Below are 55,303 nucleotides of genomic sequence, written 5' to 3'. Positions count from 1 at the left end.
TTCCGTTCGAGCAGTTCACCCTGCCCAACGGCCTGCGCGTGGTGGTGCACACCGACCGCAAGGCGCCGATCGTGGCCGTCAACATCTGGTACCACGTGGGCAGCAAGGACGAACCCGCCGGCCGCACCGGCTTTGCGCACCTGTTCGAACATCTGATGTTCCAGGGCAGCGAGAACCACGACGGCGAGTATTTCGAGCCCTTCAAGCAGGTCGGCGTGACCGGCCAGAACGGCACCACCAATACCGACCGCACCAACTACTTCGAGAACGTGCCCACCACGGCGCTGGACATGGCGCTGTGGATGGAGTCCGACCGCATGGGCCATCTGCTCGGTGCGATCGACCAGGCCGCCCTGGACGAACAGCGCGGCGTGGTCCAGAACGAAAAGCGCCAGGGCGAGAACCAGCCCTATGGCCAGGTCTGGGAAAAGCTGACCCGCGCGATGTACCCGGCAGGGCACCCGTATCACCACAGCGTGATCGGCTCGATGAACGATCTCAACGCCGCCTCGCTGGACGACGTGAAGACCTGGTTCCGCACCTGGTACGGCCCGAACAACGCGGTGCTGGTACTGGCCGGTGACATCGACCTGGCCACGGCCAAGGAAAAGGTCGCCAAGTACTTCGGCGACATCCCGGCCGGCCCGAGCATGGCCCAGCCGAAGGTGGACGTGGCCAAGCGCGAGAAGAGCACGCGTGAGGTGATGACCGACAAGGTCCCCCAGGCGCGCATCTACCGCGCGTGGAACGTCGCCCAGGTCGGCACCACCGACATCGACCAGCTGCAGTTGTTCGCGCAGGTTCTCGGCGGTGCGAAGTCCTCGCGCCTGGATCAGCGCCTGCTGCACCAGGACAAGCTGGTGGACAACATCAGCGCCGGCGCCTACAGCTCGCAGCTGGGCTCGAACTTCGTGATCATGGCCAGCGTCAAGCAGGGCGTGGACCCGGCCAAGGTCGAGGCGATCATCGATGAAGAGGTCAAGCGCCTGGCCAAGGACGGTCCGACCGCCGATGAGCTGAGCCGCGGCAAGACCGCCTTCCGTGCCGGTTTCATCCGCGGCATCGAGCGCATCGGCGGGTTCGGCGGCAAGGCCGACGCGCTGGCCGAGTGCACCGTGTACGAAGGTGACCCGGGCTGCTTCCGCACGTCGCTGGCCACCATCGATACGGCCACCGCTGCGCAGGTGCGTGATGTCGGTGCCAAGTGGCTGGGCGCTGGCGACCACACGATCGTGGTCGAACCCGGCGCGCGCGTTGCCCTGGCCGAACTGCCCTCGGAAACGCCCAAGCCGTTCACCGTGCCCGCCGTGGATCCCGCGTTCACGACCCTGGCCAAGCAGGTCGACCGCAGCACCGGCGTGCCGCAGACCAAGACCTTCCCGGACCTGAAATTCCCGGAGCTGCACCGCGCCACGCTGAAGAACGGCACCCAGGTGATCCTGGCCGAGCGTCACGACATCCCGGTCGTGCAGTTCAGCTATGAGTTCCCGGGTGGTTTCACCGCCGACCAGGGCCGCAAGTCCGGCACCGCGAACTTCACCATGGGCCTGCTCACCGAGGGCGCCGGCAAGCTCGGCGCACTGCCGTTCGCCGATGCGGTCGATGCACTGGGCGCCAAGCTCGATGCCTCCGCCTCGCTGGACAGCACCAGCGTGTACCTGTCCGCGCTGAAGGAAAACCTGGCCCCGTCGCTGGCCCTGTATGCGGACATGCTGCGCCAGCCGCGTTTCGACCAGAGCGAGATCGACCGCATCAAGGCGACCTGGATCGCCGGCATCCAGCAGGAAAAGGTCAATCCGAGCGCCGTGGCGATGCGCGTGATGCCGACGCTGCTGTACGGCGCCGGCCATCCGTATGCCATCCCGTTCACCGGCAGCGGCAATGAAGTGGACATCCAGTCCATGACCCGCGAAGACCTGGTCGATTTCCACCGTGATTGGCTGCGCCCGGAGCAGGGCACGCTGATCGTGGTCGGCGATACCACGCTGAAGGAAATCGTGCCCTTGCTGGAGCGCCAGCTCGGCAACTGGAAGGCCGAGGGCCCTGCGCCGCAGGTCAAGGCCCCGGTGGACGTGGCACGGCCGACCCAGGCCCGTGTGTACCTGATCGACCAGCCGGGTGCGGTGCAGGCCAACCTGTTCGCCAGCCAGGTGGTGCCTTCCTCCAAGGACCCGGGGTCGACCCGCTTGGACATCGCCAACGGCGTGCTCGGCGGCGACTTCACCTCGCGCCTGAACATGAACCTGCGTGAGCAGAAGCACTGGTCCTACGGTGCCGGCAGCAGCGCCAGCAACACCTTGGGCCAGCGCCCGTGGGGCGCCCGCGCACCGGTGCAGATCGACAAGACCGCCGAGTCGATGCAGGAGATGCGCAAGGAGATCGCCGAGTTCGCCAGCGGTGCCAAGCCGGCCACCCCGGCCGAAGTGGCGCGCATCCGCAACATCCAGAACCTGAGCCTGCCCGGTGCCTACGAGACCGCCAGCGCGGTGATGGGCACCATCAGCGGGATCGTGCGGTACCAGCGCCCGGACGACTATGTGGTCCAGCGCAAGGCCGAGATCGAGGCGATGACCCCCGCCCAGGTGCAGCAGGCCGCGGCTACGCTGGACCCGAACGCGCTGACCTGGGTGGTGGTGGGTGACCTCAAGCAGACCGAGGCGCCGGTGCGTGCGCTCAACTTCGGTCAGGTGCAGGTGATCGATGCCGAAGGCAAGGTAGTGGCTCCGGCTGCTCCGGCTGCTCCGGCGGCGGCGGCACCCAAGGCCCGGTGATGCCGACAGCGGGTCAGCCATCGCGCTGACCCGCCCTCAGGCGCCGGGAACCCTCCCGGCCCCTGATCACCCCCGATTCAGTTGTTTCCCGCACACTCCCTTACGTATTCCAGCCAGGCCTTGTCCATGCGCATTCTGCTTCTGTCCGCCCTGATCCTCAGCGTTTCCGCCTGCACCTGGGTGCCGATCGAGTCCTCCGGCAAGACGGTCCGCGTGCTGCCGGCCGGCCCCGCGCCGAGCGGCTGCCAGAGCAAGGGCGAGGTGGTGGTCACCGTGAAGAGCAAGGTGGGCTTCTACAACCGCAACCCGCTGCGCGTGCAGGAAGAGCTGGAAACCCTGGCCCGCAACGAGGCACCCAGTGCCGGTGCCAATGCCGTGCAGGCCTCGGGCCTGCCCGCCGATGGCAGCCAGCGTTTCCTGGCCTTCCAGTGCCCGCCACGCTGAACCCTTCACCCCGCGCCCGGACCATACGCCCGGGCGTGAATTCGTAAAGGTGCGGTGAAAGCCGTGCCGGCTTACAATAACGCCCCCTTTGCCTGAGCCTTGGCGCTAACTGATGCTCTTCAAGAATGTCTCGATCGCCGGCTTGGCGCACATCGACGCGCCGCACACGCTGACGTCCAAGGAAATCAACGAACGGCTGAAGCCGACGCTGGATCGCCTTGGCATCCGTACCGATGTGCTCGGCGATATCGCGGGCATCCACGCCCGTCGCCTGTGGGATGCCGACATGCTGGCCTCCGACGCCGCCACGCTGGCCGCCCGCAAAGCACTGGAAGACGCCGGGATCGGCGCCGACAAGATCGGCCTGCTGGTCAACACCTCGGTCAGCCGCGACTACCTGGAGCCGTCCACGGCCAGCATCGTCTCGGGCAACCTGGGGGTCGGCGACGAATGCATGACCTTCGACGTCGCCAATGCCTGCCTGGCCTTCATCAACGGCATGGACATCGCCGCCCGCATGCTCGAACGCGGCGAGATCGACTACGCGCTGATCGTCGACGGTGAAACCGCCAACCTGGTGTACGAGAAGACCCTCGAGCGCATGGCCCTGCCGGGCGTGACCGCCGATGACTTCCGCAACGAGATGGCCGCCCTGACCCTGGGCTGCGGTGCCGCGGCGATGGTCATGGCGCGCACCGAGCTGGTGCCCGATGCCCCGCGTTACCGTGGTGGCGTGACCCGCTCGGCCACCGAGTGGAACCAGCTGTGCCGCGGCAACCTGGACCGCATGGTCACCGACACCCGCATGCTGCTGATCGAAGGCATCAAGCTGGCACAGAAGACCTTCGTCGCCGCCCGTGAAGCACTGGGCTGGGCCGTGGAGGAACTGGACCAGTTCGTGATCCACCAGGTCAGCCAGCCGCACACCGCCGCCTTCATCAAGAACTTCGGCATCGACCCGAAGAAGGTGATGACGATCTTCGGCGAGCACGGCAACATCGGCCCGGCCTCGGTGCCGATCGTGCTGAGCAAGCTCAAGCAGCTGGGCAAGCTGAAGAAGGGCGATCGCATCGCGCTGCTCGGCATCGGCTCGGGCCTGAACTGCTCGATGGCCGAAGTGGTCTGGTAAACCAGTCGCCGCAGGCTGCTGCGGCGTTGGAATTGAACATCAAGGGCCGGTTCTGCCGGCCCTTTTCACAGGTGCGTTTGCATGCCCCAGCTGCCCGGTTACCCCGCCCATCCGCACCGCTTCGAGGTGCGCCCCGGCCTGTCGATGAACTATCTCGACGAAGGCCCGCGCGATGGCGAGGTGGTGGTGATGGTCCACGGCAATCCGTCGTGGAGCTATTACTGGCGCACCCTGGTGGCCGGCTTGTCGGACAGATACCGCTGCATCGTGCCGGATCATATCGGCATGGGCCTGTCGGACAAGCCCGATGACGCGCACTACGACTACACCCTGCAGTCGCGCGTGGATGACCTCGACGCGCTGCTCGCGCACCTGGGCATCACCGGCCCGGTGACCCTGGCCGTGCACGACTGGGGCGGCATGATCGGCTTCGGTTGGGCGTTGTCGCACCACGCGCAGGTCAAGCGCCTGGTGGTGCTCAACACCGCCGCCTTCCCGATGCCGGCCGCGAAGAAAATGCCGTGGCAGATCGCGCTGGGTCGCCACTGGAAGATCGGCGAGTGGCTCATCCGCACCTTCAACGCGTTCTCGTCCGGTGCCTCGTGGCTGGGCGTGGAACGGAAGATGCCGGCCGAGGTGCGCCGCGCTTACGTGTCGCCGTACAACAGCTACGCCAACCGCATCAGCACCATCCGCTTCATGCAGGACATCCCGCTGTCGCCGGCCGACAAAGCCTGGTCGCTGCTGGAGCGGTCCGGCCAGACCCTGCCCAGCTACGCCGACCGTCCCGCCTTCATCGGCTGGGGGCTGCGTGATTTCGTGTTCGACCACCACTTCCTGAAGGGCTTCCAGGCCGCACTGCCCCAGGCGCAGGTGCATGCCTTCGAGGATGCCGGACACTATGTGCTGGAAGACAAGCACGAGGTGCTGGTGCCGAAGATCCGCGCGTTTCTGGACGCGAACCCGATCTGATCGGCGTGACGACCAACGGTCGTCACCTGCCCATGCCGATCTTTACGCCGCGATCGGTGCCTGCGGTGGCGCCGGGGAATTGCCGTTGTCGTCGGGATGATCATCGTCATTGCCCGCCTCGTCCCGCCAGCGCCAGTCGGCCAGGGTCAGCGCCGGCATGCCGTGCGCCACGCGCGCCTTGTCGCACTGGGGGCTGGCCTTGCCGTACTCCCACGAAGCATCCACCTCGCGGCACACGCTGGGGCGGTTGGGATGGATGCTGCAGCGCGAATACACCCCGATCTCCGCATCCAGCGCCACGCAGTAGACCGGCTTGGACAGGGTGCCGCGCATGCACAGCCGGTGCGGGTCCAGCACCTGGGTGAGCTCGTGCGGGACCCCACCGGGGGTGACCTCGTCCGATTCCATCCAGTGGAAGGCCACACGGTATTGGGTGCAGCAGGCGCCGCAGGTGAGGCAGGGATGGGGCATGGGGCACCGGCCTTGGGCGGCAGCGAAGCAGGAGGGAAGGGCGCGAATTTTCCACGCCACCGGCCGGCGCGCAAGATTTTTCTGCAGCGGCGACAATGAACGGATGAACAGCGCCATCAATATCGCCGCGCGCCTGCCCGAGCTGGCCCGTGAACGCCCCGACCAGATCGCCATCCGCTGCCCCGGCAAGCCCGGGCCCGGCGGCATGGCGCGTTATGACGTCACCCTGGATTACCGCACCCTCAACGCCCGCAGCGACGCGATGGCGGCCGGCCTGGCCGCGCACGGCATTGGCCGCGGCGTGCGCGCGGTGGTGATGGTGCGGCCCTCGCCGGAGTTCTTCCTGCTGATGTTCGCGCTGTTCAAGAACGGCGCGGTGCCGGTGCTGGTCGACCCGGGCATCGACAAGCGCGCGCTGAAGCAATGCCTGGACGAGGCCCAGCCGCAGGCCTTCATCGGCATCGGCCTGGCCCACGTGGCGCGCCTGGTGCTGCGCTGGTGCCGCTCTGTGCGCCTGCTGGTGACCGTCGGCCGCCGCTGGGGCTGGGGTGGCACCACCCTGGCCCGGCTGGAAGCCCAGGGCGCCACGGCGGCGCCTGCGCTGGCCCCGACCGATGGCGAGGATGTCGCGGCGATCCTGTTCACCAGTGGCTCCACCGGCGTGCCCAAAGGCGTGGTCTACCGCCACCGTCATTTCGTCGGCCAGGTCGAGCTGCTGCGCGCCGCCTTCGGGATGGAGCCGGGTGGGGTGGATCTGCCGACCTTCCCGCCGTTCGCGCTGTTCGATCCGGCACTGGGGCTGACCTCGGTGATCCCGGACATGGATCCGACCCGCCCGGCCCAGGCCGATCCGCGCAAGCTGCATGACGCCATCAACCGCTTCGGCGTCACCCAGCTGTTCGGCTCGCCGGCGCTGATGCGGGTCCTGGCCGATCACGGCCAGCCGCTGCCGAGCGTGCGCCGGGTGACCTCGGCCGGGGCACCGGTGCCGCCGGACGTGGTCGCGCGTATCCGCCGCCTGCTGCCCGACGACGCCCAGTTCTGGACCCCCTACGGCGCCACCGAGTGCCTGCCGGTGGCGGTGATCGAAGGCCGCGAGCTGGAGAACACCCGTCAGGCCACCGAGGCCGGCGCCGGTACCTGTGTCGGCCGTGTGGTCGCGCCGAACGAGGTGCGCATCATCGCCATCGACGACGCACCGCTGCCGGCATGGTCGCAGGCCCGTGTGCTGGCCACTGGCGAGGTCGGCGAGATCACCGTGGCCGGCCCGACCGCCACCGACAGCTACTTCAACCGCCCGCAGGCCACCGCTGCGGCGAAGATCACCGAAACCCTGGCCGAGGGCAGCACCCGGGTCGTGCACCGGATGGGCGATGTCGGCTACTTCGATGCGCAGGGCCGGCTGTGGTTCTGTGGGCGCAAGACCCAGCGCGTGGAAACCGCGCAGGGGCCGCTGTACACCGAGCAGGTCGAGCCGGTGTTCAACGCGCTGGACGGCATCGCCCGCACCGCGCTGGTCGGCGTGGGTGCGCCGGGTCGGCAGCGGCCGGTGCTGTGCTACGAACTGCAGCCCGGCACCATCGATTCGCCCGCCCTGGTCGAGCGCCTGCGCCGTGAAGCGGCCGCACATGCGCACACCGCGCGCATCGAGCAGTTCCTGCCGCACCCGGGCTTCCCGGTCGACATCCGCCACAACGCCAAGATCGGCCGCGAGAAGCTCACGGTCTGGGCCACCGCGCAACTGGAGCAGCACGCATGAAGATCCTCGTTACCGGCGGCGGCGGGTTCCTCGGCCAGGCCCTGTGCAAGGGATTGATCGCGCGCGGTCATCAGGTGCTGGCGTTCAACCGCGGCCATTACCCCGCGCTGCAGGCGATGGGCGTGGGCCAGATCCGCGGCGACCTGGCCGATGCGCAGGCGGTGCTGCACGCGGTGGCCGGGGTCGATGCGGTCTTCCACAATGGGGCCAAGGCCGGCGCCTGGGGCAGCTATGACAGCTATCACCAGGCCAACGTGGTCGGCACCGACAATGTCATCGCGGCCTGCCGCGCGCACGGCGTGGGCAAGCTGGTCTACACCTCCACGCCCAGCGTGACCCATCGCGCCACGCATCCGGTCGAGGGCCTGGGCGCGGACGAGGTGCCGTATGGCGAGAACTTCCAGGCGCCGTACGCGGCCACCAAGGCCATCGCCGAGCAGCGCGTGCTGGCGGCCAACGATGCGCAGCTGGCCACTGTCGCGTTGCGGCCGCGGCTGATCTGGGGCCCGGGCGACCAGCAGCTGGTACCGCGCCTGGCCGAGCGCGCCCGCGCCGGCCGCCTGCGCTTCGTCGGCGATGGGCAGAACAAGGTCGATACCACCTACATCGACAACGCCGCACTGGCCCACTTCCTGGCCCTGGAGCACCTGGCCCCGGGCGCGGCCTGCGCCGGCAAGGCGTACTTCATTTCCAACGGCGAGCCGCTGCCGATGCGCGAGCTGCTCAACAAACTGCTGGCCGCGGTGGATGCCCCGCCGGTGACGAAGTCGATCAGCTTCAAGGTGGCCTACCGGATCGGCGCGGTCTGTGAGCGGCTGTGGCCGCTGCTGCGCCTGCGCGGCGAACCACCGATGACGCGCTTCCTGGCCGAGCAGCTGTGCACCCCGCACTGGTACAGCATGGAACCGGCGCGTCGCGATTTCGGCTATGTGCCCTTGGTCAGCATCGAAGAAGGGCTGGCCCGGCTGGCATCTTCATCGAACGCACAGGATTCCATCACTCCCTGAACACCGCAGGTTGGTGAACATGGCCCCACGCCAACTCCGGCACGCATCAACGCGAGGGTCGACATGCTGCATTACGCCGTCATCTTTTTTGTCATCGCCATCATCGCGGCGGTGCTTGGTTTCTCGGGCATTGCCGGCGCCGCCAGCAACGTCGCCTGGATCCTGTTCGTCGTTTTCCTGATCCTGGCTGTGGTTTCGATGTTCCGCAAGCGGACCTAGTGTCCGGCGCGTCCCGCGCCATCTCTCTCCGGCGTGGGACGCGCTGCGGAAATAACGACGGCCTGACATCGGCAACGGTGTTCAGGCCGTCGTTGCGATGGAGCTTTGAAGCTTGCGCTCGTGGGCATGCCGGTCCAGTGCCAGCTCCAGCAGCCGCGTGATCAGCGCGGTGTAATCCAGCCCACTGGCCGCCCACAGCTTCGGGTACATGCTGATGCGGGTGAAGCCGGGCAACGTGTTGATCTCGTTGATCACCACCTCACCAGCCGAGGTCAGGAACACATCCACGCGTGCCAGGCCGGCACACTCCAGTGCCTGGTAGGCCTGCACGGCGATCTCGCGGATACGGGACTGCTCCGCATCGGTGATGGCCGCCGGCACCACGATGTCGGCACCGGTCTCGCTGATGTATTTGGTGTCGTACGAATAGAAATCATCGTGCACGACCACCTCGCCACAGACGCTGGCTTCGGGGTGTTCGTTGCCGAGCACCGCGCACTCGATCTCGCGGCCGTCGATCGCCGCTTCCACCAGCGCCTTGTGATCGAACGACAGCGCCAGCGCGAGGGCGGTATGGAAGTCCGCCGCGTTGCGTACCTTGCTCACGCCCACCGAGGAGCCCTGGTTGGCCGGCTTCACGAACAGCGGCGTGCCCAGCGCGGCGACCAGCGCGGTGTAATCGGCCCGCGCCGCAGTGACCCGGTTGAAACAGGCGAACGGGGCCACTGCCAGCCCGGCATCGCGCAGCAGGCGCTTGGCCACGTCCTTGTCCATCGCCACTGCCGAGCCCAGCACGCCCGAGCCCACGAAGGGCAGGTTGGCCATGCGCAGCAGCCCCTGCAGCGAGCCGTCCTCGCCCAGCGTGCCGTGCACGATCGGGAACACCACGTCGATCTGCTCCAGTGCGGTGGCCGGATCGGTCGGGACGAGCTGCTGGCGCTCCAGGCCCGGCCGCACCGCCACCGCATTGCCCGATCGGTGCAGCGCGATCCGTGTCGGGTCGCTGGCATTGAGCAGGAACTCGCGCGGGTCGCTCAGGTGCCACTGGCCCTGCTTGTCGATGCCGATCAGGGTGACCTCGAAGCGGTCCTTGTCCAGCGCATCGAGGATGTTCTTCGCCGATTGCAGCGAGACCTCGTGCTCGGACGAACGGCCGCCGAAGATGATGCCTACCCGGGTCTTGCCCATGCCTGTTGCCGCTCCTGTCGCTGTGTTGGGGAGCCATAGCATGAACCGAGTCGGCGCCCGGGAAAATGCGTGTGCGATGTGGATGCGATGGACGCCGCCCGCGTGGCGGCGCGTGATGCCTGCGCACGCCCGCCGTTCAAGGGCACACGGTAGAATGCGGTGATGGCCCGTTCCCTGCTCTCTTCCCTCAAGCCGCTGGCTGGCAATGCGCTGCAGCTCACGCTCAACCGCGCGCTGGCGCTGGACCCGGACACCCGCAGCGCGCTGGCCGCGCTGGATGGCCGCCACATCGCCCTGACCCTGGAATCGCCTGCGTTGGCGATGCGGATCGGGGTGGACGGGGAGCGCCTCACGGTCGGCCCGGTCGATCCGCAGCAGGAGCCGGACCTGGCCGTGCGCAGCACGCTGGGCGGGGTGCTGGCCCAGCTGCCCTTCCTGGCCAATGCACGCCGTGGCGGTGATGCGCCGGCTGGGCGGGTCAAGGTCTCCGGCGATGCCGAGCTGGCCCGCCGCCTGCAGCAGCTGGCGACCCGTTTCGATCCGGACTGGCAGCAGCCGTTCGTGCGCGTGTTCGGCGAGGTGATGGGCGTGCAGATCGCCAACACCCTGCGCTCGGCACTGCAGCACGCGCGCCGCGGCGCGTCCGACCTGGCGCACAGCGCCGCTGAATTTGTCACCGAGGAGTCGCGCGACGTGGTACCCCGAGCAGAACTGGATGCCTTCCACGACGATGTGGACGTGATGCGCGACGACGTTGAACGCATGGCCGTGCGCGTGCAGCGCCTGCGGCAGGTGGGCCCATGAAGGCGATCTTCCGGGCGAGCCGCATCGGCCGCATCATCCTGCGTTACCGCCTCGACGATCTGCTCCAGGGCACCCCGGCCGAACGCTGGCTGCGCCTGGCCAAACCATTCGTGCCACGCGCCTCGGCCGACATCGCCGCACAGTCGCGCGGTGCGCGCCTGCGCCTGGCGCTGCAGGACCTGGGCCCGATCTTCGTCAAGTTCGGTCAGATCCTCTCCACCCGCCGTGACCTGATCCCGGCCGACGTCGCCAATGAACTCACCCTGCTGCAGGACCGCGTCAAGCCGTTCGACGGCGCCGCCGCGCAGGCCATCGTCGAGTGCGCGCTCGGCCGCCCGGTCAGCGAAGCGTTCGCCAGCTTCGATCTACAGCCGCTGGCCTCGGCCTCCATCGCGCAGGTGCACGCGGCCACGCTCGCCGATGGCCGCCAGGTGGTGGTCAAGGTGCTGCGCCCGGACATCGAAAAGCAGATCGACGCCGACATCGCACTGCTCAAATCGGCCGCCGCGCTGATCGAACGCGCGCACCCGCGCGCCGACAAGATCCGCCCGCGCGAAGTGGTCGCCGAAGTCGAAAACACCCTGGCCGCCGAACTGGATCTGCAGCGCGAAGGCGCCAATGCCAGCGTGCTGCGCCGCAACTGGATCGACTCGGACGATCTGTACGTACCGGAAGTGATCTGGAGCCATACCGCCGAGCGTGCGCTGACCCTGGAGCGTGTGTGGGGCATTCCGTCGGATGACATCGTCGCGCTGGACAAGGCCGGCATCGACCGCAAGGCGCTGGCCGCCAAGGGCGTGCGGGTGTTCTACACCCAGGTGTTCCGCGACAACTTCTTCCACGCCGATGCGCACGCCGGCAACATCTGGGTCGACACCGATCCGGCACGCCGCGACAACCCGCGCTTCATCGCGCTGGACTTCGGCATCATGGGCCAGCTGTCCGAAGAAGATCAGTACTACCTGGCCGAGAATTTCATGGCCATCTTCAACAAGGACTACCGGCGCATGGCTGCGCTGCATGTCGAGGCCGGCTGGATGCCCAACAACGTGCGCATCGATGAACTCGAAGCGGCCGCGCGTTCGGTGTGCGAGCCCTATTTCACCCGCCCCCTGTCGCAGATCTCGCTGGCCGAGGTGCTGATCAAGCTGTTCCGCGTGGCCCAGCGCTACGAGCTCACCCTGCAGCCGCAGCTGATCCTGCTGCAGAAGACCCTGCTCAACATCGAAGGGGTCGGCCGTCAGCTCGATCCGGAACTGGATATCTGGGCGGTCGCGCGGCCGGTGCTGGAACGCATCCTGCGCGAGCGTTACAGCCCACGCCGCGTACTCAAGGAAGTGCGCAAGCGCCTGCCTGAAATCATGACGCATACGCCGGACATGCCGCGCCTGGTCCACGCCTGGCTGCGCCAGCAGGTGGAAGGCGACCACGAGCTGTCGATGCGCTCACGCGATCTGGCCGCGCTGAATGTCAGCGTGCAGAAACTGCAGAAGCGCGCGGTGGCTGCGATCGCCGGCGTCGGCCTGATGATCGTCGCCGCGGTGCTGTACGGCCTGCAGCCGGGTGGCTGGTACTTCGGCGATGCCCCGGTGTGGAGCTGGGTGACCGGCGCGGCGGGCGTGTTCTCGCTGGCCAGTGCCTGGTGGCGCCGATGAGCGCGCTTGAGCTGCAGGCAGCGACCATCGCCGAGGCGCCGGCGGCGCTTCCGCCCCTGCAGCTGCTGCACCTGGACGACCAGCTCGCCGTGGTCAACAAGCCCGCCGGGCTGATGGTCCACGACAGCAAGCTTGCCCGGGGCGAAGACGACTTCCTCGCCGACCGCCTGCGCGAACAGCTCGGCAAGCCGATCTTCCTCGTCCATCGCCTGGACCGCGCCACCAGCGGCTGCCTGCTGCTCGCCTTTGATCGCGAAAGCGCCAGCGTGCTCGGCAAATCGCTGATGGGCGGCGACGTCACCAAGGATTACCTCGCGATCTGCCGCGGCTGGCCGGCCGACGAGGCCTTCACCGTCGACCACGACCTCGATGGCGGCCCCGGCAAACCGGTCAAGAAGCAGGCGATCACCCACTTCCAGCGCGTCGCCGTGGGCGAGATCGCGATCCCGATGGGCGAGTTCGACACCTCACGCTACGCCCTGCTGCGCTGCCAGCCGCAGACCGGCCGGTTCCGCCAGATCCGCCGCCACCTCAAGCATCTCTCGCATCACCTGATCGGCGACACCAGCCACGGCGACGGCCGCCACAACCGCAGCTTCCGCATGCAGGGCATCCACCGCATGCTCCTGCACGCCGAGCGCCTGCGCTTCCCGCATCCGGACGGCACGCCGATGGACATCAGCGCGCCGGTGGATGGCGAATTCCGCAAGGCGATGGATCTGTTCGACTGGGAAGTGCGCTGACCTGCCCGGCTTCCTCATCCATGGGAAACGAACAGCTGCGGTACGCGGACTTACACGTAACCCTCTGTAATTCTGAGCTCGATTACTTCTTCGCCGGCGCGGCCGCCGGCGTCGGCTCATTCACGATTGCCTCCAGGTCCTTCTGCAGATCCACGAACAGCGGCTGCATCTTGGCCTGGATCGCCACCATCACGTTCTGCATCAGCGCCGGCGTCTTGTCCAACAGGCTCTGCCCCGCCGAGCTTTCATAGAACTCCGCCATCGCCAGCACGTCTTCCTTGCTGAAGGTCTGCTTGTACAGATCCACGTACATCGGCCGCAGCTCCTTCCAGGACAGCGCCTGACGCACGGTCTGGTTGGTCCGCTGCTCGATCCGCTGCAACTGCGCCTGCTGCGTCGCATCCAGCTGCCGCTGCTGCGCCACCTGCTGGAACTGCTGGCGCTGCATCGCCTCGATCTGCGGCAGCATCGTGTCCAGCATGGTCTGCGCGCGCGAGGCGGCCAGCAGGCGGTTGATGTCGGCATCCGACGGCGGCGCGGCGATGGCCGGCGCGATCGCGCCCAGGCCCAGCGCCAGGGCGAATGTCATGCGGATCAGGCCACGGCGGGCCATCGGGCGGATCGGGAACATTGCGGAGCATCCTGCGTTGCGGGAAACCGGAGAATACCTGCGATGGCGTCATCAGACCGTAATTGAGGACGTTATCGGCGACATCCACGCACGTTGCAGTCACCCAGCCGGCGGTCCTCCCCTTACAATGCGGCCCATGGGCAACGGGCCAGTCACCATCAGCGCGCACCTGACGATTCCGGATACGGAACTCGTCGAGCGGTTCGTGCGCGCCAGCGGCGCCGGTGGCCAGAACGTCAACAAGGTCTCCACCGCCGTCGAACTGCGCTTCGACGTGGCCGGCTCGCCTTCGTTGCCCGAGCCGTTGCGCGCGCGCCTGCTGGCCCGCCGCGACCGGCGCATGACCGGCGAAGGCGTGCTGGTCATCGATGCACAGCGTTTCCGTACCCAGGACCGTAACCGCGAGGACGCGCGCGATCGACTGGCCGCCTTCATCCAGGCGGGGCTGAGCGTGCCCAAGGCACGCGTGGCCACCAAGCCGACCTACGGGTCGAAACTGCGTCGTCTGGACGCCAAAAAGGGGCGCGCGCAGATCAAGCGCGGGCGCACCACACGCAATTGGGAGTGATTGCTTGAACAACCGAAGTCCGTTGTTGCCGGTGGTTCCGCCGAACATGCCGCAGGTCAAACCGAACCGCTTCCTCCGCTGGCTGGCCCGCTGCACGCTGCGCCTGGGCGGTTGGAAAGTGACCGGCACCCTGCCCGATGTGCCCAAAGTGGTGTTCATCATCGCCCCGCATTCGTCCAACTGGGACGGCTTCTGGGGCATGGCGGCCAAGATCGCGCTGGGCATGCAGGTCAAGGTGTTGGGCAAGGCCTCGCTGTTCTGGTGGCCGCTGGGCCCGCTGCTGCGCAAGCTCGGCGTCATCCCGCTGGACCGCAGCTCGCCGCAGGGCACCGTGGAGCAGGCGGTCAGCCTGATCCGTGGCTCGGACCGCCTGTGGTACGCGATCACCCCGGAAGGCACGCGCAAGGCGGTGCAGCACTGGAAGGCCGGCTTCCTCAAAATCGCACGCATGGCCGATGTGCCGGTGCTGGCCGCGTACTTCCACTACCCGGAAAAGACCATCGGCATCGGCCCGTTGTTCCACCCCACCGGCAACGACGTGGCCGACATGGCCGCGATCCGCGAGTACTACCGCCCTTGGCAGGGCAAAACCCGCGGCACCGTCTGAGCGCCGCCGGGCGGGTCGGGCGGGGTAGCCCCCACGGCCCGCACAGCCACGCGCCACGACCGGCACATGCCGCCTGCGGGCTTTGGGAGTAGGGTGATCGGCTGCGGGATTTTCCGTCCCGCGCCCTCATCCAAGGAGCCCGTTTCATGTCGCGTACCGTAGTTTTGGCCGCTGCCATCAGCCTGGCGCTGGCGGCCTGTTCCGGCAAGGAGTCCACCCCCGTGACCGATACCCAGCCCGCCCCGACCCAGCAGCCGGCCGATGCGTCCGCCAACCCGCTGTTGAGCGCCAGCACGCTGCCGTTCCAGGCGCCGCCGTTCGACAAGATCAAGGACAGTGACTACCTGCCGGCCTTCAACGAAGGCATGAAGCAGCACCTGGCCGAAGTCCGCAAGATCGCCGACAACCCCGAGCCGGCCACCTTCGACAACACCATCGAAGCGCTGGAGCGCAGCGGCGAGACGCTGACCCGCGTGTCGCGCATCTTCTTCGGCCTGGTCCAGGCCGACACCAACGATGCACGCCAGAAGGTGCAGGAAGAAGTCGCCCCGAAGCTGGCCGAGCACCAGGACGAGATCAACCTCGACCCGAAGCTGTTCGCCCGCATCAAGACCATCTACGACCAGCGCGATGCGCTGGGCCTGGACCCGGTGCAGAAGCGCCTGGTCGAGCGTGATTACCAGGAGTTCGTGCGTGCCGGCGCGCAGTTGAACGATGCCGACAAGGCCTCGCTGCGCAAGCTCAACGTGGAAGAAACCACGCTGGCCACGCAGTTCCACACCCGTCTGGTGGCTGCGACCGCCGCCGGTGCCGTGGTCGTCGATGACAAGGCCAAGCTGGCCGGCCTGGATGAGGATGCGATCAACACCGCCGCCGCCGATGCCAAGGCCCGCAACCTCGATGGCAAGTACCTGCTGCCGCTGCAGAACACCACCCAGCAGCCGGTGCTCGGCTCGCTGAGCGACCGCGAGCAGCGCGCCGCCGTGCTCAAGGCGTCGGAAACCCGTGCCGAAAAGGGCGACGCCAACGACACCCGCGAGACCATCCAGCGCCTGGCCCAGCTGCGCGCGCAGAAGGCCAAGCTGCTCGGCTTCGAGAACTACGCCGCCTACAGCCTGGCCGATCAGATGGCCAAGACCCCGGCCGCCGCGCTCAAGCTGCTGACCGACACCGTGCCGGCCGCCACCGCAAAGGCGCGTGGTGAGATCAGCGAAATGCAGAAGGTGATCGATGCGCAGAAGGGCGGCTTCAAGCTCGCTGCCTCCGATTGGGACTTCTACGCCGAGCAGGTGCGCAAGGCGCAGTACGACCTGGACGAATCGCAGATCAAGCCGTACTTCGAGATGGACAACGTGCTGCAGAACGGCGTCTTCTACGCCGCCACGCAGCTGTACGGCATCACCTTCAAGCCGCGTACCGACATCCCCACCTACCACCCGGACATGAAGGTCTACGAAGTGTTCGACAAGGACGGCACCTCGCTGGCCCTGTTCTACACCGACTACTTCAAGCGTGACAGCAAGTCCGGCGGCGCCTGGATGGATGTGTTCGTCGAACAGGACGGCCTGACCGGTGCCAAGCCGGTGGTCTACAACGTGTGCAACTTCACCAAGCCCGCCGCTGGCCAGCCCGCGCTGCTGAGCTTCGATGACGTGACCACGATGTTCCATGAGTTCGGCCATGCGCTGCACGGCATGTTCTCGAAGGTGAAGTACCCGTCCATCGCCGGTACCAGCACCTCGCGTGACTTCGTCGAGTTCCCCTCGCAGTTCAACGAGCATTGGGCGCTGGACCCGAAGGTCTTCGCCAACTACGCCAAGAACTACAAGACCGGCGAGCCGATGCCGCAGGCGCTGGTCGACAAGATCCTCAAGGCCCGTACCTTCAACCAGGGCTATGCGACCACCGAGTATCTCTCGGCCGCCCTGCTCGACTTGGCCTGGCACACCCAGCCGGCCGACGCCAAGCTGCAGGACGTCGCGCCGTTTGAAGCGGCCGCGCTGAAGAAGTTCAAGGTCGACCTGCCGCAGGTGCCGCCGCGCTACCGCACCAGCTACTTCGATCACATCTGGGGTGGCGGGTATTCGTCCGGTTACTACGCCTACTTCTGGGCCGAAGTGCTGGACCATGACGCCTTCGAGTGGTTCAAGGAGAACGGTGGCCTGACCCCGGAGAACGGCCAGGTGTTCCGCGACAAGATCCTCTCGCGCGGCAACAGCGTGGAGCTGGCCGATCTGTACCGCGAGTTCCGCGGCAAGGATCCGTCGGTGGAACCGCTGCTGGTCAATCGTGGTTTGAAGTAATCGCGGCATCGCGGTAGATACCGACCGTTGGTCGGTACGCCTGCCACTGGCACACGCTGAAACGAAAACGGCAGGGGAAACCCTGCCGTTTTTTTGGGTTGCTGCTCCGCTGGGCCGGGCGCTGGGCGCCTATGCCCTTTCCGGCGAATGTCCTCCGGCGTCGGCCTGCGGCCGCCCCCTCCCCCTTTATTTCGCCTCCAAGGGCATAGGCGCCCAGCGCCCGCCCCACCGACCCCGCGCATCACGTCCCCACGTGCACGCCCTCGGCGATCTCACTGCACCCCAGGTGATCCAGCGCGATCTCCAGCGCGTGCATGTAACTCTGCGCGCAGTACCCGCGCGCCACGCCGATGCGCTGACCCGCATCCGCCGGCAGGCATGCCTCCGGGGCGCGCGCATCGTCGTCGTGCACTTCCACGTAGGCGTTGTGCAGATGCGGCAGCAGGCGCTGCAGGCGCGCGCTGTCCACGCACGCACCCGGATCGAGCAGGGTGACTTCGCCTCGGCTGTGATCGGCCACGCGCAGGGCATCCAGCAGTTCCTGCTCCGAGCCACAGGCGCGGATCGCCACCGTGGTGCCCGCATCGATCGCGCGATGCACCAGGGATTTCAGAACGAGTGCCGGTAGCGGCTGCGCGGTACGGATCAGTTGCCCGGCCGCTTCCGGCCCCCGGATGATGAAGATCGACATGGCTCAGCCCTCCACGGCCTGCAGGCGATGGGCGGCGATCGCCAACGACAGGCGGCAGGCATCCTGGCGGCCGCTGCTGCAGACGACCCGCGCGGCCGGGGCATGCTGCGGATGCAGGTGCTCGTCCAGCGCGTCGTCGTCGTTGCTGGCCATCTCGATGTACGGCACCGGCAGGTCCTCCAGCGCGGTGCGCAGTGCCTGGCCGTAGCGCGCCCACTGCGGCGCATCGACCGCCGCGGTGGCGATCAGGACCAGCGCCGGGCGGCTGCGCTGGGCACGCTGCAGGCAGCGCACCAGCGCCGGCAGGGAGTCGCAGTCGCGGCAGGCCAGGCGGTGCCCGGCGACCCGCGCAGGCAGCGGCGACGCGTCCGGCACGGCGTTCGACGGTGTGTGCCGGATCAGCAGGATGGTCATGGAACGTCTCTTCGAAGCGCCCTGCGGCGCGGTGTCGCCACGATGCGGCCGCGCCCCGTAAAACCGCGATGCCGACCGGGCGGCCCCTGCGTAAACAGTGCGTAGCTTTTTCAGCGGGGGGGCAGGGAACTTGCCCGCCGTCCATCCGGTCACAGCCACACACTTCCTGGAGCGCCCGTATGGACACCCCCGCCGCCGCCTCTGCCCCCACCGACCATCGCCTGCTGCGCTGGCTGAAGAAGGAAGCCCTGCCGTTGCTGGTGATGCTCGGCCTGCTCGCTGCGGCGCGCGACACCTTGGCCAATCACTACCAGGTGCCCAGCGGCTCGATGCAGCACACGCTGATGCCGGGCGACCGGGTGGTGGTGGACATGCGTGCCTACGGCGTGCGCCTGCCGTTCACCTCGATGGAGTTGCTGCACACCGGCCAGCCGCAGCGCGGTGACGTGGCGGTGTTCGATTCACCGCAGGACGGCACCCGGCTGATCAAGCGCATCGCGGCGGTCGGGGGGGATCGGGTCGAGCTGCACGACGGTCACCTGAGCATCAACGGCCATCCGCTGGCTCACGCCGGGGTGGGTGAGATCGAAGACTTCGGTCAGCATCTGGCGCAGCTGGATCTGGGCCAGGGCGGTGGTCCGGACATCACCGGCCTGACCGTGCCCGCCGGGCAGGTGCTGATGCTCGGCGACCACCGCGGCAACAGTGCCGACGGCCGCTTCTTCGGCCTGGTCCAGGCCAGCGCGCTGTACGGCAAGGCCTCGCATGTGTACTACCGGCGCGGCGAAGGCCTGACCTGGCAGGCGCTGTAACCGCGCCCGCGATCTGAATCGATATCTGCAACGTCTCGATTCAGACCTATCAGGTTATGGATCGACCTGTCCGCGCTGCCTATCCTGAGCGCTGACTCCTCGCTCCGGCCCGTCTACGCGGGCCTTACCGGCATGAATGGCGACACCGCAGCGGTCCCCGATCGCAGCTCCCCGGCCACCGCAGCGGCGGCTGGCGACCAGATCCAGCAGGGCACCCCGGCCTTCCGGCGCACGGCGGCCGCGCTGTTCCTGGCCGGCTTTTCCACCTTCGGGCTGCTCTACACGGTGCAGCCGCTGCTGCCGGAATTCAGTCGCCACTTCGGCGTCTCCGCAGCCAACAGTGCGCTGACCCTGTCGCTGAGCACCGGTCTGCTCGCGGTCTCCATGCTGATCGCGGGATTGATCTCCGACCGCATCGGGCGCCGCAGCGTGATGGTCGCCGCGCTGCTGGCGTCCAGCGTGTTGTCCGTCGCCACCGCGATGGTGGATGACTGGACCACGCTGCTGGTGCTGCGCACGCTGCTCGGCATCGCGCTCAGTGGTGTACCGGCGGTGGGCATGACCTACCTCGCCGAAGAAATGGACAGCCGCGCGCTGGGCCTGGCGATGGGCCTGTACATCGGCGGCAATGCGATCGGCGGCATGAGCGGTCGTCTCATCGCGGGCATCGTGGCCGACCATTGGGGCTGGCGCTGGGGCATTGGCGTGGTCTCGTTGATCGCGCTGCTCAGTACCGTGCTGCTGTGGATCCAGCTGCCGCCGTCACGCCACTTCCAGAGCCGTCGCGGGGGACTGCGCGAACTGCCTTCGCGCTGGCGCAGCCTGTTCGGCGATCCGGGCTTGCCGTGGCTGTTCGCCACCGCCTTCGTGTTGATGGGTGTGTTCGTCACCCTCTACAACTATCTCGGCTTCCACCTGCTGGCGCCTCCGTATGGCCTCAGCCAGACCGTGGTCGGCCTGATCTTCAGCGTGTACCTGGTCGGCACCTTCAGCTCGGCGTGGATGGGGCAGCAGGCCAATCGCCATGGCCGCAGCCGCGTGCTGGCGATCTGCTACGGACTGATCGCGCTGGGCATCGTGCTGCTCGCGATGCCGTGGCTGGGCTGCATGGCGGCCGGCATCGCGCTGGTGACGTTCGGCTTCTTCGGCGGCCACTCGGTGGCCAGCAGCTGGGTCGGCAGCCGCGCCGGTGCGATGCGCGCCGAAGCGTCCGCGCTGTATCTGTTCGCTTACTACCTGGGCTCCAGCGTGGCCGGCGTGCTCGGCGGTGTGTTCTACACGCAGTGGGACTGGCTGGGCGTGTGCAGTTTCGTCGGCGTACTGACCGTGGCCGGTGGCGTGATCGCCTGGCGTCTGGGCCAGCGCGTGCAACCGGCCACCGCCGCGCTCGCGCTCAGCCGCTGACGCCCTGCAGCAGCCGGGTGAAGTGACCGATCAGCGGCGACGCTGTGCCGCGGCGGCAAGCCACGTGCACTTCCGAACTGGCCGCACGATCACTGAGTGCGACGAAGCGCGCACCGTCCACCTGGATATGGCTGCACGAGGCGGGCAGTACCGTCACGCCCAATCCCGAGGCCGCCAGGCTGATCAACGTCGAAGCTTCCCCGGCTTCCTGCACGATGCGCGGCGTGAAGCCGGCGCCCCGGCACAACGCGATGAAGTGATCGTGGATGCCCGCACCCACCTCGCGCAGGAAACCGACGAACGGCTCATGCGCGAACAGGCGCAGCGCCACCGCTGCATCGGCGGGCAGATCACGCACCAGCGGATGCTGGTCGTGCACCACCAGCGCCAGCGGATCACTGAACAATATGCGCGACATCAGCGGCGCGGGCAGGGCACGTTTGCGGATCAACCCGACATCCAGTTCGCCGGCCATCAGCGCATCGATCTGCTGCAGGGTGTTCATCTCGCGCAGCTTCAACTGCACCTGCGGAAACTGCTGGCGGTAGGTGAAGATCGCGCGCGGGATCTGCGTGGACAGCGGGGTGGCCCGGGTCAGCCCGATGCGCAGCTCACCGGTTTCCCCGCGCTGCGCGCGCTGGGTCAGATCGATCGCGGTCTCCACCCGCGCCAGCACGTCGCGCGCCTGCTCCTGCAGCACGCGCCCGGCGTCGGTCAGTTCCACCCGGCGGTTCGCGCGCAGGAACAACCGCGCGCCGAGCAGTGTTTCCAGCTGACGGATCTGCTGGCTGAGCGGCGGCTGCGACATCCCCAGCCGCTCGGCCGCGCGACCGAAGTGCAGCGTCTCGGCGACGGCCAGGAAGTAGCGCAGGTGGCGGAGTTCGATGGACATGGGGCGTGCGTCAGCGCTCGGAATGACCACTCTCATCATAGCTGCGCGGGCTGAACAGGTCCGGCTGGATCAGCTCGATGAACGCCCTTGCCTGCGCTGACAGAAACCGCCCGCGGCGCACGATCACGCCATAACTGCGCTCCGGGAACCACGCACCCATCGAGCGCGTCACCAGCTTCTCGCGGTCGGCATCGTGCAGGCAGAGCGCCGGCACGATCGAGATGCCCATGCCCATCGCCACGTACTGCTTGATCACTTCCCAGCCGCCCACCTCCAGCGCGACGGTGTAGGGCAGCCGATGCCGCTGGAACACCTGGTCCACCAGCCGGTAGGTGATCTGGCGTTTGGGCGGCAGCACCAGCGGGTACTGCGAGATCGCCTCCAGGCTCAGTTCGCCGTGCGCCAGCGGGTGCTCGGGCGGGGCGATCAGCACCTGCTCGAAGCGGTAGGCCGGGGCGTAGCTGAGGTCGGCCGGCACGTCGGTCATCGAGCCCACCGCCAGGTCCGCCGCATCGCTGCGCAGCAGGTCGGTGCCGTCGGCGCTGATCGCGTTGTGCAGGGTCAGGCGGACATCGGGATGGCGCTGGCGGAAGCGCTCCACGATGCGCGGCAGCAGGTACAGGATGGTCGAGCTGTTGGCCGCGATGTTGAGCTCGCCCGCGTCCAGCCCCTTCACCTTGTCGCGGAAGCTGGCCTCCAACCCGTCCAGGTTCTCCACCAGCGGCAGCGCCATCTCATACAGCAGCTGGCCTTCACGGCTGGGCACCAGGCGTCGCCCGCTGCGCTCGAACAGATTGACCCCGAGTTCGCGCTCCAGGGCCTGCAACTGCTGGCTGATGGCCGGCTGGCTGACGAACAAAGCCTCAGCTGCCCGTGAGACTGAGCCCAGGCGGACCGTCTGGCAGAACGCCCGCAGCGGCTTGAGCCGATCGGATTTGTAGGAAAACCGGGGGCTTGGCGTGCGCGGCGTGGTCATGGCGTCATGAGTATAAGCTGGTCTTATGTAAGCCATTGCAATAACTGCTTTGTCAAATATCGGCGCGGCGGCGCACGGTGGAGCTCAACCGCACCGCAGGAGTCCGCCATGTCCGCCGTCGCTTACGCCACCGCCCAGCCCACCCCCGCCGATGCACCGGCCACCCCCGGCATCGCCCTCACCACCCAGCTGGCCGGCCAGTCCGCGCTGCTGCCGGCGGGGGTACTGGCGCTGCTGGTGTCGCTGCACCGTGCGGTGGAGCCGGAGCGCCAGCGCCGGCTGCAGGCACGGGTGACGCGCCAGGCGTTCTTCGATGGCGGCGGCCTGCCGGACTTCCGAGCCGATACCGCCGAGATCCGCGCCAGCGACTGGCACGTCGCCCCGCTGCCGGAGGCGCTGCAGGACCGCCGGGTGGAGATCACCGGCCCGACCGACCCGAAGATGGTCATCAACGCGCTGAACTCCGGCGCCAAGGTGTTCATGGCCGACTTCGAGGATTCCACCGCCCCGGCCTGGCGCAACCTGCTGGCCGGCCAGCAGGCGCTGATCGGCGCGGTGCGCGGCGATCTGACCTACACCGGCCCGTCCGCGGATGGGAAGCCGGGCAAGCAGTACACGCTGCGTCCGTTCAACGAGCAGGCCGTGCTGATCGTCCGCCCGCGGGGCTGGCACCTGGATGAGAAGCACGTGCGCATCGATGGCCAGCCGATCGCCGGTGGCCTGTTCGATGCGGCGGTGTTCGCCTTCCACAATGCCCGCACCCTGATGTGCAAGCAGCGTGGCCCGTACTTCTACCTGCCCAAGCTGCAGAGCATGGAAGAGGCGGCGCTGTGGGAGACCGCCCTGTCGCACATCGAGGGCATGCTCGGCCTGCCGCACGGCCAGATCAAGGTCACGGTGCTGGTCGAAACGCTGCCGGCAGTGTTCGAGATGGACGAGATCCTGCACGCGCTGCGCGACCGCATCGTCGGTCTGAACTGTGGCCGCTGGGATTACATTTTTTCCTACATCAAGACCTTCCGCCGCCACGCCGACAAGGTGCTGCCCGAGCGCGGCCAGGTGACGATGACCCAGCCGTTCCTGAAGGCGTACTCCGAACTGCTGATCCGTACTTGCCACCGCCGTGGCGCGCATGCGATGGGGGGCATGGCCGCGCAGATTCCGATCAACCACGACGCGGCCGCCAACGAGCAGGCGATGGCGCGGGTGCGGGCGGACAAGCTGCGCGAAGTCACCGCCGGCCATGACGGCACCTGGGTCGCCCACCCCGCGCTGATCCCGGTCGCGCGGGCGATCTTCGACGAACACATGCCCGGGCCGAACCAGCACCGCGTGCTGCGCAACGATGTGCAGGTGGGCCGCGATGATCTGATCGCCGCGCCCACCGGCACCATCACCCGCGCCGGTTTCGAGGGCAACGTCGAGGTCTGTGTGCGCTACCTGGCCGCCTGGCTGGACGGCAACGGCTGCGTGCCGATCCACCACCTGATGGAAGACGCGGCCACCGCCGAGATCAGCCGCAGCCAGCTGTGGCAGTGGCTGCATACCCCCGGCCAGCACCTGGACGACGGCACCGCCATCGACCTGGCCCTGCTCGACGCCACCCTGGCCCAACTGCCGGCGCGGCTGGGTGACACCACCGCGCTGCCGGGCAGCGCCCGCATCCCCGAGTCCATCGCGCTGCTGGCCGAACTCAGCCGCCGCGAAGCGCTCACCGACTTCCTGACCCTGCCGGCCTACGACCGCCTCGACTGACCACCCGCCATCCACCTGCTGTTACCGCATCCGTTCCCTTTGGAGATTCGACATGAGCACCCTGCAGACCGCCGAACAGATCCAGCACGCTTGGAACACCGACCCGCGCTGGGCCGGGATCACCCGCAACTACACCGCCGCCGATGTGGTGCGCCTGCGTGGCACCGTGCACGTGGAGCACTCGCTGGCGCGGCTGGGCGCGGAGAAGCTGTGGACGTACCTGCAGGAAAAGGATTTCGTCAACGCGCTCGGCGCGCTGACCGGCAACCAGGCCATGCAGCAGGTCAAGGCCGGCTTGAACGCGATCTACCTGTCCGGCTGGCAGGTCGCCGCCGATGCCAACCTGGCCGGGCAGATGTACCCGGACCAGTCGCTGTACCCGGCCGATTCGGTGCCGGCGGTGGTCAAGCGCATCAACAACACCCTGCTGCGTGCCGATCAGCTGCACCATGCTGAAGGCAAGGATGACATCGACTTCCTGCAGCCGATCGTGGCCGATGCCGAAGCCGGTTTCGGCGGCGTGCTCAACGCCTTCGAACTGATGAAGGCGATGATCGAGGCCGGCGCGGCGGGCGTGCACTTCGAGGACCAGCTGGCCTCGGTCAAGAAGTGCGGGCACATGGGCGGCAAGGTGCTGGTGCCGACCCGCGAGGCGATCGAGAAGCTCAACGCCGCGCGCCTGGCCGCCGACGTGATGGGCGTACCGACCCTGCTGGTGGCGCGTACCGATGCCGAGGCCGCCGACCTGCTGACCAGCGATGTGGATGGCAACGACCAGCCGTTCACCACCGGCGAACGCACCGTGGAAGGCTTCTACAAGACCCGCAACGGCCTGGACCAGGCGATCAGCCGCGGCCTGGCCTATGCGCCCTACGCCGACCTGATCTGGTGCGAGACCGGCAAGCCGGACCTGGAGTTCGCCCGCAAGTTCGCCGAGGCGATCCATGCGAAGTTCCCCGGCAAGCTGCTGGCCTACAACTGCTCGCCCAGCTTCAACTGGAAGAAGAACCTGGACGACGCCACCATCGCGACCTTCCAGAAGGAGATCGCCACCTACGGCTACAAGTTCCAGTTCATCACCCTGGCCGGCTTCCACGCCCTGAACTACTCGATGTTCAACCTGGCCCACGGTTACGCCCGCCGCCAGATGAGCGCCTTCGTGGAGCTGCAGGAGGCCGAGTTCGCCGCCGCCGACCGGGGCTTCACCGCGGTCAAGCACCAGCGCGAAGTCGGCACGGGGTACTTCGACGCGGTGACCCAGGCGATCCAGCAGGGCCAGTCCTCGACCACCGCCCTGAGCGGGTCCACCGAGGAAGAGCAGTTCAACGCCGAACGGGCGGCCTGACCCCGTCCGGGCAGGGGGGCCAGGGAGGGCCAGCAGGCGGCCAGTCGGGGGACTGGCCGCCCTTTTCGGGTGCCGCAGCCCAGTCTTCACGGGGTCGAAGGCGGCAGAACGTGCACCGTTTCACGATTTTGGGGCGTAATAGTCGGAAATGGGATAGGGCGCACAGTTTTGAGGAGTGCTATCCTCCATCGCTCACCAGGGGGCGCTGGAAAGCGGGTGTTCGGAAATGACCGGCAAGGGTGCGGCGGCGATCATGTGCGAACGAGAAACAGACATCGACCGAAAGGCGATGGCTGAGATCGTGCACGCCATCCTGAGCAGCGGCGAGTCCGCATTGTTCTCCGAGTTCGGCCGCCAGCGCAAGCTGGACGAAGGCACGCACCTGTTCCACCGCGGCCATGCCGGCAGCACGATGTACGTCATCGTCAGCGGCTGCATCGAACTGGATTTCGGCGAAGACCTGGTGGTCAAGTCGCTGGGCCCCAATGAGTTCTTCGGCGAGCTGGGTCTGCTGATCGGCGACCACCAGCGCAGTGCCGGTGCACGTGCCGTCGAAGACAGCGTCGTGCTGGAACTGGACCACGATGATTTCCAGCGCCTGGTCGACCGCGATCCCAGCCTGCTCGCCTATTTCCTGCGCCGCACGATCATGCGCGTGGTGGGCAACGAACAGGTGCTGATCCGCCAGCTGCGCCGCCGCAACCACGATCTCGAAACCGCGCTGGACAATCTCTACGTCACCACCCACCAGCTCACCCACACCCGTGAGCTGGTGCGCACCGACGAGCTGACCGGCCTGCACAACCGGCGTGGCCTGGCGCTGTACCTGCAGGAATGCCGCGCGCAGGAAGACAGCGCGCCGCAGGGCCTGCTGCTGATCGACTGCGACCACTTCAAGCAGGTCAATGACGTGCACGGCCATCAGGCCGGCGACCGCGTGCTGCAGAGCGTGGCCAACATCCTGCGCTCGGTCACCACCGAGCTGGACATCGCCTGCCGCCTGGGCGGCGACGAGTTCTGCCTGCTGCTGCGCCACGTCAACCCGGACAGCCTGCAGCACGCGGCCGAGTTCATCCTCAGCGCCGTGCACGGCCTGATGGGGCGCGCGCAGGGCGTGCCGCACCTGTGCCCGGTCAGCATCGGCGTGTGCCTGATCGACCCCCGTACCGACTGGAGCGAGTGGTACGCTCGCGCCGACAACGCGCTGTACCAGGCCAAACGGCTGGGCGGCAACCGATTGCACTGGTCGCGATCAGCGACCGCCACACCCTGATCGGGAGATCGGCATGAACGGCGACAACGGAACGTCGACCCAGGCCCCGCAGATGCGGGCGCTGTTGTTCACCGATCTGTGCGACTCGCTGATCCTGGTGGAGCGCATCGGTGATGCGGCGGCGGCTGAGCTGTTCCAGGAGCATGACCGGCTGGTGCTGGCGTTGCAGCAGCAGTGGAACGGGCACCAGATCGATCGTTCGGACGGGCTGTTTCTGTTGTTCGAGCGGCCCATCGATGCGCTCGGATTCGCCCTGGATTACCACGCTGGCCTGGGTGCACTGGGTCGATCGCTGCAGCACCCCATCCGCGCACGCGCGGGCCTGCATGTCGGTGAGGTCATCCTGTGGGACAACAGCGCCGAAGCGATCGCGCTGGGCTCCAAGCCGGTGGAAGTGGAAGGGCTGGCAAAGCCGATGGCGGCGCGGCTCATGCAGCTGGCACGGCCCGGGCAGATTCTCGTGTCGGCGACGGCTGAGTCGATGGTCCGGCGTGCCGGCGTTGCGTTGCGCGATAAAAACAACGGACTGAAATGGACTTCGTTCGGACGCTGGCGATTCAAGGGCGTGGCGCAGCCGATGGACGTGTTCGGAGTGATGTCATCGGACATGCCATCCAGCGGTCGCCCCCGGGCGACGTCGAAGGCCGCCCGCGACCTGCCTTTCTGGCGCCAGCCAACGGCCATGGTGGCGGAAGCCACGTTGGCCGTCGCGCTGCTGGTGGGGGCCTGGATGATGACGCGGTCGCAGCCGGCAATCGCCTTCGCTGAGCGTGACTGGGTGGTGCTGTCGGATGTCACCAACCAGACCGGCGAGCCCATTTTCGATGACTCGCTGCGTCAGGCCATGCTGCTGGGCCTGGAACAGTCGAAGTACGTCAACGTACTGTCCGACGGCAAGGTCCGCGAAAGCCTCGAACTGGCACGCGATCCCGTGGATGCCGTGCTGGATCGATCGCGCGCGGTGGACGTGGCGGTACGCGAAGGTGCCCGCGCGGTCCTGGTACCGAAGGTCATCCCGCGGCGTGGTGGATACGAGGTGCAGATCTCGCTGATCGACCCTGGCAAGGACGTGGTGATCCAGACGTACACGGCCCTGGCGTCCGGGACCGGCAACGCGGTGGAGGCGGTCGACAAGGTGATCGGCGAACTGAGAGCTGGACTAGGCGAATCCGTCGCAGGTCTGCAGCGGTCCATGCCGCTGCCCAGTGCCTCAACCGCCAGTCTGCGCGCCCTGCGCTCGTATGCGCTGGCCGAGACGGCACTGGGCGAGCGCCGTTTCAATGACGCGCGCAATCTGTATCAGACCGCGTTGGAGATCGATCCGGCGTTCGCGCTGGCCTATATCGGCCTGGCCAAATCGTTCGCGCGTACCGCCGATCGCAGCAGTGCGCGCGAGCAGCTGGAAAAAGCGCTGGCGTTGAAGGGGCGGCTGCCGCACCGCGAGCAGCTGTACCTGAAAGGCTGGCAGGCGGAGCTGGAGCCGGACGGGTGGCCGGTCGAGCAGTGGCGGGTACTCGCCGGGGTGTACCCGGATTTCTATGCCGGTCCTTCCAACACGTCCTGGTATCTGATCCAGGACAACCGCTTCCAGGAGGCAGAGCCCTTCGCCCGTGCGGCGTCCGTTCCCCAGGACTACCTGCGCATCTACCCCATGGTGCACCTCGCCCGCATCCAGCTGGCCCGCAACCAGTTCCATGAGGCGCAGAACACCCTGCAGCAGGCGCGTACGCTCCGCCGCGACGGTATCGACGACACCCAGGTGGATGTTCTGGTCGGCCTGCGCCGGTATGCAGAAGCCAGGCGCCTGGTGGAGCGCATGGGTAAAGGCGAGGACGCCCTGCAGGACCTGATGCATCTTCGAGCAAAGGTGCTGCTCGCCGCCGACCAGGGAGACTGCGACGCCATGCGTTCGGCCGTGCGCCAGGATGCCGCGAAACCGGGCCTGGCGGATTACCAGATTCATCAGAAGCTGGTGCATGCCACCGTCGAGACGCTGTGCGGGGGGGCCAACAAAGGCACCTTGTCTGCGACCGCAACGCAGCTGATTCCCATGTTGAAAGAGCGCGATCATCCCAACATCGCCGACCGCAGCCTGCAGTTGCTGGCGCTGGTCTACCTTGCGCAACGCCAGGGCCAGCATCCGTTGGCCGACACACTTTTGCGCGACAACGCGGCGCTGCTGGAACGCCAGCACAGCCCGGTGGTCGCCAAGTGGCGGCGCATCGTGTCCTCCAATGCACTGCTGATCGATGGCAAGGCCGATGCGGCGGTAGAAATGCTGCAGCCGCTGCTGGACGGGTCCGAGCCGGTGCAGGCGCATGTCGTGCTGCTGCAGGCCAGGAGGGCCCAGCAGGATGGGGCGGGCGTCCTGCAAGAGCAGCAATGGCTGGCCACGCATCGTGGGCAAGCCATTGCCGAGGTGGCGGCGATCCAGGTCTGGCAGCCGTTGAACGCGCATGACGTGGCCACCTGGTCCGTGCCGGTCAACGCGACCGGCATGCAGTGAGGCGACCGTCAGCTGATGGTGTCGCCAACTTTGCCAGCTTCGAAACAGAACACCACCGTCATCGACGCGGTATGCGTGCTCAGATAGGTTTCCAGTTCGCTGCGCAGGGCGAGCAGTTCCGAAGGCGTGGCGAGGTCCACGACAGCCAGGCAGTCGGTACAGCCGTCGGGGTCGATGCCGATCGAGGCAAGCGCTGCCGCGCCATCGGCGGAAAACAGCGTGCGGAACGCCGTATCGCCAATCAGATGGTCGAGCAGCAGCATGGCTTGGGTCGGGGTGAGCTGGGCGGGAGTAGGCGTCATGGTCGATTTCCAGGGCAAGAGAGTGTTCTATCGGCACAAGCGCTCCCCGGTTGAGCACAACGCACCGGCGGAGGCCTCTGTGTGCGGTCACCGCACATCGGGATAAGCTTACTTCTGCATTACGACAGGAAGATCGATGCGCGTTCGCCGCTGTACCCATCTACTGCTGGAGCCGCGCGAAACCGTCTCGTTCGGCCTGCAGGCGCTTCTGCGTGGCAACACCGAGGCCAACAGCACCCATGTCTGGCTGGCGCTTGCGGGGCACCTGGATGGCCCGGTGGAGATCGACGCCGGGCAAAGCGAACTGCTTGGCCGCACCAGCGCAACGCAGTGGCGGACGTTGTCGGCGCAGGACATGGCCGATCCCCGCTGGGGCCAGTTGCTGAGCAACGGCCTGCTGCTGGGCGATCAGCCGGAACACGCAGACCTTCTGGCGCGCGACCAGCGGATCAAGGACGCACATTGGTGGCCACTGTCCGCCGTGGCGCACCGGCACTCGCGCTGGCAGGGCGTGGACAGCGTTTCGGACATGCGCGGGCAGGGCCTGGATACCGCAGTCGGTCTGCGCAGGACGCTGGGTGCGCCGCCGCCTGCCGTGCATCCTCTGGAGGGCCAGTACCAGCCGCTGCCGAACGTGCAGGAATCCCCGTTCGATGCCCTGCTGGCGGCCAGAACCACCTGTCGCAACTTCGATCCCGGGCGTGCGCTGCCGCTCCCGATGCTGGCCCAGCTCCTCCAGCGCAGCGTCATGGCCCACGCCGCGCTGCAGGTCGAGCAGGACATGCTGATCCTGAAGAAAAACGTCCCTTCGGGCGGGGGTCTGCACCCGACCGAGGTATGGCTGCTGGTACAGCGCGTCGACGGGCTCGCGCCCGGCCTCTACCACTATCACGCGCTGGACCACGCGCTTCTGGCGTTGCCATCGCCGCCCGTTCCCACGCTGCCATCGCTGGCTCGCACCATGGTATCGGGGCAGGAATGGTTCGCCGATGCGCCGGTCCTGATCGTGCTCGCCCCTCGTTTTGGACGCAGCTTCTGGAAGTATCGCAACCACGCCAAGGCGTATCGTGCGCTCACGCTGGACGCAGGACACATCTCGCAGATGGTGTACCTGGCGGCCACGGAAGCAGGCCTGGGTGCTTTTGTGACCGCAGCCATCAACGAAGGTGACGTGGACCAGGCCTTTGGCCTGGATGGCGTGGAACAGGGCGCGCTGGCGATCTGCGGTGTGGGCTACCGTGCGGTAGAGCGCAGCACGGCCGAATTTGATCCGGCCGGCCGCAGTGCGGGTAACTACCCCGCCTCGAAATCCACCAGCACCGCCCCATCACCCACCTGGTCCCCGGCTTTAACCCGGTAACCCTGCACGGTGCCATCGGCCGGCGCCTGCAGCGTGTGCTCCATCTTCATCGCCTCCAGCACCAGCAGCGGCGCGCCGCGTTTGACCGCCGTGCCCGGTGCCACCAGTGTGGCCACGATACGGCCCGGCATCGGCGCGACCAGGCTGCCGGCATCGGCAACGGACTGGTCCGCCTCGCTGACCGGATCATGCAGGGTGAAGCGCTGCACGCCCTCGCTGCCGAACAGGTACAGCTCGTTTCCGTCGCGGATGACGGTGGCGCGGTGCAGCTGCTCGCCGATCTGTACGCGCAATGCATCACCGGTCAGGCGCCCGCTGCCCTGCAGCGCTTTGCCGTCCATGTGGACAGCCCACTGCTCGCCAGCTGCCTGTACGGCGACGCTGCGCTGCGCACCCCGGTGCTCCAGTGTCAGCGCGCGTGCGGCCGGCGCGCCGAGGCGCCAGCCATCCTGGGCCTGCCACGGCGAGTGCGGGTCGCGCGCATCACGGCTGGCGGCTTCGCTGGTGGCCACGCCGGCAATCGCGGCCAGCGCCCAGAGTGCCGGATCGCTGTCGCCGTCGTTCGGGGCCAGTGCGGCCTGCTCGCGCTCGATCAGCGCGGTGTCCAGCTTGGCCTGGGTGAACGAATCGGTCATTACCAGCCGGCGCAGGAAGGCGGCATTGGTGGTCACGCCAACCACTTCGCATTCGGCCAGCGCCTGCTGCATGCGGCGCAGCGCCGCATCGCGGTCGACGTCCCAGACGATCAGTTTGGCGATCATCGGGTCGTAGAACGGGGTGATCGCATCGCCCTGCTCGACACCGGCATCCACGCGCACGTGCGCGGTGTTGGCCGGCAGGCGCAGGTGGCGCAGGGTGCCGGTGGACGGCAGGAAACCGCGGTCGGCGTCTTCGGCGTACAGGCGTGCTTCCAGTGCATGCCCACGGATCTGCAGCTGATCCTGCTGCAGCGGCAGCGGCTCACCGCTGGCCACGCGCAGCTGCCATTCCACCAGGTCGGTGCCGGTGATGCACTCGGTGACCGGGTGCTCCACCTGCAGGCGGGTGTTCATTTCCATGAAGTAGAAATCGCCATCGGGCCCGGCGATGAACTCCACCGTGCCCGCGCCGACGTAGTTGACCGCGCGCGCGGCATCGACGGCGGCCTTGCCCATCGCGGCGCGACGCTCGGGCGTCATGCCGGGCGCGGGCGCTTCTTCGAGCACCTTCTGGTGGCGGCGCTGCACCGAGCAGTCGCGCTCGAACAGGTACACCACGTTGCCGTGGCTGTCGCCGAACACCTGGATCTCGATGTGGCGCGGGCGCTCGACATACTTTTCGACCAGCACGTGGGCGTTGCCGAACGCCGACTGCGCCTCGCGCTGGCAGCTGGCCAGCGCCTCGGTGAAGGTCGCGCTGTCATCCACGCGGCGCATGCCCTTGCCGCCGCCGCCGGCGCTGGCCTTGATCAGCACCGGGTAGCCGATGCTGTCGGCCTGCTGGCGCAGGAACTCGGGGATCTGCTCGTCGCCGTGGTAGCCCGGGGTCAGCGGCACGCCGGCCTGCTGCATCAGTGCCTTGGCCGCGCTCTTGTCGCCCATCGCGCGGATCGCCGCAGCGGAGGGACCGATGAACACGATGCCGGCCTCGGCGCAGGCCTGCGCGAAGCCGGCGTTCTCCGAGAGGAAGCCGTAGCCGGGATGGATCGCCTGCGCGCCGGTGCGGCGGGCGGCCTCCAGGATGGCGTCGCCGCGCAGGTAGCTCTCACGCGCGGGCGCCGGGCCGATCGCGATGGCCTCGTCGGCCAGGCGCACGTGGCGCGCGTTGCGGTCGGCGTCGGAGTACACCGCCACGGTGGCGATGCCCAGGCGCTGGCAGGTAGCGATGACGCGGCAGGCGATTTCGCCACGGTTGGCGATCAGGATCTTGGTGAACATGGTGGTCTCGTTGCGCGGGCCAGGGGCGGCGGTGCCAGGCGGCACCGCCCGTGCATTACATGCGGAACACGCCGAAGTCGGTCTTCTTCGCCGGGGCGTTGAGGCTGGCCGACAGCGCCAGGCCCAGCACACGACGGGTGTCGGCCGGATCGATCACGCCGTCATCCCAGAGCCGGGCGCTGGCGTAGTACGGGTGGCCCTGCGATTCGAACTGCTCGCGGATCGGCGACTTGAAGCCGTCTTCTTCCTCGGCCGACCACTGCCCGCCCTTGGCTTCGATGCCATCGCGCTTGACCGTGGCCAGCACGCTGGCGGCCTGCTCGCCGCCCATCACGCCGATGCGCGCGTTCGGCCACATCCACAGGAAGTTGGGCGAGTAGGCGCGGCCGCACATGCCGTAGTTGCCGGCACCGAACGAGCCGCCGATCACCACGGTGAACTTGGGCACCTTGGCGCAGGCCACGGCCATGACCAGCTTGGCCCCGTCCTTGGCGATGCCGCCGTGCTCGTACTTGCGGCCGACCATGAAGCCGGTGATGTTCTGCAGGAACACCAGCGGGATGCCGCGCTGCGTGCACAGTTCGATGAAGTGCGCGCCCTTCAGCGCGGACTCGGAGAACAGGATGCCGTTGTTGGCGATGATGCCCACCGGGTAGCCGTGCAGGTGCGCGAAGCCGGTGACCAGGGTGTTGCCGTAGCGCGGCTTGAACTCATCGAAGCGCGAATCGTCGACCAGGCGCAGGATCACTTCGCGCACGTCGTAGGGCTTGCGCGTGTCGGCCGGGATCACACCATACAGCTCGTGGGCCGGATGCCGCGGTTCCACCGGGGCCTGCACCGCCAGCGCCGGCTCGGGCTTGCGCCAGTTGAGCTGGGCGATGATCGCGCGGACCCGGGCCAGCGCCTGCAGGTCGTTGTCGGCCATGTGGTCGGCCACGCCGGAGATGCGCGTGTGCACATCGGCACCGCCCAGTTCTTCGGCGGTGACCACTTCACCGGTGGCCGCTTTCACCAGCGGCGGGCCGCCGAGGAAGATGGTGCCCTGCTCGCGCACGATCACCGTTTCATCGCTCATCGCCGGCACGTAGGCGCCACCGGCGGTGCAGCTGCCCATCACGCAGGCGATCTGCGGGATGCCCTGCGCGGACAGGTTGGCCTGGTTGTAGAAGATCCGGCCGAAATGGTCGCGGTCCGGGAACACCTCGTCCTGCAGCGGCAGGAATGCACCGCCGGAATCCACCAAGTAGATGCAGGGCAGGCGGTTCTGCTCGGCCACTTCCTGCGCGCGCAGGTGCTTCTTGACCGTCATCGGGTAGTAGGTGCCACCTTTGACCGTGGCATCGTTGGCCACGATCACGCACTCCACGCCCGAGACCCGGCCGATACCGGCGACGACACCCGCACTGGGAATCGGATCGCCATACATGCCGTGCGCGGCCAGCGGGGCGATTTCCAGGAAGGCGCTGCCCGGGTCGAGCAGGGCATCGATGCGGTCGCGCACCAGCAGCTTGCCGCGTGCGGTGTGCTTGGCGCGTGCCGCTTCGCTGCCGCCCAGCGCGGTCTGCGCCAGGGTAGCGCGCAGGTCGTCGACCACCGCCTGCAGCGCGGCGCGGTTGGCCTCGAAGGTGTCGCTGCCCGGTTGCAGCTGGGTGCTCAATACGGTCATGGCAGGGCCCTTACTTGGTGCGCTGGAACAGTTCGCGGCCGATCAGCATGCGGCGGATCTCCGAGGTGCCGGCGCCGATTTCATACAGCTTGGCATCGCGCCACAACCGTCCCGTCGGGTACTCGTTGATGTAGCCGTTGCCGCCGAGGATCTGGATCGCCTGGCCGGTCAGCCAGGTGGCCTTCTCGGCCGAATACAGGATCGCGCCGGCCGCGTCCTGGCGCGTGGTGCGGCCCTGGTCGCAGGCGCGTGCCACCGCGTAGACATAGGCGCGGCAGGCGTTGAGGCCCACGTACATGTCGGCCAGCTTGGCCTGGATCAGCTGGAAGGTGCCGATCGCCTCGCCGAACTGCTTGCGCTCGTGCACGTACGGCATCACCACGTCCATGGCCGCAGCCATCAGGCCGAGCGGGCCACCGGAGAGCACCACGCGCTCATAGTCCAGACCGGACATCAGCACCTTGACGCCACCGCCGACCACGCCAAGCACGTTGGCTTCGGGTACTTCGCAATCCTGGAAGACCAGCTCGCAGGTGTTGGAGCCGCGCATGCCGAGCTTGTCCAGCTTCTGCGCCGTGGAGAAGCCCTTCATGCCCTTTTCGATCAGGAACGCGGTGATGCCCTTGGCGCCGCCATCCGGATCGGTCTTGGCGTACACCACCAGCACATCGGCATCCGGGCCGTTGGTGATCCACATCTTGTTGCCGTTGAGCACGTAGTGATCGCCGCGCTTGTCCGCGCGCAGCTTCATCGAGACCACGTCCGAGCCGGCGCCCGGTTCGCTCATCGCCAGCGCGCCGACCAGCTCGCCGCTGCACAGGCCGGGCAGGTAGCGCATTTTCTGCTCTTCGTTGCCGTTCTTGCGCAGCTGGTTCACGCACAGGTTCGAGTGCGCACCGTAGGACAGCGCGATGGCACCGGAGGCGCGTGAGATCTCTTCCATCGCCACCACATGCGCGAGGTAGCCCATGCTGCTGCCGCCGTATTCCTCTTCCACGGTCAGGCCGAGCAGGCCCTGCTCGCCGAGCTTGCGCCACAGCGCATTGGGGAACAGATTCTCTTCGTCGGCCTGGGCCGCCAGCGGCGCGATTTCAGCGGAGGCAAAATGGGCCACGCTCTGGCGCAGCAGGTCGATCTCTTCGCCGAGATCGAAGTTCATGGTCGGGACGTGCATGGGCGACTCCGCAACAACAAGGGATGGGACGCGCCGGGAGGGATGGACGGGCTGACAGGGCCGTCCCGCGGGCGATGTACCCCCAGCGTAGCCGGGTTCGACAAAGAAGTGAACACAAATTCAAAAATTGAACATAGAATCAACAAATGGCCTACAAACGCTCCGCCCTGATGGAAGAACGCCTTGCCGGCGCCCGCGAACGCATCCTGCTGGCGACCCGCGCGCTGGTGGCGGCCGGCGGCTACCGCAACGCCCCGGTGACCGCGGTGGCGGCCGAGGCCGGCGTCTCCACCGGCCTGATCTACCGGCACTTCCCCTCCAAGGCCGAACTGTTCGTGGAGGTGCTGACCGCCGCTGTCGAGCATGAGCTGCGCATCTTCGAGGCGATCGCGGCCGAGCCGCTGCCCGCGCCCGAGCGCCTGCGCCGGGCGATCACCGCCTTCGTGCGGCGCGCGCTGGCCGGGCCCGGGCTGGCCTATGCCTTCATCGCCGAGCCGGTCGATCCGGAAGTGGAAGCCGAGCGCATCCGCTGCCGCCGTCTGTTCGGCGATGTGTTCCGGCGCATCGTCGCCGATGGCGTCGAGGCAGGCACCTTCCCGCAGCAGGACACCCATGTCGCAGCGGCCTGCATCGTCGGGGCGTTCACCGAGGCGCTGGTCGGCCCGACCGCTCTGAGCCGCGATGCGCACGGCGATGAAGATGCGCTGGTCGAGTCGATCTGTGTTTTCTGCCTGCGGGCCGCGGGCGCCTGAGTCGCGCCGATGCTGCATTGCGACACCCGGCGGTCGCTTGCGCAGCGCCGCCGACGCTGGTCATACTCGGCCGACAAGCCGTGGTCCAACGACTACCAGCCAGGGGTATAGAGAGTGCGGAATTACGACCTCGAGTTCCTGAAACGCTTCTCCATGGTCATCGCGCTGCTGATGGCCATCACACTCGGCCTCATCATCTTCGCGGCCTACCTGCATACCAGCATCCCCCCTGAAGTCTCGCCGATGGCGGCCAAACGCACGGAACAGCGCATCGCGCCGGCCGGTGCGGTGTACGCCGGCAGCACCGGTGCCGCCGCCCAGGCTGCGGCCCAGGCCGCCGCGCTGGTCAAAGCCGCCTCGCAGGTCGCCTACGGTGGCACCACCGACGGCAAGGTGATCTACGACAACCTCTGCACGGCCTGCCATACCAATGGCGTCGGCAAGGCGCCGACGCTGGATCACGGGCATTGGGATGCGCGCATCGCCCAGGGCAAGGACACGCTCTACAAGCATGCGGTGGAGGGCTATACCGGCCCGGACGGTGGCATCATGCCGCCCAAGGGCGGTAATCCGGCGCTGACCGAGGAGCAGATCCATGCCACGGTCGATTGGATGCTGGCCAACCTGAAATAACGGCTTTGCCGGATCAGGTCACCGACGCCGCCGAAGGGCGGCGTTTCACTTTATATGGTTAGCCTTGTCGCACTTCCCTGGAGTCCTGCTTCCGATGCGCCGTACCCCCCTCGTGTTCGCTCTCGCGCTGGCCCTGTCCGGCGCGGTCCATGCCGCCCAGCCGCAGCCCGCCACCTCGCCGCAGGTGCGTCCGGCGCCGACCACGTCGGCCACGGTCACCCTGACCGCGCCGCCCACCGACTGGCGCACGCTGGACGGCCAGCAGGTCCGCATCGCCGCGCCGCTGACCCTGGCCGGCACCGATGGCCTGTCGCGCTTTGGGGAGTTGACCGTGGCCTTCGGTGGTCGCCTGTGGCAGCCGAGCGAAGTGGCCGCACCCGGCAGCCCGGAGCACGCCCGTGAGGTGGCCGACAACCTGCGTCGCCGGCTGGTGCTCGACGATGGCAGCGACGCCCGGGATCCCGGCCCGGTGGCCTACCTGCCGGCGGCCGCGAACCTGCGCACCGGCATGGTCCTGCGCAATATCGAAGGCATCGTCCGCGTCGATGCCAAGGGCAACACCCGCCTGCAGGTGACCCGCCCGCTGAACCTTCCGGCGCTGGAGCGCCCGGCCGTACCGGTGGTGGCCGGGACCCTGCACGTGGCCGCGTTCAACCTGGAGAACTTCTTCAATGGCGACGGCCAAGGCGGCGGTTACCCGACCCTGCGTGGTGCCCGGACCCTGGCCGAACACCAGGCGCAGAAGGCCAAGCTGGTCGCCACCATCAACGCGCTCGGTGCCGATGTCGCGGCGCTGATGGAACTGGAGAACGATGGTTACGGCCCGCAGTCGGCGATCGCCCAGCTGGTCGATGCGCTCAATGCCGACCGGGGCCAGGGAGCCGACTGGCGCTTCATCGACGCGAAGCAGGGGCCGGGTGACAACCCGATCCGGGTCGGCATCATCTATCGCGCGTCGCGTGTGACCCCGGTCGGCGCCCCCGCCGTGCTGGAGAAGGAGCCCTTCGGCGAGCGCAGCCGCGTGCCGCTGGCGCAGGCCTTCCGTGCTGGCAAGGGCGCGCCGTTCGTGGTCGTGGCCAATCACTTCAAATCCAAGGGCTGCTCCGAAGCGACCGGTGCCGATGCCGATCAGAAGGACGGTCAGGCCTGCTGGAATGCCACCCGGGTCGCCTCGGCCACGCTGCTGGACCAGTGGCTGGCGACCGACCCCACCGGTGCGGGTACCCGCGATGCGGTGCTGCTGGGCGACTTCAACGCCTACGCGATGGAAGACCCGATCCGCACCCTGCACGCCGCCGGCTGGCGGGATGCGTTCGCAGTGGCCAAGGTCGAACACCCTTACAGCTATGTCTACAACGGCATGACCGGCCGGCTGGACCATGCGCTGTTGAGCCCGGGCATGGCCAAGCGCCTGCGTGCGGCGGCGGAGTGGCACATCAATGCCGATGAAGCTGACGATGTGGGCTACCGCGACCGCAACGAAGCGGGCCCGTGGCGCAGCTCGGACCATGATCCGCTGTTGCTGGGGTTTGATCGCTGATCCCGGTCACCGTCGCGTTGCCTTGGTAGTGCCGGCCGCTGGCCGGCACCGCATCAGTCGGTTACCACGTGCCCCACGCGATCAACCCGATCGCCGCCACGGCCAACCCCAGGCCCACCCGGTTCCACACACTGGTGCGCTCGCCGAAACCGACGATGCCCACCAGCGCGCCCAGCACCACCACGCCGATGTTCATGCCGGCGAACACCACCGCCGGGCTGTCCGGCAGATGCTGGTGGGCGCGCACGTAGAACAGGATGTTGCCGAAGTTGAGCAGGCCGAGCAGGGCGCCGCCGGCCAGGTTGCGCCACTGCAGGCGGGCGATCCCGCGCAGGTGGCGCCATAGCTGCAGGATGAGCATCAGCACGAAGGCCAGGCTGAAACTGACCAGAAGTGCCGCCATCGAAGGCGTACCCGACAACGCCACCTTCTTGAGCAGGATATCGACCAGGGCGTAGCCCACCCACACCGCCAGCAGCCACGGCCAGGCCCGCCCGCCAGTGGGTTCGGCCGCCCCGGCGCGCGGGCGCACGCTGATCCCCAGGATAGCCAGCAGCCCCAGCCCCAGGCCGGCCAGCTTCCAGCCGTTGGCGGTCTCGCCGAACACCAGGAACGCAGCCAGCAGCGAAAGCAGCAGCGACAACCGCTGGGCCACATCGCTGCGGACGATCCCGGCGCGGGTCACCGCGCGGGCCATCATCAGGAAGATCGCCGGCAGCGCCACGGCCAGGCAGAGCAGGGCGGCCCACGGCGCGTGCGGGGTCTGCAGCGAGGCCAGCGAGGGCTGCAGCAGCACCGCGCTGAGCACGCTGGCGACCAGATAATTCCAGGTCACCACCTGCGGCATGTCCAGCCGCTGGCGCGGCGCCAGCTTCAGCAGGACCGACACCAGCACGCTGCAGAGAACGCTGAAAACCAGAAAGTGCATGTACGGATCCGGCGGGGGCGGCGGTGAAGCACGCGGAGGGACGGTATTATGACGCCATGCACAATCCCCCATTTCCCCAAGAAAGCGGTGCGCTGACGCTGGACGGACCGGTCGGTCCGCTGGATGTCGTGGTTGATCTGCCCGAGGCCGATGTCGCGGTACAGCCGGTGGTGGCGATCGTCTGCCACCCCCTGTCCACCGAGGGCGGCAGCATGCACAACAAGGTGGTGACCATGGCGGCGCGCGCGCTGCGCGACCTGGGCATCGCCACCGTGCGCTTCAACTTCCGCAGCGTCGGCGACTCGGCCGGCACGTTCGACAACGGCGTGGGCGAGCAGGACGACCTCAAGGCCGTCGCCGCCTGGGTCCGTGCACAGCGGCCGGGCCAGGACCTGTGGCTGGCCGGTTTCAGCTTTGGTGCGTACGTCTCGTTGCGCGCCGCGGGCGACCTGCAGCCGACCACGTTGATCTCGATCGCGCCGCCCGCCGGGCGCTGGGACTTCGAGGGCATGCAGCCCCCGGCCCAGTGGCTGGTGATCCAGGGCGAGGAAGACGAGATCGTCGATCCGCAGGCGGTCTATGACTGGCTGGACGGCCTGGACGCCCCGCACGAACTGGTGCGCATGCCCGATACCAGCCACTTCTTCCACCGCAAGATCGTCGACCTGCGCGGCGCGCTCATCCATGGCGTCAAACAGTGGCTGCCCAACCCCGCCCCCGGCGCGGCATGAGCGACACCGTGATGACCCCGTCGCAGCGCTACGCCGATGGCGTGGCCCGGGGCGAATGGCAGAACGACCCGGCCCAGCACGCCGCCTTGGCCGAGCTGGACCGCATCCACCTCGCACTGGTCGACAGCGCGCAGGATGGCTGGCTGGATCGCCTCTCCGCGTTCTGGAAGAAGCCCGAGCCGGTCAAGGGCCTGTACTTCTGGGGCGGGGTGGGGCGCGGCAAGACCTTCCTGGTCGACCTGTTTTACGACGGCCTGCCGATCGAGCAGAAGTACCGCACCCATTTCCACCGCTTCATGCGCGGCATCCACGAGCGCCTGCGCGAGCACCAGGGGCAAAGCGATCCACTGGCGAAGATCGCCCAGGAGTGGCGCAGCAAGCTGCGCGTGCTGGTGCTGGACGAATTCTTCGTCACCGACATCGGCGATGCGATGCTGCTGGCGCGCCTGCTCGAGCGGATGTTCGCCGAGGGCGTGACCCTGGTGACCACCTCCAACACGGCGGTGGAAAACCTGTACCTCAACGGCCTGCAGCGCGACAGCTTCCTGCCCGCGATCGGGCTGCTGCAGACCTACTGCGTGGAGTTGTACGCCGAAGGCACCGAGGATTACCGCATGCGCGCGCTGACCCGCTCGCCGGTGTACCAGTCCCCGATCGATGCCGGCAGCGATGCCTGGCTGGCCGGCCGCTGGGCCGAGCTCAGCGGTGGGCAGCCGGCCAAGGCGGGCAACATCGAGATCGAAGCGCGCAAGATCCCGGTGCGTGGCCGCGGCAAGAGCATCGTCTGGTTCGATTTCAAGGCGCTGTGCGAAGGCCCGCGTGGCCCCTCGGATTACATCGAGATCGCGCACGAGTTCAACACCGTGCTACTCGGCGACATCCCGCACTTCGACACACTCAACGAAGATGCCGCGCGCCGCTTCGTCAACCTGATCGACGAGCTGTACGACCGCCACGTCAACCTGGTCTGCACCGCGACCGATTCACCGGTTGGGCTGTATTCGGGCATCCGCCTGCAGGGCGCGTTCGAACGTACCGCCTCGCGCCTGATCGAAATGCAGAGCGCCGAGTACCTGGGCACCCCGCACCGCGCGTAACTCCGCGCCGGGCGTGGATAGGCCGCAATGTAGATCCACGCCATGCGTGGATGCTCTCTACAACGGGGGCAGCACCAACGCCGCCCCGCGCGGCTGTTCGTGCGCGATCGGCGCGGCCGCGTCTTCCTCGCGGTCCATCACCATCATCGCCAGCGGCTTGCCCTGGTAGCGCACCTCCAGCGACTGCTGGATCGCATCCAGCGCCAGCACCTGGGTGCACAGCGACTGGGCCTGTGCCTCCAGCGCCTGCCCACGCGCCTCCATGCGGCGCTCCAGGTCGGCCTCCATCTTCTCGGCGCGGGCTTCGATCCGGCCCGAGCCGCCGGTCAGCATCGTCCACATCACGCCGCGGGCGAGCGAGGCCGACATCGACTCGGCGGCCTGCTCGATGCGCGCCTCGAACTGCTCGCCGAACAGGTCCTGCTCCCAGATACCGCGGCCGAGGGTACGGCCGACGTACGCATGGGCATCCTTGCGCAGCCCGTCCACCTCGCGCGCCTTGCGGCGGCTGCCGGTCATGATCTCCACCGTGGCCCCCAGCGCGTCGAAGGCGATGTCCGTGGCCTCGCCGGCCACCCCCGCCACCGCAGGCACCAACTGGCGGGTGCCCCATTCCAGCTGGCGCAGGCGCTGGGCGTCGGCGTCGCTGACCGGGATCGGCTGGCGATCGATGTTCAGCTCGCCGTCGTGGAAGAAAATCTCCGCCGGCACCTGCTCGCGGTTGCGCAGCCAGATCCCGCCGCTGTCCACCAGCACGTTGTAAGGCGTGCTCACCCCGCACTGGCGCGAGGAGAGCTGCGGGCCTTTGCTCTCGCCCGCCGCGGCGGTACCGGCCACGGTCAGGCCCAACATCAGACAGCCGATCAGGGGCAGGCGCATGGTCGCGTTCATATAAAGGAGGCGTATCGGAGCGTGGCACCCCGGGGCCACCCCCGGCGCGGGTCGGAAGTCACCCTGACCGGCGGCCATTCGTTAGGGCGGTGTGAGCGGCCGTTGTTCTGTTTTCGAGGAGGACAATCCGGCCATCTGCCCTTGACTGCGCACTCGCTTTCGACAGGTCCAGACCGTTCGTCGGACGCCTTTCCGGCACGGTCCTTGCGCCACAAGGGATTAGGGAAATTCACTACATTTGGCGTTGACGACACCTGGTACCCCCACTATCTTGTGGCCGTCGGTCCCGCCGACCACAAGTCGACGGGTGTATCGCCTTCACGCCGATGGCCTGAAGACCTACTGACAACCGCACTCACGTACAGCGTGTGGTGCCGGTCGCACGACTCTCCGGGGGAGAGGACCGGTGACGCAGGGGAATCCGCCCGCAGGCCTGCCTGCGCTGTCGCGGCTCCTGCGACGCCGCAGGTCCACCCTGTAGATCCGTGCGCCGGTTCGGCCTGCAATGCAGGCGACGCTGTACCACTTCCAATCACGCCCAGAGGAAAACGCCGTGAGCATCGAAACCAGCACTGACATCGATAAGGAAAGCGAGTTCCTGCTGACCTCGCCGCCGACGGCGACCGCCATGAGCGTGACCAAGCGCAACGGCACGACCGAACTGGTGGACCTGAACAAGATCGTGCGCGCGGTACAGCGCTGCGCCGAGGGTCTGCATGCGGTCGATCCGATGCGTGTGGCGACCCGCACCATCTCCGGCCTGTACAACGGCGCCACGACCCAGGAGCTGGACGAACTGTCGATCCGCACCTCGGCGCTGCTGATCGGTGAGGAGCCGGAGTACGGTCGCCTGGCCGCGCGCCTGCTGGCCAACTTCATCGCCAAGGAAGTGTCCGGCCAGGAAATCCATGCGTTCTCGCAGTCGGTCGGCCGCGGCCACGAAGTGGGCCTGATCAACGCGCGCCTGCTCGACTTCGTGCAGGTCAACGCGCGCAAGCTCAACGACGCGATCGATCCGACCCTGGACCTGCATTTCGATTACTTCGGCCTGCGCACCCTGTACGACCGTTACCTGCTGCGTCATCCGCACACCCGCAAGGTGATCGAGACCCCGCAGCAGTTCTTCCTGCGCATCGCCAGCGCCTTGAGCGAAGACGTGCCCGAAGCCCTGGCGCTGTACAAGCGCATGGGCAATCTGGATTACCTGCCGTCCAGCCCGACCCTGTTCAACTCCGGCACCACGCATGAGCAGCTGTCCTCGTGCTTCCTGCTGGATTCGCCGCAGGATTCGCTGGAGTCGATCTACGCCAAGTACGGCGATATCGCCCAGCTCTCCAAGTTCAGCGGCGGCATCGGCGTCAGCTACAGCCGCGTGCGTTCGCGCGGTTCGCTGATCAAGTCGACCAACGGTCATTCCAACGGCATCGTGCCGTGGCTGAAGACCATGGATTCGTCCGTGGCGGCGGTCAACCAGGGCGGCAAGCGCAAGGGCGCGGCCTGTGTGTACCTGGAAACCTGGCATGCCGATATCGAGGATTTCCTCGAGCTGCGTGACAACACCGGTGACGAATCGCGTCGTGCGCACAACCTGAATCTGGCCAACTGGATCCCGGACCTGTTCATGCAGCGCGTCGAGGCCGACCAGGAATGGTCGCTGTTCGATCCGAGCGTGGTGCCCGAGTTCACCGATCTGTTCGGTGAAGCCTTCGAGCAGGCTTACCTGCAGGCCGAAACCCAGGGCAAGGCCCAGCGCACAATCTCCGCACGCAAGCTGTACTCGCGGATGATGCGTACCCTGGCCGAGACCGGCAACGGCTGGATGACCTTCAAGGACAAGTGCAACCGCGCCAGCAACCAGACCCTGCGTCCGGGCAACGTGATCCACCTGTCCAACCTGTGCACCGAAATCCTGGAAATCACCTCGGCCGAAGAGACCGCGGTGTGCAACCTGGGCTCGATCAACCTGGGCAACCATTTCGATGCCCACGGCGAGTTCGATTTCGACAAGCTGGCCGACACCGTGCGCCTGGCTGTGCGCCAGCTCGACCGCGTGATCGACCTGAACTTCTACCCGATCGAAACCGCCCGCCGCGGCAACCTGCGCTGGCGTCCGGTCGGCCTGGGCTGCATGGGCCTGCAGGACGTGTTCTTCCGCAAGCGCCTGGCCTTTGACAGTGCCGAAGCCCGCGCGCTGTCGAAGAAGATCGCCGAAGCGATCTACTTCCACGCGCTGGAAACCTCGTGCGAGCTGGCCCAGGAACGCGGCAAGCATCCGTCCTTCGCCGACACCCGTGCCGCCAGCGGCGAGCTGCAGTTCGATGCCTGGAACGTGGTGCCCGAAGACACCGCGCGTTGGGATGCCCTGCGTGAGCGCATCAAGGAACACGGCCTGCGCAACTCGCTGCTGATCGCGATCGCCCCGACCGCCACCATCGCCTCGATCGCCGGTTGCTACGAGTGCGTCGAGCCGCAGGTGTCCAACCTGTTCAAGCGCGAAACGCTGTCCGGCGACTTCCTGCAGGTCAACCGTTACCTGGTGAACGAGCTGAAGAAGCTCGGCCACTGGACGCCGGAAATGCGCGACGCGATCAAGCTGGCCGAAGGCTCCATCCAGGGCATCACCCAGATCCCGGAAACGCTGCGCCATGTGTACCGCACCGCCTGGGAACTGCCGATGCGTTCGCTGATCGACATGGCCGCCGAGCGCGGTGCGTTCATCGACCAGTCCGCCTCGCTCAACCTGTTCATGGAAAGCCCGAACATCGGCGCGATGTCCTCCATGTACATGTACGCCTGGAAGCAGGGCATCAAGACCACGTACTACCTGCGTTCGCGCCCGGCGACCAAGATCGCCAAGACGACCGTCAGCAGCTACACCCCGGTCGAAGCCGTCGCCTGCTCGCTGGAAAACCCGGAAAGCTGCGAGGCGTGCCAGTAAACAAGGCGTGCCGGCCCATCGGGCCGGCACCGCCGGGTGCACGGACGGAACATCACACATTCGGTAGCTACCGACCGTTGGTCGGCAGTCGCCAAGAAGGACGAAACACCATGGCCGACAAGCCTGCTCAAATGCTGCTCGATCCAGGTTTTGAACTGACGTTGCGCCCGATGCGCTACCCGCAGTTCTATGACATGTATCGCAACGCGATCAAGAACACCTGGACGGTCGAGGAAATCAACTTCCAGATCGACATCAGCGACCTGCACGGCAAGATGTCGCCGGGCGAGCGCCACCTGATCCACCGCCTCGTCGCGTTCTTCGCCACCGGCGATTCGATCGTGTCCAACAATCTGGTGCTGAACCTGTATCAGCATCTGAACGCGCCGGAAGCGCGCATGTACCTGTCGCGCCAGCTGTACGAAGAAGCGCTGCACGTGCAGTTCTACCTGACCCTGCTCGATAACTACCTGCCGGATCCGGACGAGCGCGCCAAGGCGTTCGACGCGGTGGAGAACATCGATTCGATCAAGAAGAAGGCGGACTTCTGCTTCAAGTGGATCGACTCGATCCAGAACCTGAAGCGCATCGAGACCCGTGACGAGCGTCGCCAGTTCCTGCTCAACCAGATCTGCTTCGCGGCGTGCATCGAGGGCCTGTTCTTCTTCGCGGCCTTCGCCTACGTCTACTACTTCCGTTCGCGCGGTCTGCTCAACGGTCTGGCCTCGGGCACCAACTGGGTGTTCCGCGACGAGAGCGCGCACATGGAGTTCGCGTTCGAGTGCGTGGACGTGATCCGCGAGGAAGAGCCGGACCTGTTCGACGATGCGATGAAGCAGGAGGTCTACGACATGCTGGCCGATGCGATCGAGTGCGAAGTGCAGTTCGCCGAGGACGTGCTGTCGGGTGGTGTGGCGGGCATTTCGACGCGTGATATGCGCCAGTATCTGCAGCATTGCGCGGACAATCATTTCCATCGCCTGGGCATGGAGAAGAAGTACAACGTGCGCAATCCGCTGAGCTTCATGGAGCTGCAGGATGTGCAGGAGTTGACCAACTTCTTCGAGCGTCGTTCGTCGGCCTACCAGGTGGGCGTGAAGGGCGAAGTGTCGTTCGACATGTCGTTCTGATCTGACGCTCACGTCGTGATGTCGAAAAGCCCCGGACATGTTCCGGGGCTTTTCCGTTTCCCGCTTTACTCGCTTAAGCGTTGAAGCGTTGAAGCGTTGAAGCGTTGAAGCAAGAGCGTTGGCGTCCGGATGCTGCGAGTAGAAGTGACCCGGGCAGGCGAATGCTGGACCCGCCGTGAACACGTCCGTGTGGGCTCGTGGGCCGCATCCATGCGGCCCAACGGTCCTGCATTCGCCTACCCGGGTCACTTCCCATGGATCTTCCATTGCGGTTGGAAAGGCGGTTGCTACCAACGTGCGCTGACTATCAATGAAGACCTTGGTATCAACACGTCGTGTAGAGCCGAGCCATGCTCGGCTGCTCTTCCTCTCCCACACCACGTGGCGTAAGCACTCGCCAAAGCCGCTCTCCCCACCGCGCATAAGCAAACTATCTAGAGGAGGTCGGGGGTCCCTTTGCAGGACCGTAAAGCGGCATGGATGCCGCTTACGAGTATTTACGGCGCGTCCAGCAAAGGGGCCTCCGACCTCCTCAAGCCGATAGAAAAGGAAGCGCCCCAAGCTCTACGCGCCCAACCACCCCCTGTCGTATCATCCGCGCCATCCCACAGCATTCCCGGCCCCCGCCATGACCCCCATCCCTGAAACCATCCCGCCCATCGAAGTCCGCATGGCCGAGATCGTGTTCCCCAACCACACCAATCACCTGGGCACCCTGTTCGGTGGCCAGGCATTGGCCTGGATGGACAAGGCGGCGTTCCTGGCCGCCGCCCGTTACTCCCGCCGCACCGTGGTCACCGCGCGCTCGGACCAGGTCGATTTCAAGCTGCCGATCCGCATCGGCCAGATGGTGGAGACCGTGGGCCGCATCGTTGAAGTGGGCCGCAGCTCGATGAAGGTGGAGGTCGAACTGATCGCCGAAGACCTCCACACCGGTGAGCGCAAGCTGTGCACGCGCGGGCACTTCGTGATGATCGCGCTGGATGCCGACGGCCACCCGACCAGCGTCCCGTCGCTGCCGGGTGACATCCCGGGCCCGTAAGCGGGCAGCGATTGCCTCTCTGTCCCTGCGCCCCCATCTGCTGATCATGAGCACACCCCTCGCCGAGTTCATCGACCGCGCCCAGCGCCTGTTCGTGCTGACCGGCGCAGGCTGCAGCACCGATTCGGGCATCCCGGATTACCGCGATGCCGATGGGCAGTGGAAGCGGACGCCGCCGGTCACCTACCAGGCCTTCATGGGCGAGCTGGCCACCCGCCAGCGTTATTGGGCGCGCAGCCTGCTGGGCTGGCCCCGGTTCGGGTGGGCCCAGCCGAACGGCACGCATGCCGCGCTCGCCGCGCTGGAAGCCCGGGGCCAGGTCGAACTGCTGCTCACCCAGAACGTCGACCGCCTGCATCAACGGGCCGGGAGCGAGGCGGTGATCGATCTGCATGGGCGGCTGGACCAGGTGCGCTGCATGGGCTGTGAAGCACGCACCCCGCGCGAGGCGTTCCAGTACCGGCTGCTGGCGCTCAACCCCGGCTGGGAGCATCTGGAGGCCGGACAGGCGCCCGACGGCGATGCCGATCTGGAGATGGATTTCTCCGCCTTCCAGGTGCCGGCCTGCCCGGCCTGCGGCGGCGTGCTCAAGCCGGACGTGGTGTTCTTCGGTGAAAGCGTGCCGCGCGAGCGGGTCGCCACCGTCCACGACCATCTGCAGCGGGCCGATGCGGTGCTGGTGGTCGGCTCCTCGCTGATGGTCTATTCCGGATTCCGCTTCGTGCAGGCGGCCGCGCAGGCCGGGGTGCCGATCGCTGCGCTCAACCGTGGCCTTACCCGCGCCGACGCCCTGCTGAGCCTGAAAGTCGACCAATCCTGCGCCGAGGCGCTGGCCTTCCTGCTGCCGGGAACCGCCGCCGCCTGAGCCGCTACGAAACACTGATCCATTGGCACGGTTGCCTCCGCCGCCGCACAGGAGTGCAATGGCGTCCGGTTCCATTTCCTCTTCCCGAGTTCCCCCCTTGAGCCAGCTCTTCTCCTCCATCCCCTTCGGCCCGCTGACCCTGCCCAACCGCATCGTGATCGCGCCGATGTGCCAGTACTCCTGCACCGACGGGCTCGCCAATGACTGGCACCGCATCCATCTGGGGCAGCTGTCGCAGTCCGGCGCCGGCCTGCTGATCCTGGAAGCCACTGCCGTGCTGCCGGAAGGCCGCATCAGCTGGGCCGATCTGGGCCTGTGGGATGACGCCACCGAAGCCGCGCTGGCCTCGGTCGTGGCCTCGGTCAAGCAGTGGTCGCCGATGCCGCTGGGCGTGCAGCTGGGCCATGCTGGCCGCAAGGCCTCGGTCAACAAGCCGTGGGAAGGCGGCGGTGCGATGGACCCGTCCGATCCGGGTGCGTGGCCCACGGTCGCGCCGTCCGCGCTGCCGTTCGCCAAGACCGATCCGACGCCGACCGAACTGGACCTGGCCGGTATCGATGCCGTGGTGGAGGCCTTCGCGGCTGCGGCCCGTCGCGCCGAACGCGTCGGCATGGACCTGATCGAACTGCACGCCGCGCACGGCTACCTGCTGCACCAGTTCCTGTCGCCGCTGAGCAACCGCCGCGAGGACGACTACGGTGGCTCGCTGGAGAACCGCATGCGCCTGCTGGTGCGCGTGTTCGATGCGGTGCGCGAGGCCGTCTCCGATCGCATCGCGGTGGGTGTGCGCATCTCCGCCAGCGACTGGGTGGCCGGCGGCTGGGATATCGAACAGACCACGACGCTGGCGCATGTGCTGGATGCGCGCGGTTGCCAGTTCCTGCATGTGTCCAGCGGCGGCAACGACCCGCGCCAGCAGATTCCGCTGTCGCCGGGCTACCAGGTGCCGTTCGCGCAGGCGATCAAGGCGCACAAGCTGCGCATGCCGGTCATCGCCGTGGGCCTGATCACCGAGCCCTCGCAGGCCGAATCGATCCTGCGCCATGGCCATGCCGATGCGATCGCGCTGGCCCGCGGCATCCTCTACGACCCGCGCTGGCCGTGGCACGCCGCCGCGGCACTGGGCGATTCGGTCGCTCCGGCACCGCAGTACCTGCGCTGTGAACCGCGTGAAGCCCGCGGTGTGTTCGTCGCGCCGGAACGCTGACACGCGGAAGGGGGTGCCGGCCGCTGGCCGGCATCCCGGGTGCCCCTGCGCTCAGCCGACGTCCACCCGCCACGCCGGCGGCAGCCCGTCGATGATGTGCTGCATCAGCGCCCGCACCTTCGGGGTCAGATCACGGCGATCGCTGACGCACAGGAACAACCGCATCGGTTCCGGTGAGGCCTGGGCGCTCTGCGCATCGCCGGGTTCGAACAGCGCCTGCAGTTCGCCGCGCGCGAGATAGGGCGCAGCCACGAATGCCGCCAGCCGGGTAATGCCGCCACCGGCCACCGCCATCGCGGCCAGCGCGTCGATGTCATCACTGGCCAGTGCCGGGGTCACCTCGGCATCGAAGCGCATGCCTTCGCGCACGAAACCCCAGCGCAGGTAGCGCCCATCCAGCGGATAACGGAACAAGAGGCAGCGATGCTCGCGCAGCGCCTCTGGCGTAAGCGGGATACCGGCACGCGCGAGATACGACGGTGCCGCGCAGACCACGAACGGCACCTGCGCGATGGGCCGCGCCACCAGGCCTTCCTCCAGCTGCGGCTCGATGCGGATGCTTACGTCCACGTCTTCATGCGCGTGGTCGACGCTGCGGTCGGCCAGCAGCAGTTCGATCGCCAGCCGTGGATAGCGTGCCTGCAATGCGGGCATCAGCGGCGCCAGCACATGACGGCCGAAAGCCGCGCTGCTGGCGATGCGCAGCCGGCCTTCGGGCGTGGCATCCAGATCGGTCACGGCGGCCTGTGCCCGCTGCAGGTCACGCTCGATGTGGCGCACCTGGGCGAGATAGACCGCGCCGCGCTCGGTCAGCGCCAGCTGGCGGGTGGTGCGGTTGAGCAGGCGCACGCCAAGGTGGGCTTCGAGCCGGGCAATGTTCTGCCCGACCGCAGCAGGGCTGATGCCCAGCGTGCGCGCGGCCGCAGCCAGGCTGCCGGCATCGGCGGTGCGGATGAAACTGCGGATTGACTGGAGAATGTTCATGCTGAAGGCCATTTTCCATGGTCATTACAACGAATTGCTTTATAAAGCGCCAAGCCGGCGCGGTCTACCGGGCCGTCCGGGCGCTGGCTATCGTGCCGGTCCCGCAACCGCCGGTTGCCTGATCAAAGGAACCCTACGCATGACCGCTCCCCAGGCTGTGGCGATGCGCCGCTGGAAGCTCGGCGCCCGCGCTACCCCATTCGTGTTCGCCTTCTTCATGGCCTCGATCATGGCCATGCTGATGTGCCTGGTGATCACGGCTGCCAATGCCGGCGTGGGCGCGGACTACCCCGCGCGCGTGCTTGGCGCCTACCAGTTGGCGATGCCGACCGCGTTCTGTTGCGTGCTCATGGTGCGCCCGGTGGTGATGCGCCTGGTGGCGTGGACGGTGCATCCGCCGCGGTAACCCGGATGGCCTTGCCGAATGGTTGCAGGTGAGAGCAACCGTGCCGCGGATCCGGGCGCTCCTTTACACTTGAAAGGATGCGCCCCGATTCCATCCTCACCCTGTCATGCCCGGACCGTACCGGGATCGTCTACCGTGTGTCCGGCCTGCTGTTCGAGCTGGGCTGCAACATCCTCGATGCCCAGCAGTTCGGCGACGACGAGAGCGGCCGGTTCTTCCTGCGCGTGCATTTTGACCGTGCCGCCGAGCAGTCGCTGGGCGACGTGGAAGCCCGCATGGCCACGCTGGCCGCCGAGTTCGGGATGGACTGGCAGCTGCATGACGCCCGCCGCCGTGCGCGCCTGCTGGTGCTGGTGAGCAAGCAGGGGCATTGCCTCAACGACCTGCTGTTCCGCGCGCACAGCCGGCAGCTGCAGGTGGACATCGCGGCGGTGGCCTCCAATCACGAGGACTTCGCTGCCCTGGCCGGCTCCTATGGGGTGCCGTTCCATCACCTGCCGGTCAACGCGGACAACCGTGCCGTACAGGAGCAGCAGATCATCGATCTGGTCGAGCGCGAGCAGATCGACCTGGTGGTGCTGGCGCGTTACATGCAGATTCTGTCGCCGCGCCTGTGCGAGGCCTTGGCCGGGCGTGCGATCAACATCCACCACAGCTTCCTGCCCAGCTTCAAAGGCGCGCAGCCGTATCACCAGGCGCACGCGCGCGGGGTCAAGATCATCGGCGCCACCGCGCACTATGTGACCCCGGATCTGGACGAAGGCCCGATCATCGAGCAGGACGTGGCGCGCGTGGACCATGCGATGACACCGCGCGATCTGGTGCGGCTGGGCAGCGATACCGAATCGCAGGTACTGGCGCGCGCGGTACGGCGGCATGTGGAGCACCGCATCCTGCGCAACGGGCATCGCACGGTCGTGTTCCGCTGACCGGTAGGTACCGACCGTTGGTCGGTACGCTTTCTGGCCGGCGCCCGGGTTCGCCCGTCAGATGACCGCGATCTTCGCCTTGGCCAACGCCTCGCGCACCATCCCATCGTTGGCCTCGGTCACCGGCCGGGTCAGTGCCCAATGAAACTTGACCCGGAACCCGGACTTCACCGCGTCCTGCGCGCTCCACAGAACGCAGTAGTCGCGCGCCAGGCCGCACACATGCACCTCGCGGATGCCGCGTTCGTGCAGCCACCCGGCCAGGCCGGTCGCGGGGCGGGTGCCATCGGGCCCATGGTTCTCGCGGAACGCGCTGTACGAGTCCACCTCACGCCGGGTGCCCTTGCGCAGGATCAGGTCGGCCACCGTCCAGTCCACGCCCGGGTGCAGCACCGCGCCGTCACTGCCTTGTACGCAGTGGGCCGGCCACAGGGTCTGCGGCTGGGCGTGCAGCAGGATCGCTTCGAACGGGAGATGCCCCGGGTGCTGGCTGGCAAAGGAGGCGTGGTCGGCCGGGTGCCAGTCCTGGGTCGCCACCACGGTGGCGTACCGGCGTTCGGCGAGCAGGGCGGCAATGTCCGGCACGATCGCATCGCCGTCCACGCAGGCCAGTGCGCCACCGGGCATGAAGTCCGGCTGCAGGTCGATCACGACCAACGCGACATCGGCGGGGTAACGGCTCATGGCGGCTTCACGGCTGTGGGGGCGCCCAGTCTAGCCGACACCCCCGCAACGGTCAGTCGGCGTCGCCCTGCTTGGAGGTGCCATCGCCGTAATACAGCACGCCCAGCTTGATCCGCTCGCGGCCGGTCTCGCGACGGTGGCGGTTGGCGTCGCGCAGTGAGTACACGCAGCCGCAGTATTCCTGTTGGTAGAACTGCTCGCGCTTGCTGATCTCCACCATCCGCGCGGCACCGCCGCCCTTGCGCCAGTTGTAATCCCAGTACTGGATGCCCGGGTAGTGTGCGGCGGCGCGGTGGCCACAATCGTTGATCTGGTTCATGTCCTTCCAGCGCGAAATGCCCAGCGAGCTGCTGATCACCGCAAAGCCGTTCTCGTGCGCGTACAGCGCAGTACGCACGAAACGCATGTCGAAGCACATCGTGCAGCGGATGCCGCGCTCGGGTTCGTTCTCCAGGCCGCGCGCACGCGAGAACCAGGTGTCGGTGTCGTAGTCGGCGTCGACGAACGGCACGCCATGCTTCTCGGCGAAGCGGATGTTCTCCTGCTTGCGCAGTTCGTATTCCTTCACCGGGTGGATGTTGGGGTTGTAGAAGAAGATCGTGTAGTCGATGCCGGAGGCGGTGATCGCCTCCATGACCTCGCCCGAACACGGCGCGCAGCACGAATGCAGCAGCAGTCTGGTGTGCCCGTCGGGCAGGGACAAGGTAGGGCGGTCGATCGGTGTCAGGTGTGTCGGGTTCATGCGTTTCTCGTCGACCCCACCGCCGGCAACGGCGGCGATGGGGTCCTTGGGGCTGTCTACAAAGGTCGTATCAGGCGGCGTTGGCGTCGGCGGTCTCCTCGCGCAGTTCGCGCGCGGCGGCCACCAGCGCTTCCAGCGCGGCACGGGTTTCCGGCCAGCCGCGGGTCTTCAGGCCGCAATCCGGGTTGACCCAGATCTGCTCCGGTCGCAGCACCTCGGCGGCCTTGCGCAGCAGGGCCAGCATCTCGGCCTTGTCCGGCACGCGCGGGGAGTGGATGTCGTACACGCCCGGCCCGATCTCGTTGGGATACTGGAAGCGCACGAAGGCATCCAGCAGCTCCATGCGCGAGCGCGAGGTTTCGATCGAGATCACGTCCGCGTCCATCGCAGCCACCGAGTGGATGATGTCGTTGAACTCGGAATAGCACATGTGCGTGTGGATCTGGGTCGCATCGCGCACGCCGCTGGCACTGATCCGGAACGCTTCCACCGCCCAGTCCAGGTACTCGCGCCACTGGGCACGGCGCAGCGGCAGGCCTTCACGGATCGCCGGCTCGTCGATCTGGATCACGCCGATGCCGGCCGCTTCCAGGTCGGTCACTTCATCGCGCAGCGCCAGTGCGATCTGGCGACAGGTGTCCGCGCGGGACTGGTCGTCGCGTACGAACGACCACTGCAGCACCGTCACCGGGCCGGTCAGCATGCCCTTCATCGGCCGCTGCGTGAGCGACTGCGCATACTGCGACCAGCGCACTGTCATCGGCTGCGGACGGGTCACATCGCCGAAGATCACCGGCGGCTTCACGCAGCGCGAGCCGTAGCTCTGCACCCAGCCATTCTTGGTGAAGGCAAAGCCATCGAGCTGCTCGCCGAAGTACTCGACCATGTCGTTGCGCTCGAACTCGCCGTGCACCAGCACGTCCAGCCCGATCTGCTCCTGCACGTGCACGCAGTGCTCGGTCTGGGTGGCCAGGAACGCATCGTAGTCCGCATCGGAGAGCTTGCCGGACTTGTTGCGGGCGCGCGCCTCACGCACCTCCAGTGTCTGCGGGAACGAACCGATCGTGGTGGTCGGGAAGCGCGGCAGCTTCAGCGCGGCGGCCTGGGCGAGGTGGCGTTGCGGGTAGCGGCTGTGGCGCTGTGCATCGGCCGGGGTCAGCGAGGAAAGACGCGCGGCGACGGCCGGGTTGTGCACGCGCGGCGAACGACGGCGCGATTCGATGCACGCACGCGAGTGGGCCAGCGGTGCTTCAGCACGTGCCGGCGCATCGATCGCGTCGGCCAGTACGCGCAGCTCGCCGAGCTTCTGCCGGGAGAACGCCAGCCAGCTGCGCAGTTCGTCATCGAGCTTCTTTTCGTGGTCCAGATCGACCGGGGTATGCAGCAGCGAACACGACGGCGCCAGCCACAGCGCATCGCTGCCGACATGGCCGTGCGCGTAGCGCGCCAGCACCAGGGCGTTGTCCAGATGGGTGCGCCAGATGTTGCGGCCGTTGACCAGGCCGGCCGACAGCACGCGACCGGCCGGCAGCGCCTTGATCACCGCATCGAGCTGTTCCGGCGCACGGACCAGATCCACATGCAGGCCATCGACCGGCAGCGAGGCGGCCAGCGCGAGGTTGTCGTCCAGCGCACCAAAGTACGTCGCCACCAGCACCTTGGGGCGCGCAGCCTGGGCCAGTACGGCGTAGGCATGCTCGAAGGCAGCACGTGTGGCCTCGTCCAGGTCCTGCACCAGCAGCGGCTCATCCAGCTGCACCCACGCCGCGCCGGCGGCCTTGAGTTCGCCCAGCAACTGCACGTACACCGGCAGCAGCGCATCGAGCAGGTCCAGCGCGTTGCTGCCATCGGTGGTCTTGGACAGCCGCAGGAAGGTCACCGGGCCGATCAGCACCGGACGGGTCTCGATCCCCAGCGCCTTGGCCTGGCGGTACTCGGCCAGCGGCTTGTCGCCGCGCACCGCGAAGGTCTGGCCGGCATGCAGTTCGGGCACCAGATAGTGGTAGTTGGTGTCGAACCACTTGGTCATTTCCAGCGCATGCAGGTC

General features: G+C 67.4%; 49 protein-coding genes (2 of these 49 cut by a window edge). 32 read left to right on the top strand and 17 right to left on the bottom strand.

The features are described from left to right. The 4 genes from ACWV8V_RS10775 to ACWV8V_RS10760 all read left to right on the top strand — a co-directional run. On the top strand, positions 1 to 2,771 hold the 3' portion of the coding sequence (locus ACWV8V_RS10775) for a M16 family metallopeptidase (RefSeq protein ID WP_455899722.1). Its footprint begins 118 nt before the window's first position; only the last 2,771 of its 2,889 coding nucleotides appear in the window; the start codon falls outside the window, past its left edge; it ends in the stop codon at positions 2,769 to 2,771. Between the two features lie 126 nt (positions 2,772 to 2,897). Beyond that, on the top strand, positions 2,898 to 3,215 hold the full coding sequence (locus ACWV8V_RS10770) for a DUF4156 domain-containing protein (RefSeq protein WP_088434811.1): 318 nt from the start codon (positions 2,898 to 2,900) through the stop codon (positions 3,213 to 3,215). Between the two features lie 112 nt (positions 3,216 to 3,327). Continuing rightward, on the top strand, positions 3,328 to 4,344 hold the full coding sequence (locus tag ACWV8V_RS10765) for a 3-oxoacyl-ACP synthase III (RefSeq protein ID WP_019184878.1): 1,017 nt from the start codon (positions 3,328 to 3,330) through the stop codon (positions 4,342 to 4,344). An 81-nt stretch (positions 4,345 to 4,425) separates the two neighbouring features. Continuing rightward, entirely contained in the window at positions 4,426 to 5,316 is an 891-nt protein-coding gene (locus tag ACWV8V_RS10760; protein WP_455899721.1) for an alpha/beta fold hydrolase, read from the top strand. 42 nt (positions 5,317 to 5,358) lie between these two features. On the opposite strand, the gene ACWV8V_RS10755 is transcribed toward ACWV8V_RS10760, so the two are convergent. Further along, entirely contained in the window at positions 5,359 to 5,787 is a 429-nt protein-coding gene (locus ACWV8V_RS10755) for a YkgJ family cysteine cluster protein (protein ID WP_121044414.1), read from the bottom strand. A gap of 103 nt (positions 5,788 to 5,890) precedes the next feature. Here ACWV8V_RS10755 and oleC point away from each other — a divergent pair, with 103 nt between their 5' ends. From oleC to ACWV8V_RS10740, 3 genes are all read left to right on the top strand, one after another. Beyond that, on the top strand, positions 5,891 to 7,546 hold the full coding sequence (gene oleC, locus ACWV8V_RS10750; RefSeq protein WP_455899720.1) for an olefin beta-lactone synthetase: 1,656 nt from the start codon (positions 5,891 to 5,893) through the stop codon (positions 7,544 to 7,546). Then, positions 7,543 to 8,553: a 2-alkyl-3-oxoalkanoate reductase gene (oleD, locus tag ACWV8V_RS10745; RefSeq protein ID WP_455899719.1), complete on the top strand. Its 1,011-nt coding sequence runs from the start codon at positions 7,543 to 7,545 to the stop codon at positions 8,551 to 8,553. The genes oleC and oleD overlap by 4 nt, the downstream gene beginning before the upstream one ends. A gap of 63 nt (positions 8,554 to 8,616) precedes the next feature. Further along, positions 8,617 to 8,772, top strand: coding sequence for a DUF1328 domain-containing protein (locus ACWV8V_RS10740; protein WP_019184873.1), 156 nt, complete (start codon positions 8,617 to 8,619; stop codon positions 8,770 to 8,772). Positions 8,773 to 8,853: 81 nt separating this feature from the next. On the opposite strand, the gene ddlA is transcribed toward ACWV8V_RS10740, so the two are convergent. Next, positions 8,854 to 9,960: a D-alanine--D-alanine ligase gene (gene ddlA, locus ACWV8V_RS10735; RefSeq protein WP_455899718.1), complete on the bottom strand. Its 1,107-nt coding sequence runs from the start codon at positions 9,958 to 9,960 to the stop codon at positions 8,854 to 8,856. Between the two features lie 162 nt (positions 9,961 to 10,122). On the opposite strand from ddlA, the gene ACWV8V_RS10730 reads away from it, so the two are divergent. The 3 genes from ACWV8V_RS10730 to ACWV8V_RS10720 are packed head-to-tail and all read left to right on the top strand — an operon-like array spanning position 10,123 to position 13,162. Then, positions 10,123 to 10,764 carry a ubiquinone biosynthesis accessory factor UbiJ gene (locus ACWV8V_RS10730; protein ID WP_259260578.1) on the top strand — a complete coding sequence of 214 codons (642 nt, stop codon included), beginning with the start codon at positions 10,123 to 10,125 and terminating at the stop codon, positions 10,762 to 10,764. Beyond that, on the top strand, positions 10,761 to 12,419 hold the full coding sequence (gene ubiB / locus ACWV8V_RS10725; protein WP_455899717.1) for a ubiquinone biosynthesis regulatory protein kinase UbiB: 1,659 nt from the start codon (positions 10,761 to 10,763) through the stop codon (positions 12,417 to 12,419). The genes ACWV8V_RS10730 and ubiB overlap by 4 nt, the downstream gene beginning before the upstream one ends. Next, positions 12,416 to 13,162: a pseudouridine synthase gene (locus tag ACWV8V_RS10720; protein WP_455899716.1), complete on the top strand. Its 747-nt coding sequence runs from the start codon at positions 12,416 to 12,418 to the stop codon at positions 13,160 to 13,162. Before ubiB ends, ACWV8V_RS10720 begins: the two co-directional genes overlap by 4 nt. 82 nt (positions 13,163 to 13,244) lie before the next feature. Here the strand turns inward: ACWV8V_RS10720 and ACWV8V_RS10715 are convergent, their stop codons facing one another. Then, positions 13,245 to 13,751, bottom strand: coding sequence for a DUF2059 domain-containing protein (locus tag ACWV8V_RS10715; protein WP_259260784.1), 507 nt, complete (start codon positions 13,749 to 13,751; stop codon positions 13,245 to 13,247). Positions 13,752 to 13,929: 178 nt separating this feature from the next. Here ACWV8V_RS10715 and arfB point away from each other — a divergent pair, with 178 nt between their 5' ends. From arfB to dcp, 3 genes are all read left to right on the top strand, one after another. Continuing rightward, positions 13,930 to 14,361, top strand: coding sequence for an alternative ribosome rescue aminoacyl-tRNA hydrolase ArfB (gene arfB / locus ACWV8V_RS10710; protein ID WP_121044396.1), 432 nt, complete (start codon positions 13,930 to 13,932; stop codon positions 14,359 to 14,361). A gap of 46 nt (positions 14,362 to 14,407) precedes the next feature. Then, positions 14,408 to 14,968 carry a lysophospholipid acyltransferase family protein gene (locus tag ACWV8V_RS10705; RefSeq protein WP_259260783.1) on the top strand — a complete coding sequence of 187 codons (561 nt, stop codon included), beginning with the start codon at positions 14,408 to 14,410 and terminating at the stop codon, positions 14,966 to 14,968. 146 nt (positions 14,969 to 15,114) lie between these two features. Further along, complete coding sequence (gene dcp / locus ACWV8V_RS10700; protein WP_046272277.1) at positions 15,115 to 17,271, top strand: peptidyl-dipeptidase Dcp; 2,157 nt, start codon at positions 15,115 to 15,117, stop codon at positions 17,269 to 17,271. A gap of 241 nt (positions 17,272 to 17,512) precedes the next feature. Here the strand turns inward: dcp and ACWV8V_RS10695 are convergent, their stop codons facing one another. Together ACWV8V_RS10695 and ACWV8V_RS10690 are read right to left on the bottom strand one after the other, a co-directional pair. Then, positions 17,513 to 17,962 (bottom strand): 3-dehydroquinate dehydratase, encoded by a 450-nt coding sequence (locus ACWV8V_RS10695; RefSeq protein WP_455899715.1) that lies wholly within the window; start codon positions 17,960 to 17,962, stop codon positions 17,513 to 17,515. Positions 17,963 to 17,965: 3 nt separating this feature from the next. After that, complete coding sequence (locus ACWV8V_RS10690; RefSeq protein ID WP_259260570.1) at positions 17,966 to 18,376, bottom strand: hypothetical protein; 411 nt, start codon at positions 18,374 to 18,376, stop codon at positions 17,966 to 17,968. A 179-nt stretch (positions 18,377 to 18,555) separates the two neighbouring features. Here ACWV8V_RS10690 and lepB point away from each other — a divergent pair, with 179 nt between their 5' ends. Both lepB and ACWV8V_RS10680 read left to right on the top strand, forming a co-directional pair. After that, on the top strand, positions 18,556 to 19,188 hold the full coding sequence (gene lepB, locus ACWV8V_RS10685; RefSeq protein ID WP_259260569.1) for a signal peptidase I: 633 nt from the start codon (positions 18,556 to 18,558) through the stop codon (positions 19,186 to 19,188). Between the two features lie 132 nt (positions 19,189 to 19,320). Then, positions 19,321 to 20,592 carry an MFS transporter gene (locus tag ACWV8V_RS10680; RefSeq protein ID WP_455899714.1) on the top strand — a complete coding sequence of 424 codons (1,272 nt, stop codon included), beginning with the start codon at positions 19,321 to 19,323 and terminating at the stop codon, positions 20,590 to 20,592. Here the strand turns inward: ACWV8V_RS10680 and ACWV8V_RS10675 are convergent. Together ACWV8V_RS10675 and ACWV8V_RS10670 are read right to left on the bottom strand one after the other, a co-directional pair. Further along, a complete protein-coding gene (locus tag ACWV8V_RS10675; RefSeq protein WP_455899713.1) occupies positions 20,582 to 21,484 on the bottom strand; it encodes a LysR substrate-binding domain-containing protein in 903 nt (300 codons plus the stop codon). The two genes, ACWV8V_RS10680 and ACWV8V_RS10675, sit on opposite strands and share 11 nt — an antisense overlap. 10 nt (positions 21,485 to 21,494) lie before the next feature. Further along, positions 21,495 to 22,460 (bottom strand): LysR family transcriptional regulator, encoded by a 966-nt coding sequence (locus tag ACWV8V_RS10670; protein WP_123731081.1) that lies wholly within the window; start codon positions 22,458 to 22,460, stop codon positions 21,495 to 21,497. A gap of 108 nt (positions 22,461 to 22,568) precedes the next feature. Between ACWV8V_RS10670 and aceB the strand changes: the two genes are divergently transcribed. The 4 genes from aceB (at position 22,569) to ACWV8V_RS10650 (ending at position 29,339) form a co-directional block, all read left to right on the top strand. Beyond that, complete coding sequence (gene aceB / locus ACWV8V_RS10665) at positions 22,569 to 24,215, top strand: malate synthase A (RefSeq protein ID WP_455899712.1); 1,647 nt, start codon at positions 22,569 to 22,571, stop codon at positions 24,213 to 24,215. Positions 24,216 to 24,267: 52 nt separating this feature from the next. After that, the gene (gene aceA / locus ACWV8V_RS10660) at positions 24,268 to 25,560 is read left to right on the top strand and encodes an isocitrate lyase (RefSeq protein ID WP_159498903.1); all 1,293 of its coding nucleotides are present in this window, start codon (positions 24,268 to 24,270) and stop codon (positions 25,558 to 25,560) included. Positions 25,561 to 25,786: 226 nt separating this feature from the next. Continuing rightward, the gene (locus ACWV8V_RS10655; protein ID WP_346468030.1) at positions 25,787 to 26,833 is read left to right on the top strand and encodes a GGDEF domain-containing protein; all 1,047 of its coding nucleotides are present in this window, start codon (positions 25,787 to 25,789) and stop codon (positions 26,831 to 26,833) included. A gap of 13 nt (positions 26,834 to 26,846) precedes the next feature. Next, a complete protein-coding gene (locus tag ACWV8V_RS10650) occupies positions 26,847 to 29,339 on the top strand; it encodes a putative peptide modification system cyclase (RefSeq protein WP_455899711.1) in 2,493 nt (830 codons plus the stop codon). 8 nt (positions 29,340 to 29,347) lie between these two features. On the opposite strand, the gene ACWV8V_RS10645 is transcribed toward ACWV8V_RS10650, so the two are convergent. Continuing rightward, the gene (locus tag ACWV8V_RS10645) at positions 29,348 to 29,641 is read right to left on the bottom strand and encodes an NHLP-related RiPP peptide (RefSeq protein ID WP_455899710.1); all 294 of its coding nucleotides are present in this window, start codon (positions 29,639 to 29,641) and stop codon (positions 29,348 to 29,350) included. 136 nt (positions 29,642 to 29,777) lie between these two features. Here ACWV8V_RS10645 and ACWV8V_RS10640 point away from each other — a divergent pair, with 136 nt between their 5' ends. Beyond that, positions 29,778 to 31,001: a putative peptide maturation dehydrogenase gene (locus ACWV8V_RS10640; protein ID WP_455899709.1), complete on the top strand. Its 1,224-nt coding sequence runs from the start codon at positions 29,778 to 29,780 to the stop codon at positions 30,999 to 31,001. Here ACWV8V_RS10640 and ACWV8V_RS10635 read toward each other — a convergent pair. The 3 genes from ACWV8V_RS10635 to ACWV8V_RS10625 are packed head-to-tail and all read right to left on the bottom strand — an operon-like array spanning position 30,935 to position 35,757. Continuing rightward, positions 30,935 to 32,917, bottom strand: coding sequence for an acetyl/propionyl/methylcrotonyl-CoA carboxylase subunit alpha (locus ACWV8V_RS10635; protein ID WP_455899708.1), 1,983 nt, complete (start codon positions 32,915 to 32,917; stop codon positions 30,935 to 30,937). The two genes, ACWV8V_RS10640 and ACWV8V_RS10635, sit on opposite strands and share 67 nt — an antisense overlap. 55 nt (positions 32,918 to 32,972) lie before the next feature. After that, positions 32,973 to 34,583: a carboxyl transferase domain-containing protein gene (locus ACWV8V_RS10630; RefSeq protein WP_070474306.1), complete on the bottom strand. Its 1,611-nt coding sequence runs from the start codon at positions 34,581 to 34,583 to the stop codon at positions 32,973 to 32,975. 10 nt (positions 34,584 to 34,593) lie between these two features. Continuing rightward, complete coding sequence (locus ACWV8V_RS10625) at positions 34,594 to 35,757, bottom strand: isovaleryl-CoA dehydrogenase (protein WP_455899707.1); 1,164 nt, start codon at positions 35,755 to 35,757, stop codon at positions 34,594 to 34,596. 146 nt (positions 35,758 to 35,903) lie between these two features. Between ACWV8V_RS10625 and ACWV8V_RS10620 the strand changes: the two genes are divergently transcribed. From ACWV8V_RS10620 to ACWV8V_RS10610, 3 genes are all read left to right on the top strand, one after another. Further along, a complete protein-coding gene (locus tag ACWV8V_RS10620; RefSeq protein ID WP_176990198.1) occupies positions 35,904 to 36,509 on the top strand; it encodes a TetR/AcrR family transcriptional regulator in 606 nt (201 codons plus the stop codon). Positions 36,510 to 36,623: 114 nt separating this feature from the next. Next, positions 36,624 to 37,142 (top strand): c-type cytochrome, encoded by a 519-nt coding sequence (locus ACWV8V_RS10615; protein WP_046272290.1) that lies wholly within the window; start codon positions 36,624 to 36,626, stop codon positions 37,140 to 37,142. 94 nt (positions 37,143 to 37,236) lie between these two features. Further along, on the top strand, positions 37,237 to 38,682 hold the full coding sequence (locus ACWV8V_RS10610; RefSeq protein ID WP_455899706.1) for an ExeM/NucH family extracellular endonuclease: 1,446 nt from the start codon (positions 37,237 to 37,239) through the stop codon (positions 38,680 to 38,682). A 61-nt stretch (positions 38,683 to 38,743) separates the two neighbouring features. Here the strand turns inward: ACWV8V_RS10610 and ACWV8V_RS10605 are convergent, their stop codons facing one another. Beyond that, entirely contained in the window at positions 38,744 to 39,610 is an 867-nt protein-coding gene (locus ACWV8V_RS10605; RefSeq protein WP_455899705.1) for an EamA family transporter, read from the bottom strand. Positions 39,611 to 39,666: 56 nt separating this feature from the next. On the opposite strand from ACWV8V_RS10605, the gene ACWV8V_RS10600 reads away from it, so the two are divergent. Both ACWV8V_RS10600 and zapE read left to right on the top strand, forming a co-directional pair. After that, positions 39,667 to 40,341, top strand: a complete 675-nt coding sequence (locus tag ACWV8V_RS10600; RefSeq protein WP_455899704.1) for an alpha/beta hydrolase — start codon at positions 39,667 to 39,669, stop codon at positions 40,339 to 40,341. After that, positions 40,338 to 41,438: a cell division protein ZapE gene (gene zapE, locus ACWV8V_RS10595; protein WP_313208897.1), complete on the top strand. Its 1,101-nt coding sequence runs from the start codon at positions 40,338 to 40,340 to the stop codon at positions 41,436 to 41,438. The genes ACWV8V_RS10600 and zapE overlap by 4 nt, the downstream gene beginning before the upstream one ends. Before the next feature lie 57 nt (positions 41,439 to 41,495). Here the strand turns inward: zapE and ACWV8V_RS10590 are convergent, their stop codons facing one another. Next, positions 41,496 to 42,317: a DUF2884 family protein gene (locus tag ACWV8V_RS10590; RefSeq protein WP_455899703.1), complete on the bottom strand. Its 822-nt coding sequence runs from the start codon at positions 42,315 to 42,317 to the stop codon at positions 41,496 to 41,498. A 565-nt stretch (positions 42,318 to 42,882) separates the two neighbouring features. On the opposite strand from ACWV8V_RS10590, the gene ACWV8V_RS10585 reads away from it, so the two are divergent. The 5 genes from ACWV8V_RS10585 to ACWV8V_RS10565 all read left to right on the top strand — a co-directional run bounded on the left by ACWV8V_RS10585 (position 42,883) and on the right by ACWV8V_RS10565 (position 49,511). After that, positions 42,883 to 45,267, top strand: coding sequence for a ribonucleoside-diphosphate reductase subunit alpha (locus tag ACWV8V_RS10585; RefSeq protein WP_259260539.1), 2,385 nt, complete (start codon positions 42,883 to 42,885; stop codon positions 45,265 to 45,267). A gap of 110 nt (positions 45,268 to 45,377) precedes the next feature. Further along, on the top strand, positions 45,378 to 46,397 hold the full coding sequence (locus ACWV8V_RS10580) for a ribonucleotide-diphosphate reductase subunit beta (protein ID WP_121044332.1): 1,020 nt from the start codon (positions 45,378 to 45,380) through the stop codon (positions 46,395 to 46,397). Positions 46,398 to 47,025: 628 nt separating this feature from the next. Beyond that, entirely contained in the window at positions 47,026 to 47,439 is a 414-nt protein-coding gene (locus ACWV8V_RS10575) for an acyl-CoA thioesterase (RefSeq protein ID WP_019184839.1), read from the top strand. A 46-nt stretch (positions 47,440 to 47,485) separates the two neighbouring features. Then, positions 47,486 to 48,304 (top strand): NAD-dependent protein deacetylase, encoded by an 819-nt coding sequence (locus ACWV8V_RS10570; protein ID WP_455899702.1) that lies wholly within the window; start codon positions 47,486 to 47,488, stop codon positions 48,302 to 48,304. A gap of 58 nt (positions 48,305 to 48,362) precedes the next feature. Then, positions 48,363 to 49,511: an NADH:flavin oxidoreductase/NADH oxidase gene (locus ACWV8V_RS10565; RefSeq protein WP_455899701.1), complete on the top strand. Its 1,149-nt coding sequence runs from the start codon at positions 48,363 to 48,365 to the stop codon at positions 49,509 to 49,511. Positions 49,512 to 49,562: 51 nt separating this feature from the next. Here the strand turns inward: ACWV8V_RS10565 and ACWV8V_RS10560 are convergent, their stop codons facing one another. Continuing rightward, a complete protein-coding gene (locus ACWV8V_RS10560) occupies positions 49,563 to 50,495 on the bottom strand; it encodes a LysR family transcriptional regulator (protein ID WP_455899700.1) in 933 nt (310 codons plus the stop codon). A gap of 139 nt (positions 50,496 to 50,634) precedes the next feature. Here ACWV8V_RS10560 and ACWV8V_RS10555 point away from each other — a divergent pair, with 139 nt between their 5' ends. Both ACWV8V_RS10555 and purU read left to right on the top strand, forming a co-directional pair. Further along, the gene (locus ACWV8V_RS10555) at positions 50,635 to 50,901 is read left to right on the top strand and encodes a DUF2798 domain-containing protein (protein ID WP_123731102.1); all 267 of its coding nucleotides are present in this window, start codon (positions 50,635 to 50,637) and stop codon (positions 50,899 to 50,901) included. Positions 50,902 to 50,978: 77 nt separating this feature from the next. After that, a complete protein-coding gene (gene purU / locus ACWV8V_RS10550; protein WP_121044317.1) occupies positions 50,979 to 51,830 on the top strand; it encodes a formyltetrahydrofolate deformylase in 852 nt (283 codons plus the stop codon). 57 nt (positions 51,831 to 51,887) lie between these two features. On the opposite strand, the gene ACWV8V_RS10545 is transcribed toward purU, so the two are convergent. The 3 genes from ACWV8V_RS10545 to metE form a co-directional block, all read right to left on the bottom strand. After that, the gene (locus tag ACWV8V_RS10545; RefSeq protein WP_259260532.1) at positions 51,888 to 52,514 is read right to left on the bottom strand and encodes a nicotinamidase; all 627 of its coding nucleotides are present in this window, start codon (positions 52,512 to 52,514) and stop codon (positions 51,888 to 51,890) included. Positions 52,515 to 52,566: 52 nt separating this feature from the next. Then, positions 52,567 to 53,256, bottom strand: a complete 690-nt coding sequence (locus ACWV8V_RS10540) for an epoxyqueuosine reductase QueH (protein ID WP_259260531.1) — start codon at positions 53,254 to 53,256, stop codon at positions 52,567 to 52,569. A 70-nt stretch (positions 53,257 to 53,326) separates the two neighbouring features. After that, positions 53,327 to 55,303 carry the 3' portion of a 5-methyltetrahydropteroyltriglutamate--homocysteine S-methyltransferase gene (gene metE, locus ACWV8V_RS10535; protein ID WP_455899699.1) on the bottom strand. It continues 321 nt past the right edge of the window, so only the last 1,977 of its 2,298 coding nucleotides appear in the window; its start codon lies beyond the right edge, outside the window — the gene reads right to left on this strand; it ends in the stop codon at positions 53,327 to 53,329.

It is taken from the genome of Stenotrophomonas sp. Ker107b (assembly GCF_053847245.1).
Note: the sequence above shows the minus strand (reverse complement) of the source record. Positions and strands in the feature narration are given on the sequence as shown.

Excerpts from the sequence above, each read along its gene's own strand:
- ACWV8V_RS10770 (WP_088434811.1), top strand. The coding sequence starts at position 2,898 with ATGCGCATTCTGCTTCTGTCCGCCCTGATCCTCAGCGTTTCCGCCTGC.
- ACWV8V_RS10765 (WP_019184878.1), top strand. The coding sequence starts at position 3,328 with ATGCTCTTCAAGAATGTCTCGATCGCCGGCTTGGCGCACATCGACGCG.
- ACWV8V_RS10760 (WP_455899721.1), top strand. The coding sequence starts at position 4,426 with ATGCCCCAGCTGCCCGGTTACCCCGCCCATCCGCACCGCTTCGAGGTG.
- ACWV8V_RS10755 (WP_121044414.1), bottom strand. The coding sequence starts at position 5,787 with ATGCCCCATCCCTGCCTCACCTGCGGCGCCTGCTGCACCCAATACCGT.
- oleC (WP_455899720.1), top strand. The coding sequence starts at position 5,891 with ATGAACAGCGCCATCAATATCGCCGCGCGCCTGCCCGAGCTGGCCCGT.
- oleD (WP_455899719.1), top strand. The coding sequence starts at position 7,543 with ATGAAGATCCTCGTTACCGGCGGCGGCGGGTTCCTCGGCCAGGCCCTG.
- ACWV8V_RS10740 (WP_019184873.1), top strand. The coding sequence starts at position 8,617 with ATGCTGCATTACGCCGTCATCTTTTTTGTCATCGCCATCATCGCGGCG.
- ddlA (WP_455899718.1), bottom strand. The coding sequence starts at position 9,960 with ATGGGCAAGACCCGGGTAGGCATCATCTTCGGCGGCCGTTCGTCCGAG.
- ACWV8V_RS10730 (WP_259260578.1), top strand. The coding sequence starts at position 10,123 with ATGGCCCGTTCCCTGCTCTCTTCCCTCAAGCCGCTGGCTGGCAATGCG.
- ubiB (WP_455899717.1), top strand. The coding sequence starts at position 10,761 with ATGAAGGCGATCTTCCGGGCGAGCCGCATCGGCCGCATCATCCTGCGT.
- ACWV8V_RS10720 (WP_455899716.1), top strand. The coding sequence starts at position 12,416 with ATGAGCGCGCTTGAGCTGCAGGCAGCGACCATCGCCGAGGCGCCGGCG.
- ACWV8V_RS10715 (WP_259260784.1), bottom strand. The coding sequence starts at position 13,751 with ATGACATTCGCCCTGGCGCTGGGCCTGGGCGCGATCGCGCCGGCCATC.
- arfB (WP_121044396.1), top strand. The coding sequence starts at position 13,930 with ATGGGCAACGGGCCAGTCACCATCAGCGCGCACCTGACGATTCCGGAT.
- ACWV8V_RS10705 (WP_259260783.1), top strand. The coding sequence starts at position 14,408 with ATGCCGCAGGTCAAACCGAACCGCTTCCTCCGCTGGCTGGCCCGCTGC.
- dcp (WP_046272277.1), top strand. The coding sequence starts at position 15,115 with ATGTCGCGTACCGTAGTTTTGGCCGCTGCCATCAGCCTGGCGCTGGCG.
- ACWV8V_RS10695 (WP_455899715.1), bottom strand. The coding sequence starts at position 17,962 with ATGTCGATCTTCATCATCCGGGGGCCGGAAGCGGCCGGGCAACTGATC.
- ACWV8V_RS10690 (WP_259260570.1), bottom strand. The coding sequence starts at position 18,376 with ATGACCATCCTGCTGATCCGGCACACACCGTCGAACGCCGTGCCGGAC.
- lepB (WP_259260569.1), top strand. The coding sequence starts at position 18,556 with ATGGACACCCCCGCCGCCGCCTCTGCCCCCACCGACCATCGCCTGCTG.
- ACWV8V_RS10680 (WP_455899714.1), top strand. The coding sequence starts at position 19,321 with ATGAATGGCGACACCGCAGCGGTCCCCGATCGCAGCTCCCCGGCCACC.
- ACWV8V_RS10675 (WP_455899713.1), bottom strand. The coding sequence starts at position 21,484 with ATGTCCATCGAACTCCGCCACCTGCGCTACTTCCTGGCCGTCGCCGAG.
- ACWV8V_RS10670 (WP_123731081.1), bottom strand. The coding sequence starts at position 22,460 with ATGACCACGCCGCGCACGCCAAGCCCCCGGTTTTCCTACAAATCCGAT.
- aceB (WP_455899712.1), top strand. The coding sequence starts at position 22,569 with ATGTCCGCCGTCGCTTACGCCACCGCCCAGCCCACCCCCGCCGATGCA.
- aceA (WP_159498903.1), top strand. The coding sequence starts at position 24,268 with ATGAGCACCCTGCAGACCGCCGAACAGATCCAGCACGCTTGGAACACC.
- ACWV8V_RS10655 (WP_346468030.1), top strand. The coding sequence starts at position 25,787 with ATGACCGGCAAGGGTGCGGCGGCGATCATGTGCGAACGAGAAACAGAC.
- ACWV8V_RS10650 (WP_455899711.1), top strand. The coding sequence starts at position 26,847 with ATGAACGGCGACAACGGAACGTCGACCCAGGCCCCGCAGATGCGGGCG.
- ACWV8V_RS10645 (WP_455899710.1), bottom strand. The coding sequence starts at position 29,641 with ATGACGCCTACTCCCGCCCAGCTCACCCCGACCCAAGCCATGCTGCTG.
- ACWV8V_RS10640 (WP_455899709.1), top strand. The coding sequence starts at position 29,778 with ATGCGCGTTCGCCGCTGTACCCATCTACTGCTGGAGCCGCGCGAAACC.
- ACWV8V_RS10635 (WP_455899708.1), bottom strand. The coding sequence starts at position 32,917 with ATGTTCACCAAGATCCTGATCGCCAACCGTGGCGAAATCGCCTGCCGC.
- ACWV8V_RS10630 (WP_070474306.1), bottom strand. The coding sequence starts at position 34,583 with ATGACCGTATTGAGCACCCAGCTGCAACCGGGCAGCGACACCTTCGAG.
- ACWV8V_RS10625 (WP_455899707.1), bottom strand. The coding sequence starts at position 35,757 with ATGCACGTCCCGACCATGAACTTCGATCTCGGCGAAGAGATCGACCTG.
- ACWV8V_RS10620 (WP_176990198.1), top strand. The coding sequence starts at position 35,904 with ATGGCCTACAAACGCTCCGCCCTGATGGAAGAACGCCTTGCCGGCGCC.
- ACWV8V_RS10610 (WP_455899706.1), top strand. The coding sequence starts at position 37,237 with ATGCGCCGTACCCCCCTCGTGTTCGCTCTCGCGCTGGCCCTGTCCGGC.
- ACWV8V_RS10605 (WP_455899705.1), bottom strand. The coding sequence starts at position 39,610 with ATGCACTTTCTGGTTTTCAGCGTTCTCTGCAGCGTGCTGGTGTCGGTC.
- ACWV8V_RS10600 (WP_455899704.1), top strand. The coding sequence starts at position 39,667 with ATGCACAATCCCCCATTTCCCCAAGAAAGCGGTGCGCTGACGCTGGAC.
- zapE (WP_313208897.1), top strand. The coding sequence starts at position 40,338 with ATGAGCGACACCGTGATGACCCCGTCGCAGCGCTACGCCGATGGCGTG.
- ACWV8V_RS10590 (WP_455899703.1), bottom strand. The coding sequence starts at position 42,317 with ATGCGCCTGCCCCTGATCGGCTGTCTGATGTTGGGCCTGACCGTGGCC.
- ACWV8V_RS10580 (WP_121044332.1), top strand. The coding sequence starts at position 45,378 with ATGGCCGACAAGCCTGCTCAAATGCTGCTCGATCCAGGTTTTGAACTG.
- ACWV8V_RS10575 (WP_019184839.1), top strand. The coding sequence starts at position 47,026 with ATGACCCCCATCCCTGAAACCATCCCGCCCATCGAAGTCCGCATGGCC.
- ACWV8V_RS10570 (WP_455899702.1), top strand. The coding sequence starts at position 47,486 with ATGAGCACACCCCTCGCCGAGTTCATCGACCGCGCCCAGCGCCTGTTC.
- ACWV8V_RS10565 (WP_455899701.1), top strand. The coding sequence starts at position 48,363 with ATGGCGTCCGGTTCCATTTCCTCTTCCCGAGTTCCCCCCTTGAGCCAG.
- ACWV8V_RS10560 (WP_455899700.1), bottom strand. The coding sequence starts at position 50,495 with ATGAACATTCTCCAGTCAATCCGCAGTTTCATCCGCACCGCCGATGCC.
- ACWV8V_RS10555 (WP_123731102.1), top strand. The coding sequence starts at position 50,635 with ATGACCGCTCCCCAGGCTGTGGCGATGCGCCGCTGGAAGCTCGGCGCC.
- purU (WP_121044317.1), top strand. The coding sequence starts at position 50,979 with ATGCGCCCCGATTCCATCCTCACCCTGTCATGCCCGGACCGTACCGGG.
- ACWV8V_RS10545 (WP_259260532.1), bottom strand. The coding sequence starts at position 52,514 with ATGAGCCGTTACCCCGCCGATGTCGCGTTGGTCGTGATCGACCTGCAG.
- ACWV8V_RS10540 (WP_259260531.1), bottom strand. The coding sequence starts at position 53,256 with ATGAACCCGACACACCTGACACCGATCGACCGCCCTACCTTGTCCCTG.